This window comes from Candidatus Alcyoniella australis, assembly GCA_030765605.1.
Classification (GTDB): domain Bacteria; phylum Lernaellota; class Lernaellaia; order JAVCCG01; family Alcyoniellaceae; genus Alcyoniella; species Alcyoniella australis.
The window spans coordinates 1-55,090 of record JAVCCG010000034.1 but is presented as its reverse complement, the minus strand read 5'-3'; the positions used below and the strand labels follow the sequence as shown (position 1 = coordinate 55,090).

Below are 55,090 nucleotides of genomic sequence, written 5' to 3'. Positions count from 1 at the left end.
TCATCATCGTCGTCATCGGCCGGGTTATCTGAATCATCATCATCGATATCGTCATCACCTGCGTCGCCGTCCATATCGCCCAACCGAACATTGTCGGCATCATTGCCGCAACTCGGGCAAATGGCTACTAATATTATAGCAATAAGCCAACTTCGCCGTATGGGCGTTTTGGGAAATACACAGAAGCGCATTATTAACCGCTCTCGAATATAAATATGTCTTGCTGTTAATATACATAATTGTTTCGCATGTGTAAATACCAGCGCTATATGGCGTATTCAAGCAGAAGGCAGACAGACTACTCGCTCTCCGTCTCTTCGGGTGCGTGGGAGATGTCGGAGATGCCGATGCCGGCTTTGGCCATGAAGAACAGGCCGCTGAGGGTTTGGGGCAGGTAGTTCACCGCGTGGACCACCACGGCGATGCCCGCGGCTTTTTCCGGGGTCACGGGCACGGCGGTCATGGCGGTCACGGCCACCAGCGAAATGCCCACCGCGTAGTGGTAGGTCCCCACGTATCCCGGGCTGGCCGGAATCATGATCGCAAAAATCACCGCCACGAGCACGAACGAAGCCTGGCGGAAGTCCAGCAGCACGTCGAACGCGGCCACCGAGGCGTGGACCACGAACACCGAGAAGACCCACAGCAGCACCGAGGTCAGCAGCAGCAGAAAAACCTCGAGCGGCTTTGTCGGGTGGACAAAGCCCCCGATGAAGTGCCGCAGCAGTTCGGCGAGCTTATCGCGCAGGCGTTGGCTGAACGGCTTCAGCGGCCAGAGCAGCACGCGGATCGTCTGCTCGGTGCGGCGCTTGAGCCCCCAGAGCACGCCGATGGTGAACGCCAGCCCCGCCACGTAGCCCACGGCCATGATCAGCTTCAGGCTCTCCTGGGTCGGCGTAAACTCGAATCGGGTGCCCGCCAAAATCGGCTTGGTGAACACTTGGTCGAACCAGGGGAATTCGTAGAAAAACAGCAGCACGATCACCATGCCGAACAACGTGAACGTATCGTAGAGCCGTTCGGTAACCACCGAGCTGAAGCTCTTGGTGACCGGCAGCCCCCCGCGCTTGCCCAGGTAGTAGGCCTTGGCCAGCTCGCCCATGCGCGCGGGCAGGATGTTGTTGGTGGCGAATCCGATGCAGGTCGACTCGAACAGAATCCAGGCGCGCACGTCCTTGATCGGCTTGACCAGCAGCTTCCAGCGGTAGCCGCGCAAATACAGCAGCGGGAAGAGCAGCGCGATGTTCATCGCGACCAGCAGCCAGTCGGCCTGGGCCATCTCGTGACCGATCTCGCTTAAATCGGTGCTCCGGAGAAACAGGTAGATAAACAGTGCGCTGACGCTGATGCTCAGCCAGAACTTCCAGCTTTTTAAAAAGCGCACGGGTCGACCTTGATCAGCATTTTCCGGGCCTGTTTCTCGTCTTGCCGGATGCGTTCGATCAGCTCTTCCTTTGTGGAGAACGTCAGTTCCTCGCGCAGTCGCTCGATGAAGTGTACGCGGATTTCCCGGCCCAGGATATCGCGGTCAAAGTCGATGATCCAGGTCTCGACCCGCGGCGGGATCTCGTGGTGGTGAAACGTCGGGTTGTCACCGACGTTGGTCAGCGCGGCAAAGCGCTCGCCGCCGTACTCAACACAGGTCAGGTACACACCCTGGGCTGGGATCAACTCGCGCTGCACCGAGAGGTTGGCCGTGGGAAAACCCAGCTGCGCGCCGCCGCGCCCGTCGCCGGGCACCACCTCGCCGACCAGGCTGAACGGCCCGCCCAGCAGTTGCCGCACCAGCGCGACCTCGCCACGGATAATCGCCTTGCGGATGCGCGAGGACGACACCGGCTCGCCCTGGATCTGCAACGCCGGGACCCGCTCTACGCTGAACCCGAACTCCTCGCCGATGCGGCTCAGGTGCTCGAACGATCCGTCACGGCCGCGGCCGAACGTGAAGTCGTGCCCCACCACCAGGTGCCGAATATCGAGCACGCCTCGCAGAAAGTCGCGGCAATAGTCGAACGCCGAAGTGCTGCGCAGACTATCGTCGAAAGTCTGGATCACCAGCGCGTCCACGCCCAGGGCCTCGATCCCCTGCACGCGTTCGGAGTAGGGATAGATCAGCCGCAGGTGCTTCTCGGGGCGCAGGAACTTGACCGGATGCGGCTCAAAGGTGATTGCCACACACGGCGCATTGCGCTGTTTGGCCTCGGCCAGCGCGCGGTCAAACACTACGCGATGACCCAGGTGAACGCCGTCGAAATTGCCGATGGTCACCACGGACGAACGCAGGTCGCCGGCGTCGAGCGGATCGCGCAGCAGCCTCATCGAGCAGCCCTCGATATTGATTTATCGGGCTTTATCCGTGCTGTTTCCACGGGCCTCCCGGGATGTGAATCGTGTGGAAAATCGTGCGCGGATGATAGCCCGCGCCCCTGGGGTGGTCAAGGCAAAGGCTCGTGGGTAGACTAGCCCGCAGTGTTCCACTCAACATATTGACAGCGGATTATCGATGCAGATCGTTCCCCCTTCGTTCGAGATTTTGACTCCCCTGGCGCAGATCGCCGACTACTTGCGCCAGATCGAGGCTGCGGGCCGCACCTGCTACAAGAGCGAGGCGCGCATGGACGATGATTCCGCCGCTCCGTTCGTGCGCCGCCTGGTGCGCGCCGGTCACCAGTCGGTGATCGAGCACTGCGCGATCACCGTGCGCATCGTCTGCGACCGCTCGACCAGCCACCAGCTGGTGCGCCATCGGCTGGGCTCGTTCAGCCAGGAAAGCCAGCGCTACGTGGACTACGGCAAACGCGAGCCCGAGGCGATCGTGCCGCCGCGCATTGCAGACGATCCCGCGGCCCAAAGCGTATGGCGCCAAAGCGTGGAAGGGGCCTACAAAAGCTACCTGCAACTACGCGAGCTTGGGGTGCCCGCCGAGGACGCGCGTTCGGTGTTGCCCAACGCGCTAAAGACCGAGGTCGTGGCCACGTTCAACCTGCGCCAGTGGCGTCACGTGTTCCAGGAACGCGCCCTCAACCGCCGCGCCCAATGGGAGATCCGCGATTTGTTCATGCAAATCTTCGAGCGCTTCTGCGAGCTGCTGCCCGACGTGTTCGGCGATCTGGTCGAGGATCCTCAGCCGGAGGTCTGAGCCTATTTGTGCTGCTCCTCGCGCAGGAAGCGCACCAGGCTCTCGGACTTGAGCACGATATAGAACAGCATCGCCTGGCTGGCGATGGCCAGGCCTACGGCGCGATGCAGCACGTCGTCGGTTGAGATACGCACTACGGTGAAGGCCAGAAACGGCACGGCCAGGGGAACCAGCAGCCCGGCCAGCCTGCGGCCGGTGGACTCGACCACCTCGGGGCGGCCCAGAATGCGCTCGGGGATGATCACCTGGAACTCGACGATCACGTAGGCGCAAAACATCATGGTGATCGCGGACAGCTCGTAGAGCACCTGCCCGATCGGCTGCCCGCGCAGCAGCGTGATCCCGAGAAACAGCAGGTACAGCGCGCCGAACGCCGCGGCCTTGATCGCCAGGTATCTGCGAAAGGTCTTGACTTGCATCTCACCACCTTGCCTTGTGTTCCTCGGCCCAGCCGATCAGGTCCTTGACTTTGATTTTTTTACCCGCCTCGTCGATCACGAATCCCTCGTAGCGGCCGAACATCTGATGGGTGCGCGTGGCCAGCAGCCCCAGGTTGAGGTTTTCGCCGCGGTCGACAAACGGCTTGAGCGTCAGATCGAGCCTACCGTCGGCCTCGGTGAAGCGCCAGGGGAGCATGTAGTTGGAGTTGTCGTACTCGATGTCGACCCAGCCCAGCTTGTGCATCGTGCCGTTGATGAAAAAGCAGTTCTCCGTGGCCGCGCTCAGGTCGCCGAAGCCCGAGCCCAGGTTGAGCCCGATGGTGGTGTTCTTGGATAAAAAGCCCGAGGCGCTGGCCCAGTTCCAGAACGTCGAGTACTCCCAGACCCCGCGGCCCCAGTCGAGTGTGGCCAGGGCCTGGTCGGGCTGAAACTCGATGCGCTCGCGGCCCAATGTCAGCTCTCCGCTGGTGGGCATGCAGTTAATCTTCTGGTTGTAGTAGAAGCGCCGCTCGCCGATGGGCGTGACCATCACGATGCTCTCGAACTGCTCGGGTTGCTCGATGCTCAGCTCGGCGTGCAGCGGCTTGTTGTCCTTGAAACGTCGCCAATCGACCTTGATCTCGCGGCGGCCGACCTTGCGCAGCATCTCGATCGAGACCCCAGGCCAGCGAAAGCGGATGTCGCCGTTCTCGCTCGAGCGGGGCATGGTGCAGCCCAATCCCAAGGGCGTGACCGCCTGGGCGTGGTCTATCCGCAGGCTCTCGAAGTCGATCATGTAGGCAAAGACCAGACCGATGTAGCCGATGTTGGCCACGGTCACCGAGAAAAAGCATTGGGGAGTGGTCACGGCGTAGTAGTCCCACTCCTTGAGCCGCAGCCGGTTCAGCGGCCCCAGCCTCAGGGCCCGCACGTTCTCCGGGTTGTAGTGCAACAGCGGCCGGCGCGCGTATCCACGCTGTTTAAGCCGCCCGTCCTTGTCCAGCAACTGGTCCGAATTGGTGATCTCATGCTGCATTTCAACCTCCTAGTGCAAGACCGATCAGGATCAGCAGCAGCATGCCGCCGCATGCAATTCCGTTGAAGATCAGTCCCATTATGGCAAAGATCTTTTTACGCTCGCGTTGAAGCACACCGACCAGACCGAGCACGGCGCCGATTCCGAACAACATCACGTCGCAGCACACGCCGAACCCCACGGCGATGGTCTCGGGCGCGTCCGTGTCCATACCGCCGGGCGCGGAGGTCTCCATTACGCCTGCGATCAGTATCACGAAAGCCATCGAGATCCCGGCAAGCAGGGCGATGATAAACGAGGCGATACCCGGGCCCGAATGCCGCAGCTCGGGAATCGCAGGACCTGGAATCGGCGCGTATCCTCCAAGGCGTTGCTGGTCGTACATCGCCCCTCCCTAAAGAACGCTCAGGTAATTTCGTCCGAGATTATCAGAAAGCACGGCAATCCAGAACCATCTCCAACCGTGCGCGACGCATCCCCACAGCGATGGCGGGCTTGACTGCCTGCTGGGGCCGACCGTATTTTGCCAAGCAAGATGTCCCGAATCCACGACCGCCACCTGGGAGGGCTCTGGCGCCGAGTATGGCGCGCGGGCCTGGCGCTGACCCTCGGCACGCCGCTGATCGGCTGGGCCGCCCTGACCAACCCGCGTGCTGCGGCGGTAGTGGCCGCGGCCGTGGTGCTCCCGGCGTTGATCCTGCCGCGTCCGCGCAGCCTGCTCGCCGCGATCAACATGATCGCCGGACTCGGCCTGCTGCTGGTGGGGCTGGGCTTTTATCTCACCGCCAGCCGCATGGCCCTGGGCATTGCCCCGCGGCTGGCCGTGTTGCTGTTGTTGCTGGCGCCGGTCAACTGGGCGATGCTGCGCGCGCCCCTGCTCGGCCGACTGTTCGCGGCGGGCTACACGGCCCTGGCCCTGCTGCCCGCGCTGCTAATCGGCCGCCTTGGTCTTACTCTCGACCTATTGCTGGTCGCCGTGCTGTTCGTCGGGGTATTCCTGGCCCTGGGCGCGGCCTGGAAACCCGGACGCGCCGCGGCCTGGGCCGTGGGCTGGCTGCTGATCGGCCAGTACGCGATCCTCGGTTCGTTCTACATTGCCACCTGGCCCGCGCCCGAGGATTCGCTGCGTCCGGCCGTGCGAATGTTGATCGGCTACCAGGGCGGCGATTTGCCCGGGCATCTGCGTTTTGCCGTGCCCGGCTGCGACGAGCACACGCTATGGATCGGCGCACGCTCCGAGCTGGGCTCCAGCACGCTGCTGGCCCTGGACCCGGAGAGCCCCGGTGTGCTGCGGCGGATCGCGGTCAACGGCACGTTGTCGGACAACCTGCTGGCAATCTGCGAGTCGCTGGATGAACAACGGCCGCGACTGCTGGCTGGCGACCTGCGCGACTGTGCGCTGCTCGAGCTCGATGTTCACAATGGAAACTTGTTGCGCAAGACGCCGCTGAACGGCGTGCGCACCGGACTGCTGCGACGCGATCCGCACAACGGCAAGCTGTTCATGGCCCAAGATCTGAGCTCGGCCGTGCTGGCCCTGGACCCTGACGGCGCGCTACTGGCACAAGTCGAGCTGGGCCAGCAGACCCTGGACATCGCCCTGGACGCCGAGCGCAACACGGTCTGGCAGACCGGCGAGGAGGGTAAGCTGACCAGCTTTGGCACCGAGGCGCCGTTCAACGTCGGGCAATGTTGGGACCTCGAGGGCCTGACGCGCGAAGGCTTTTACGGCGACGCCACGCCCTGCTCCGAGCGCACTGGCCTACAGCGACTCGATCGTTACCAACTGCTGGTCGCGGACGGCTCGCTATTCGTCTCGCGGATGTTCACCGGTACCCTGACCGAGATTGACTTGTCGCAAGACGTTCCGCGCGCCGTGGCGCGGGTCGATCTCGAGCGCGGTCTGCGCCATCTGGCGTATTCAGCCGGGCCCGAGAAACGGCTGATCGCGGCGAACTTCCTCAGCGGCCGCATCGTGGTGCTCGACCGCAAGCTGCTGCCCGTGGCCTCCTATCGCCTGGGGCCGCGCGCGCGCTGGGTCTCGACCGACGAACGCGGCAACGCCTACGTCACCAGCGGCGCAGGGGTCTTTCGCATCAAGCTCTCCAATACTGTGAATCCCGAATTTCAGCCTACGGATTAGGCTCGCACAGTCCGCCCAACGTAAGGCCACGATCCGCCCCGTAAGCGAGGGAGAGAGAGCGGCGCGGCCTGTGGAATTACGACCAGCGTGCTGCGCGAGTTTTTGCGGCGGCTCAAAGCCGCCTCAAAGGTGCCCGGCTCAAAGCCGGGCGCGGAGCAGTCGCTGCCGGTTGTCCTCGATCCAGCGCCGGACCTCGGCGTTGCGCGTGCGCTCTTCGCCGCGGCGCAGCAGCAGATAGCCGTCCTCAAAGCGCACCACGCCGTAGTAGCGCGGATCGAGCATCAGCAGCGTGCGCTGGACCAGCTCGGCGCGGCTGAGGTAGATCGCCGGCGCATAGAGGTCGATCAACGCCCAGTTCTGAAACGCCAACTCGTCCTGGCCGGAGAACAGCAGTTGGCGTTTGCCGTGACGCCAGGCGCGAAAGTAGAACGTGTCGGACATCAGCGCTGGGTCGTCCTCGGGCACCTGGGCGAGAAACTCCCAACCCAGCCGCGCCCGCGGCGTCTGGGCATAAGCCTCACGGTTGAACTGCGGGGTCAGCGGCGCGGGACCGAAGATCGCGGGCGTGAACATCACGTGTACGGCCAGCGCCAGAACTATTATTGATCCGGCGAGCAGCGGCGCGGCCCTGGGGCCCAAGCGTGCGGCCATCCGCTTGTGCAGCCGGATCGCGCCGACCACCGCCGCTGCGGAGAAGAACGGCAGCAGCACGCGGTAGTGGGTGATCCACAGCGAGACCACGGAGTCCGGATCGAAACACAATTCGCGGCGCGGTCGATCGGCCAGCGCGCCGCTGGTGGTCAGCAGCACCATCGCCAACGAGACCAGAGTCGGCACCAGCAGGCCCGGCGCGATCAGCGGCAGAAACAACAGCCCGAGCAGCAGCGGCAGATGACGCAGATTGTCAGCGCTGAATACGTCGAACAGTGGATCGAACGTTGCTCCCGTTCCCAAATGCAGATCGCCCCAGGCCATGCCGGCGTTGGGCGAGAGCAGCAGCGCAGAGAACGCCAGGGTGGCGGCCAGGGCCACGCCGCCGACCAGCATCGCGCGCCTGCCAAACGGCCGCGAACGTTCGCGCCAGCGCATCCACACGCCCCACAGCAACAGCGCGGGGATGAAGTCGATGCGGCACATGGCCAGCAGCACCGCGGCCACGGTGAACGCGCGCATTCGTCCCGAGTAGCGGTAGAGCAACATCGCGGGCACCAGAGCCATGCCCTCGGCTCCGGGCACCACTCCGGCCAAGCACAGCAGCGCAGTATAGGGGTTGAGCAGCACCAGCAGCTCGCAGGCCAGTCCGACCAAGCCCGAGCCGCTGAGCCTGCGCCCCAGGGCAAAACAGAACAGCCCGCCCAGAGCGGTCCACAGCGGACCGTGGGCCAGCAGCGGCAGCGGATGATTGAAAATCGCCAGCGGTACGATCCAGAGGAAGGTCAGCGGCTGGATCATCCAGACCACGCCGCGCCACCAGTAGCCCGAAATGCCCGAGACGTCGAGCATATCGCCCATCATCCAGGCCAGGCTCGCCGCGTCGAGCAACGCCGGATCGAAGGTCGTCCACTTGGCCGCCAGCAGCGCGAAATAGACAATCGCGTGCGCCGCTGCGATCAGACAGGCGACGATTAGACAGCGGTCCGGGAAGCGCACAGGTCGTGCCGTTGGTGCGCGGTGCGTCATGCACGAAGAATATGCGGGCCCCGCAATCAAGGTCAACCATCCTGATATTTCGTGCGCTCGATATGTATAATGCCCCTCTGATGAACAACTCGATGCGCACCCCCTGCCCCGAATGCGGCCGAGTGCTCGACGGCGAACGGTTCGAGCGCGACGGCGCGCTGTACGTCCGCCGCCAGTGCCCGGAGCACGGCGAGCAAATCGTACGCCTGAGCTCGGACGCAGATCTATACCGTCGCAGCGAGGCGGCCTCGGTGAGTGAGCGACTGCCCGCGGGCGACCTGCGGCCGTTCTGGGGCACTGCCTCGCGCTTCATCACCACCTTGGCCCTGGACGTAACCAACCGTTGCAACCTGAACTGCCCGATCTGTTTCGCCGACGCCAACGCCGAGGTGATCGAGCCGACGTTGGAGGAACTGGAACGGATCGTACCCCAGGCGCCGGCCAAGGGCTTTCGGCCCAACCTGGCGCTGGTCGGCGGCGAGTCGACGGTCAGGCCCGACCTGCCGCAGATCGTCGAGCTGGTGCGCGCCAAGGGCTACGAGCCGCGGCTGAACTCCAACGGCTTGGCGCTGAGCGACGAGGGGTTGCTGCGCGAGCTGCGGCGCGCAGGGCTGCGCTGGGTGATCCTGCAGATCGACGGGCTCGACCCCGAGATCTCGATCAAGTTCCGCGGACGCGACCTGACCGCGCACAAGGACCGCGTGCTCGAACTGCTCGAACGCCACGGCTTCCTGGTGCACTTCGCGATGATGGTGGTCAAGGGGACCAACGACGATCAGGTCGGCGCGATCCTGCGCCGGGCAATGGACCTGCCGCACGTGCGCCGCGTCAGCTTCTATCCGCAGTCCGTGGTGGGACGGCTCGACGAGCACAGCGAGCGCACCGACGCCGCGGACGTGCTGCGCGCCATCGAGCGCACCACCGACGGCCAGGTCACGCCCGAGGACGTGCTGCGCTTCAAGGAGATGACACGGCGCGCCTTTGCACTCACGCACCACCCGCTGCTGCGACCGCGTCCGTGCATCTTCCCGTTCATCTTGCAAAACCAAGGCGGCCGACTGCTGCCGATCTCTCGGTTGTTCCAGGCGCGCTACGGCCTGAGCCATCCGGGGCAATGGCTGCGGTTGCTGGCGCAGTTGCCGGGGTTGGCGCGTTACGACGGCGGCGACTTCTCATCGGACCTGCTGATCTGCAACATCGAGAAGTTTTACGACAACGACGCTTTCGACCTTGATGCCGGGCTGAACTGCCACCACGTCTACCTCGAGGGACGCGGCGCGTTCCCGTTTTGCTACTACAACAGCTTCGTGCGGCCCGGCGGAAGCTGGCCCATGGGCTGTTAGCGCCCCGCCCTTGCCGTCGCTGTAAACAACAGATAGAAGATATCCGTGTCCAACCTCCGGCAGACCCAGTTCGAAACTCAACAGGATGAGGCGCAACATCTGCGCAGCAGCCTGTTCTACGCGGTGGCCGTGCTGCTGCTGGCCTTTGCGCTGCTGGCCGGCAGGCTGTGGCACCTGCAGGTGATGCGCGGCGAGGAACTGGCGCAGATGGCCGAGCAGAACCGCATGCGCACCCTGCAACTCGCGCCGACCAGGGGCAAGGTCCTGGACCGCGAGGGGCGGATTATCGTCGACAACGGGCTGAGCTTCGACGTCTACTTCCTGCCCAAGCGACTTGCCTCCGAAGAGCGAGAGAGCTTTCTACGCCGCGCTTGCGCCACCTTTGGGCTCAACCCGCAGCGGGCGCTGGCCCAGCTCGAGCGTTCGGGCTCGGCCCCGATCCGCATCGCCGCCGACGTCGACCGCGAGGTGGTCGGCCAGGTCATGCACGGACAGATGCTCAGCGAGGAGCCCTACGCGCTGGACATCAAGCAGGAGACCAAGCGCGTCTACCCCGAGGGCGGGCTGATGTCCCAGGCCCTGGGCTACTGCCGCCGCGTGACCACGCCGGGCTACGACGACCTGAGCCATTCAGAATACGAGGGGCGTTCGGGCCTGGAGCTGATCTACAACGAATATTTGTGCGGCGAAGACGGCTTCGAGCAGGTCGAAGAGAACGCCCTGGGGCGGCGGATCAGAACGCTGCGGCGCAAGGACCCGACGCCGGGTCACGATCTGCAGCTGTACGTGGACCTCGATTTGCAAAGGGTGATGGCCGAGGCAATGGGCAACCGCCCGGGCGCGGCCGTGGCCCTCGATCCGCGCAACGGCGCGGTGCTGGCGATGCACTCCGGCCCGACCTACGACGCCTCGGTCTTCTCGCGCTTCCTCGACCCCGAGGACTGGCAAAGCCTGATGAGCGATCCGCACCGGCCGCTGATGAACCGCAACATCCACGGCTGTTACCCGCCGGGCTCGACGTTCAAGCCGGTGATCGGCACGGCGGCCCTGGCCGAAAAGATCATCACGCCCAGCACTCAGGTGCACTGCCCCGGCGGCTGGAAACTGGGCAACCGCTTCTTCCGCTGCTGGCTGCGCACCGGGCACGGCGCGGTCAACTTCCACAACGCAATGGTGCAAAGCTGCGACACCTACTTCTACCGCGTGGGGCACAGCGTGGGGATCGACACCATCTCGCGCTACGCCCGGATGTTCGGCTACGGCCGGCTCAGCGGAATCGACCTGCCCTCGGAGGTCACGGGCACGGTGCCCGACCGCGACTGGAAGGCCAAGCACTTCCCGGACAACCCGCGTTGGTACCCCGGCGATACGCTGAACACATCGATCGGCCAAGGCTATCTGCTGGCATCGCCGTTGCAACTCGCCGTGGCCTTCGCGGCGATCGCCAACAACGGCGCCATCTACAAGCCGCAGTTGGCCTGGCGCATGCTAGACCTGCACGGCAACGTGATGCGCAACTTCAGCAGTGAACAGGTCGGGCAACTCGATGTTTCGCCGCAGGTGCTCGAACGCGTACACAACTCCCTGGTCGGGGTAGTCAACGACGCGCACGGCACCGGACGTATAGCGCGAATGCGCAACATCACGGTCGCGGGCAAGACCGGAACGGCCCAGGCCTCGGCCAAGCGTCTGACCATGCCCGACGGCAGCACAATCGTCGAGCGCGGCGACCACGCCTGGTTCGCCTGTTACGCGCCGGCCGAGGACCCACAGATTGTGGTGGTGGTGCTGATCGAGCGCGCGGGTCACGGCGGCTCGTTGGCCGCTCCGGTGGCCAAGAAAGTGCTCGAAGCCTACTTCGACAAGCAGGAGCCCCGGCATGAGCCGTAGGCGCTTCAGCCACGCGGACAGCCGCTTCACCGGCCGCATCGACCGGCGGATGCTGATTAACTTCGATTGGCCGATGATGATCATGGTCTCGCTGCTGTTGGTTGCCGGGATTTTCAACCTGATGTCCGTGGACGAGAGCGATGGCGACCTGCTGGTCGAACGCCAACTGATGGCGCTGGCCATCGGCGGAATCCTGCTGGTCGTGGCCTTCTCGCTGAACTATCGCTACTTCGAGGTCGCCACGCCGGGAATCTACGTGGGGATGATCGGGCTGCTGATCCTGGTGTTGGCTTTCGGCGAGACGCGCAAGGGAGCCACGCGCTGGATCGGCTACGGCTCGATGACGTTGCAGCCCTCGGAGCTGATGAAGATCGCCGTGCCCTTGATGCTCGCGCGGTGGTTTACCCAAAATAAAAGATACCGGCCCTACACCTTCAAGGAGCTGTTGGCGCCGATGGCGATCATCGCCTTGCCGATGCTGTTGATCATGGCCCAGCCCGACTTGGGCACGGCGATCATCATCGGACTGGTGGGCACGACCGTGCTGCTTTACGCGCGGGTGCACTGGAAGACGCTGCTCGGCCTGGGGATCTCGGCCCTGCTGGTGCTGCCCGCGATCTGGTTGTGGGTGCTCAAGGACTACCAAAAATTGCGAATCACCACCCTGATCAACCCGCAGTCCGATCCCCAGGGCGCGGGGTACCATATCCAGCAGTCGCTGATCGCTATCGGCTCCGGACGCTGGCTGGGCAAGGGCTATATGCACGGCACGCAGAGCAGGCTGCGCTTCCTGCCCGAGCACCATACCGACTTTGTGTTCTCGGTGATCGCCGAGGAATGGGGATTCGCCGGCAGCATTTTCGTGCTGCTGCTGTTCTTCCTGCTGATCGCCTGGGGTCTGGTCGTGGTCTGGCGCAGCAAGGACAGCTACGGCCGAATCCTGGCCGTGGGGCTGACCGCGGGGCTGTTCTGGCACGTGTTCATCAACATCGGCATGACCCTGGGCGTGCTGCCGGTGGTCGGCGTGACCCTGCCGTTTTTCAGCTTCGGCCGCACCAACCTGATCGTGATGATGATCGCCGTGGGGCTGCTGATGAACATCTCCACCCGGCGCTACATCTTTTAATTGCTCGCGTAGAACGCTGGTCGTAATGCAACGACCCTCCCCGCGCCCGGCTTTGAGCCGGGGGCAAGGCTCGCGAACATCTATGGTCGTAATACATTGATCCACCCCGCGTCGGAAGATTCGTGAGGTGGAGTAAAGATCGTAAAAACGATCTTTGTGTGTAGGCTCGCCGAGGCGGCTTTGAGCCGGCCCTGCTCGCGTTTACTCAAATATTGTCATCATTTACCCCAGTCCCGGATCAGCGGTCGCGCACGCAGCGCACCTCGGCCTGGGCGTTGTTATACAGGCAGGCCACGCGGCCGTAATTGAAATCAACGTACCAAGCGCACTGGTCGTCGGCGCGGCCCTCGGAGGGGTGGAACGTGGCCGAGATGTAGTTATGGTTCGGCGCGTACTCGCGGTTGGTCAACAGCGCGTCGTAGCGCGGGCCCTCATCGTCGGTGCAGCCCTTGCAATTATCATCGTAGCAGGCGTTGAGCAGGCACTCGGGAGTAACGTCGCAACGTCCGCCGCGCTCGGTCTGCGGGCAGCCGCGCACCAGCGAACGCAGCTCGTCGATTTGGGGCAGTCGCCAATCTTTGTGCTCTGCCAGGGTCAGCTCCTGGCAGTAGATCAACGCGTCGTCGTAGTCCCAGGCGAACTTGGAGGGCGTGTTCTGCCAAGTCAGTTTGCTCACCGGATCGCTGGCCGTGCCATCGCCGTTGTCGATCAGCGGCGCGTACTGCGGCCGCACGCAACGCGTGTTGGCCGGCAGCGTCCCCTGCTCGTCGACCAGCGAGGCGTTGGAGAAGTCCAGCCCCCAGGCGCGCTCGCTCCCCTGCTCGATGGAGGACGACCAATACATCCCGCAGTCCTGGCCCACAAACAGCTCGTTCCAGTAACAGCCCGAGGGGCCCTCGTATTGGCGGCAGCCGTAGCAATCGGCGTTAAAGCACGCATCGCGATCCAGGCAGTCCGCGTCCACACCGCAGGTTCCGCTCTCGCCGGTGGTCTCGCAGCCGTCGACCAGCGTGCGCAGCTGGGTGATGTCCGGCAGACGCCAGTCGCTGTATCCGGCGTACCCCACACTGTTGAGCGTGCCGCAATATTCGTTGGCCACCCACCATGCCTGCTGTTCGCTGGAGCCGGAGGTCTGCCACATCAAGCCTTGATCCAGGTCCGAGACCGTGCCGTCGCTGTTGTCGATCAGCCTCGGTCCGCGCTCGACCGGCTCCTGATCGTCTTCGTCCTCATCCTCTTCAACGCCCGTGGGGCAGGCGGCGCCGATGAAAAAGATCAGGCCAAGCACCAGGGCCAGTGCGAAAATCGCCTTGGTTAAGCTGTTACGCATCGTGTGATTCCTTCCGGCCGGCGCAGCCGCGCTACGCCGCTTTTGCTACCGGCCGGATGTTTTCACATCGTTAAAAGTGAGTCAACGACACACCGAGTTAGAATCTACCGGGATCATTGATGATGATTCGTCAGCAGGCCGGCTTGGATCTGCTGGAAAATTTCGAGCGCAGTAAGCTCGCGGTTCAACGAGCTTTGCCGCGACGATCAATTTATTGCGAGCTTATTGTGAGCCGCAGTATGAGCCCCTTGAATATTCCAGGCTAAATTTCAGAGGGCGTTTTCTCGGAGGTCTTGATCGCCTTTGGGTTGGCCGCGCTGCGCACGACCTCGCGCAGCTCGTTGGCCATCACCGGCTTGACGAGGAAGACGAAGATTCCCTCGCACAGCGCCTGGTAAACGTTGCTCGCCATCGGCTTGCCCGTGACCATGATCACTTCGACGTCGCTGTGGTTGTCCTTAATCGCGGCCAGCAGATCCAGCCCGCTCTGGCGTTCGTCGATGTGGATGTCGAGCAAGGCCACGTCGAACTTGTACTGGTTGAGCAGGGCAAACGCCCCCTTGACATCCCCAGCGTCGTAGACCTCGTGGCCATCGCGCCTCAGCAGTTCGCTGAACGCCATTCGGATGTTTTGCTCGTCGTCTACAACAAGTACGCGTGCCATGATTTATCCCCACCCCAGCTTGAAGAACTTATTCCGTTGCGTTGTCCTGCGCTTTTAACGCTGCAGGCAACCAGATTTGGAACCGCGTGTACTGACCAGGCAAGCTTTCTACGGTCAGCTCTCCCTGATGTTGTTTAATAATATTGTAGCTTATCGACAGCCCCAGCCCCGAGCCCTGCCCGTGGGGCTTGGTGCTGAAGAACGGGTCGAAAATTCGATGGATGATATCGCGCTCAATGCCCGCGCCGTGATCCTCGATCTCGATCACCACGCCGGGTTGTTCCTTGCGCAGCTCGCTCTTGGCGTTGATTAAAAGCAGTTTGTCTTTATCCGGCTCAACGTGTTTCTCGTTGAGCGCGTCGCGGGCGTTGGTCAGTAGGTTGACCAGCACCTGCTGGATCTTCTGGCCGTTGCCGCACACCGGCGGCAGCTCGTCGTTGACGTCGATGAAGACCTCGATCAGGTCCTTGCACAGCATGGTGTGCACCAGCGACAACGAGGTGACGATCAGCTCGCTGATCTGCAATCCGCACGAGTCTTTGGACTCGGGCTGGGTAAAGGCCAATAGGTTGCGCACGATGTCGGCCACGCGTTTGGTCTCGGCCACGATGCGCGTGGCGTAGTCGCGGCTGCTCTCGCTGTTTTCCTGCTCCTCGCTGATCAGTTCGGCGAAGTTGAGGATCGCGGCCAGCGGATTGTTGATCTCGTGGGCCACGCCGCTGGCCAGGGTACCGATCGCTTCTAATTTTTGCGCTTGTTGTAGCTGGGCCGCGAGCTGCGACTGCGGCACCAGCGAACTATGCCTATTGCTGATGTCGTTGACCAGCGGATTACGGCTGCGGTCGCGGCCGTTGGATTCGAGGATCTGCGTTTTCTCGGCCAACCTGGTATGGACGGCGACCAGCTCGCGAATCAGCAGTTGGATTTCTTCGCCGGGAATCTGCACGACCTGCTCCGGCGCGATTTCCAAGATCTGATTAACCCGCTTACGCAGGTCGGCGCTTGACTGCTTCATCTCCATCCATCCGCTTTAAAAAACCCGAATTATCGCTGACCAGCAATTATCAATAACACGGTGTCATGCATCGGTCATGTATATATCATTACCGTTCCTCCGTCGCCAGACCCCCGGGATTGATAGTTGATCGCGCGTCCCTGCAAAAGGCGGACGTTTCGCGACTCAGAGGGGTTTATCCGCGAACCGGTGGTAGCTCGCCAGCCAGTATGGGAGCAGGTAGTCCACGCCGGGGTTGACCGCCTTCGGGTTGTCAACGCCGCATTCCTCGATTTGGAACGGATTGCGCTGAAACAGAAAATCGGTGGCGCATTGTCGGCCCACAGGGAACGCCTCGAGCGCCTGAACATCGACGTTGCCCATGATATCGGCCAGCATCGGAACGGCCTGCATCAGGTCGTGGAGAAAGACCGACATCGGGTCGAGGACGTAGGTCGACGGATCGCGGGCCGCCAGGTGATAGCTGTGGTTCGGCGCCTCGGGAAAGTCGGTCAGATCCTCCAGCAGTTGTTCCAGATACGGGTCGTCCCCGTCCTCGGGCCGGTAGAATCCCTGGCTCATGAACACGCCGTTGAACCACGGATTGTGCGACAGCCGCGTATAGGTGTGCGCCTGGCTCTCGAACAGATCGAGCAGAAACGCGTAGTCCTCGGGGCTGAAGTAGACCTTGCCCAGTCGCAGCAGGTTGTACCAATACTCGTGCGAGAGGCAGTTGCCGAAATACTGAGTATAGCGGTTCATGAACGAGAGGCTCGAGAGCCGTAGCGTGGTCCGGCGGTCGTCGCGCAACCAATATTGCAGCTCGGCCTTGATCCGCCGATCGCCGGTGATGTGGTAGCCGATGGTCAGCCAGGCCAGGCGGAAGTTGGCCATCACGTTGGGCGCCGAGTCGGTGGGCTCGCCGATCTGGTTGAGGATCATCCAGTCCTGGTCCATCAGCACGGTCAGCACGTGGGTCACGTCCTCACGGATCGTCTCGCGCATCTGCTCGTCGTCCACCAGGTCGTAGGCCAGGGACATGCCGAAGAACCAGCCGTTGTACATGTCGCGGCTGGTCTCGCCCCACCACCAGTTGCCCGCGAACTCGCCGCTCTCGATCCGGTGGCAGCGCTCCTGGGAATCGCACCAGGAGTCGCTGGGATAGATCAGCGGATCCTGCTCGGCCCAATAACGGGCGATGAACCCCGGCGTGTCCGTAACGTGTAGGTTGCCCGAGAGCATCTGCACCGTGCGCAGCGCGTTGGCCTTGGCCTGGGGCTCGCCGGTGACGTGAAAGCGCATCGACTGGCTGCCCAGGTACAGGCCGGTCCATTCGCAGCTGTCGTTCCAATCGAAGTAGCGGCTGAGCGTTGTCCGCGCATCGTCGCTGAACAGCGCGCCCACCGTGCCGCCGTGGTAAGGCTGATGATGCTCCTCGTGCCACAGATCGTACTGCTCGGCCTTGACCCGCAATGGTCCCGCGGCGGGCGTCTGATTGTAATCCGCGGGCTCGACGTTGCTCTGGGGCCAATGGGCGAGGTAGTCGTCGGGCAGCGGCTCGTCGTCGTCGTCGATCAGACTGTCGTCGTCGCCCAAATCATCGTCGCCTGCGTCGTCGTCAGCGTCGTCGTCCGCCTGGTCCGCGTCAGAATCGTCGTCGCCCGATGTGCAGCCGAGAATAGGTAGCATCGCCAGCCCCAGCGCCAGCCCGATGAGCAGTATCGTTCTCACGGTTTCCTCCGATCGTCCGTCCGCACCATGTGATGCAGACGCTCGGGAAGTTGATCATCGCCGATCTGCACGATTACGTCGGCGTGCCCCTGTTGCAAATCGCCCATGGCATCCAGGCAGTGCAGCGCGGTGAGCAGCAGGAACGGCTGCACAAAGCGCTCCACTTGTTCGGGAGTCATGCCCTGCCCCCGATCGCTGATCAGCCGCCGTTCCTGAGCCTGCCGCCACTGCACGACCTTGTCCAGAGACGGCACCTTGAGCAGGATCAGCATTTGCAGCAACTCGAACAGCGGGCGGTACTGCTCCAGCCCGAGGTTGATCTCCCAGCCGTACTCCCCGGCCGGATCGTACTCTGCCTCGTATTTTAGCACCTGGGGATGCCGGGCCTTGAGCGCCTCGAAGCGCTCGCGCTCCAGCGGCCTGGCGCCCACGAACCAACCCTCGAACAACACCACGTCGGGCCGTCCGCGCACAACGGGCCACTGCCCCATGGGCAACGGCTCGCCGCGTCCGTTGCGCAACGACTTGTCAAAGCGCGGCAGCCGCGTCACGGTCTGATCATCGGCGTTGCTCAGGCTTTGCAGAACGTTGATTCCCAACTCCAGATCGTGGGTTCCGGGATTGCCGCGATGGATCGCGTAGTACGGATTATCCGGCTGTTGCCGTTGCAGCTTCTCGCGCTCTTCCCACGGCAAATACAGATCATCCAGAGACAGGCTGACCGCGCGCAGTCCGCGGTGCTCGAGAATGAACTCCAGAGCCCGCGCCCAGGTCGACTTGCCCGAGCCCTGTGATCCGCAGATCCCGACAAGCAGCGGCTTGCAAGCCTCGCAACGCCTGGCGATGATCTGCGCCAGAGGCAGATAGCAGCGCCCATACGCCTCGCCCACCGGCCGCTTGATGCCCAGTTCCTCGCGCCAGAAGCGCTCGAAGCGTTCCGAGCCCGGATGATCCATGCGGACCTATGTAACACCGCGTAAGCACTGTTACAAGCAGCGCCGGATTGTTAGTCGGCACACTCAAAATGCTGAGGCGTCACAGCAGATTTGTGATATTCGGCGCTGACGACTGAAGCACTATTCAGCAGCTTCCCCTTTAATATCAGTCGATTTCACCGCGCAGCGATTTCGGCACCTTGCTTGCATTTCGAATATGACTAGAAACATAACCGGGGAACCCCGGACCGAGGAGAATTGTCATAGAACAAAGGAGAGGCGATGACAATTCCACGCTGCGAAAACTGCCGGCATCCGGTGATTGGCGATTGTTGCGAGCAATGCGGCACAAGGCTCGAGCGCCGGCGCCCGCAAATGCGACTACCGCTGGACGATCGTTTTCCGCTGCGCAAACCGCGCAACGAGAAAGACGAACGCAAGCCCAGCAACGAGCCGAACGAAATCGTGATCGAGATGTCATGAACAACGCGGCGATTTTCTGTCGAGAACATAGCGCCCCCACGGAGGTCGGTACTCAGTACAGCCCTGGATGCCGGCTTCCTTTGGTGCCATTGAGCACCTCCTGAGCCCCCCACGGGACGGCGCCCACCAGGGCGCCGTCCCAACCCTTCTTAGCCGATCACTCTTGCTTTCATTTTTATTGTCGGTTAATACCACCGGACGATGGAAAGCACTTTAATCGCGGGCATCTTAATTTCAGCAACAGCAGCCACTTTCCTCAACGTTGGAAAGGGTGTGCAAAAAATGAAGGTCGAGGTCCTCAAGCAGGGCTTCAAGGCCTTTAGAAAAGAACACCGGCGGGACCTCGCCGGTTGGGCCTCCGGCTTCCTACTGACCTTCGCCGCATCGCCGCTGCTGTCCTACGCGATGAAGCTCACCGACAAGGCGGGCATCGTCTCGGCCACCTGCGGAGTCGGAATCGTCGGCCTGGTGATTTTCGCCTCGGTGGTGCTCAAGGAGCGCTTCGGCAAACGCGAGGCCATCGGCTGCCTGATGGTGTTGGCCGGCACGATGCTGATGGGCTATTTCAACAAGCCGATCGAGATCTTTCAGGGCTATCCGATCGCCAAGCTGTTCATCGTCATCGGCATTATCGGCAGCTTCACGCTGCTGCTGTGCGTGGCCGCCTGGAAAACCAACAAGCTGATCAGCCTGACCTTCGGCGCAACCGCCGGCCTGTTCATCGGCTTCTCGCTGATGCTCGCCGACTTGGCGCTGATCCAGTCGGGCAACGATTTCCTCGGACAGCTTAAAAATCCATTCCCGTACATCGCGCTGACCACCGGCACGGTGGCGCTGGTGCTGACCCAGCTCGCGTTCTTCCGCGGACGGGCGATGGTGATCGTACCCACAATCAATTCGATCATGATCGCCAGCCCACCGATTCTGGAGCTGATCGTGCTCGGTACTGTGATGAGCATTATGCAGGTTGTGGGCCTGCTTGTTATTCTCGGCGGAGTGTTGGTCCTCACGACCAAAACCGAGGGTATCCGCGCGACTTAATTTTGGAGAAAAAATGAAACCGCACACGGTTAAAGCGTTGCTGCTCATGGCGCTTTTGGCGTCATTGGTTTTTCTCGCTCTGAGCGTCTCGGGCTGCCAGGGCGATGACGACGACGACATCGACGACGACGCAGCCGATGATGACGTCGACGATGATGACGTCGACGATGATGACGACAACATCGACGACGACGATGATGACGACGACGACGAACAAAACGATGGCTGCATCCAGGGCGAGTTCGACCCGTACTGGGGAGTGATGCACTGCCACACCGGCTATTCCGACGGCGAGCAGACCCCTGCCGACGCCTTTGCCTACGCCCGCGACACGGCGCAGCTGGACATCCTGTTGGTCACCGACCACCTCGAGCAGCTCTACTTCCCGCTGCCGGTCAACCGCTATCCCAAATGCATGGAGCAGGCTGACGAGGCGTACGATCCCGACGTATTTCTGTCGGACTGCGGCTTCGAGTACGGCTCGGGATTCCGGCTGCCGCTGTTTCAATCGACCGGGCACAACAACGTGTTCAACTCCGCGGAGCTGTTCCCGATGATCCAGCTGGACTTCCACGACTTCTACGACGACTTGGTCGCCTGCGAAGAGTGCGTCGGCCAGTTCAATCATCCCGGCAGCGACCCCTACCAGACCTGGGAAGATTTCGATTATTTCCCCGAGGTCGATCAGAACATGAACCTGTTTGAGTTCAACGGCGGCGGGGACGTTTGGGAGTTGTACTTCTTGGCCCTGGACAACGGCTGGCACGTCTCGCCGACCTACAACCAGGACAACCACGGCGCCGACTGGGGCACCAAGAACGACCGCCGCAGCGGGCTGTACCTCGACGGGCTGACGCGCGGGGCGCTGTACGAGGCGATGGACCAGCGCCGCAGCTTCATGAGCTACGACCTCAACGCCTCGCTGCGGATGATGGCCCAGGACACCTGCTGGATGGGCTCGATCCTCAAGGGACACAGCGAGCTGCTGCTCGATCTGGAGGCGATCGACGACGACGAGACCGACGGCTTCGACCGGATCGAGATCTACGGCCCGCAGTTGGAGCTGCTCGAGACCATCGACTGTCTGGACGAAACGTTCTGCACCGCGCAGCTCGATTTCGCGGTCAGCGAAGCGACCTTCTTTGTGGCCAAGGCGATCCAGACCGACGGCGATTGGCTCGTTGCCGCACCGATCTGGGTCGAGCCCTAAGAACGCGGCTTAGCGCCGCAGCAAAACTCGCGTAGCAGCTATGAGCTGCTACGATCAGGCGAGGCTGCGTTTGAGTCCCCAGCGTTTGCGCTTTTTCCACAGGGTCTTGGGCGTTATCCCGAGGAACTTGGCCAGGGCCTTTTCAGTGTGATCATCCTGGTAGGACTCGATGAAGCACTTGGTGTACTCCTCGATCGAGAGCTTCTTGTCCAAGGCCTCGCGGCGAAAACGATTGCGTCGTTCGGCCCCGCGTTTCTCCAGAAACAACGGCAGATTCTCGGGCGTGATGTGCGTGCCCTCGTCGAGCATCACCACGGTCTGCTCAATGGCGTTCTCCAGCTCGCGCACGTTGCCCGGCCAATCGTAGTTGCGCAGCATGCCAAGCGCCTCGCGGGTGATCCCGGCGATCGGCTTGTTGAGCTTCTCGCTGAACTTGTTGACGAAGTACACGGCCATCGGCGAGATGTCGTCATCGCGTTCGCGCAGCGGCGGGATGCTGAGCATGACCACGTTCAGGCGGTAGTACAGGTCCTGGCGGAACTTGCCCTCCTCGACCATCTGATCCAGGTTGCGGTTGGTGGCGGCAATCATCCGGATGTCGAGCTTAATCGGCAGGCGCTCGCCCACACGATGGATCACCTCCTCCTGGATCACGCGCAGCAGCTTGACCTGCAGGTCCAGCGGCAGCTCGCCGATCTCGTCCATAAAGACCGTTCCGCCGTTGCCGCGCTCGAACAGGCCGGTCTCCGAACGCACGGCACCGGTGAACGCGCCCTTGACGTGGCCGAACAGCTCGGCCTCGAGCAGGTTGGGCGGAATCGCGCCGCAGTCCACGACCACGAACGGATTATCCTTGCGCGGGCTGAGCTTGTGGACCAGTTGGGCCATCAGCTCCTTGCCCGTGCCGCTCTCGCCCTGCACCAGGACCGTGGATTTATAGGGAGCAACCTTGTGCACCAGCTTGATCAGATTGCTCATGGGTTTGCTTTTTGCAATTATCTCGGGAGGTTCTATTTGCGTTCCCATCATATTACAATTTTCCCTGTTGTAGGTGCTGTAATTACTTTTTTTCTACTGCTATTTGCGTGGCGTGTCAAGTAAAAAGTACTGCAACCTGCTGTAAACGCACTTTTATTTATGATACCTGCACTGTTTGTCAACTTCCGTACCGACCGTTATTGTAATGGCCGGGGTTGAATCTTGATAGAATATCAATTATTAACTAATGATCTGGATAAGATACGACCGTTTCCGATCACAATCATCCGAAATACGCTATGGCTATTAACAGTAAAACGAATAAAACCAAGGCTATTCCATTCGCGGTCAAGGACTGCGCCCTGTTGGCCATTGCCACGGGCAAGCGCGCACAGAACCTGCGCGAGCTGCGCGAGCACCTGCTGACGATCCACCCGGAGAGCATCTACTACCACTTCTGGGGCGGGCTGCTCAGGCCGCGTTTTGACGAACGGGAATACCAGAACGATTTCGCTCTCTGGGCGCGGCGCGGACTGCGCGATCTGACGCTCGCCGAACGGCTGGCGATCATCGATCCCAGCGATTTCCCTGACCTTGAGTCCCTGCGACAGGAGCTGATCGAGGTAATCGAGGAGCGCCTGGACCAGGTCGAGCACGTGCCGTGGTGCAAGCGCGACCAGCAGTTCCATTTCATCCGCTCGCAGGTCGTGGTCTTTGACACCGGCATCCGCCTACAGAGGCCCGAACAGCTGCGGGGCGCCATCGGCAAGCTCAGCGAGGGCAGCGTGTTCTACCACCTGATCGACGCACGCCGCCGCAACGCTGACAAGAGCGACGACTTTCGCAACTGGCTCAACGGACTGGACGACAAGCATCACGCGCTGTGCGACTGCATCGCGGCAATCGATCCGTTATTCGGCACGCTGACCGAACTGCGCGAGCTGCTCGTCGACTGCGTGGACCGGCACCTCGAGGGGGACGCGCAGTGAACGTCGACCTGCAACGCTACGCCGAGGTGGTGGGTGAGGACGTAATCAATCACCTGCGCCAGCTCGCTCAGCCGCTGGCCGGAATCAAGGTCGTGCACGTCAACTCGACCCGCGAGGGCGGCGGCGTGGCCGAGATCCTGCACCGGCTGATTCCGCTCAAACGCGAGCTGGGCCTGGACGTCGATTGGGAGGTGGTCTCCGGGGACGAGCAGTTCTACCAATGCACCAAGAGCTTTCACAACTCGCTGCAGGGCGACCGCATCGACGTGCCCTCCAAGCTGATCGCAGCCTATGAGCAGACCAATAAGCAAAACTCCGTACGGCTGCGCGACAAGCTCGCCGAGGCCGACGTGGTGTTCATCCACGATCCGCAGCCCGCGCCGCTGCTCTCGCTGATCCCAAGCGCCGCGGCAAATGGATCTGGCGCTGCCACATCGACCTGAGCCATCCCTATCGCCCGGTCTGGAAATACCTACGCGAGTTCGTCAAGGGCTACGACGCCAGCATCTGGTCGCTCAGCGCGTTTGCCAAGCACCTGCCGCACACCCAATACCTGATCCCGCCGAGCATCGATCCGCTGAGCGAGAAGAACATCGATCTGCCTCCGGCCGAGATCAAGAAGTTGTACAGACGTTTCGAGCTCGACTCATCGCGGCCCATCGCCTGCCAAGTCTCGCGCTTCGATCGCTTCAAGGACCCGCTGGGCGTGATCCGCGCCTACAAGCTGACACGTAAATATCTGCCGCTACAGTTGATCCTCGCCGGCGGCTCGGCCAGCGACGATCCCGAGGGCGAGGCCGTGCTCGAACAGGTGCGCGCCGCAGCCAACAACGATCCGGACATTAAAATCCTGCTGCTGCCGTCCGACGCCCATCGCACGATCAACGGTCTGCAACGCCTGTCGGACATCATCGTGCAGAAGTCGACCAAGGAGGGCTTCGGCCTGACGGTCACCGAGGGGCTGTGGAAGGGCAAGCCGGTGATCGGCGGCAATACCGGCGGCATTCGACTACAGGTTATCGACTATCACACCGGCTTCCTGGTCAACTCGCCCGAGGGCGCAGCCCTGCGCATCCGCTATTTGCTGACCCACCGTCGCCAGCTACGCAAGATGGGACTCACGGCCAAGCAGTTCGTGCGCGAGAACTTCCTGCTCACCCGCCATCTGCGCGAATACCTGACGCTGATCATGGCGCTCACCGGCGGGATAAAAGAACGCATCGAGCTGTGAACAGTCGGCCGATCGCGTCGCTTTCCTCGGCGCTTCACGACCCACAACTGCGACAACGCCTGCAACGCGCGAGCGCGCGGCTGTTGGCCCTGGATTACGACGGCACCCTGGCGCCGTTCCAGGTGGAGCGCATGCAAGCCGCGCCGTTGCCCGGCGTGCTTGCGCAGCTGCGGCGAATCGCCGCGGGCGACACGCGGCTGGTGTTGGTCTCGGGACGGCCGATCGACGAACTGCTCAAGCTGCTGGGCGAGCTGCCGCTACTGATGATCGGCTCCCACGGCAGTGAGCTGCGCCGTCCCGACGGCACGCGCGAAAACCACGCGGCCGACCCGCGACAAGCGGCGGGCCTGGACCTGGGCGAACAAGCGATCACCCGGCTTGCTCACGGCGCATCATGGGAGCGCAAGCTCTCAAGCGTGGCCCTGCACACCCGCGGCATGGACCAGTCCACCGCCAAGGAACTCGAGGACCGGGCTTGCCGCGAGTTCAAATCGCTGGCCGTGCAACACGGCCTGGAGTGTCGTCGCTTCAACGGCGGGGTGGAACTGCGCACTTTGGGACGCCACAAGGGGTTGGCCCTGCAACCGCTGATCGACGGGCTTCCAACAGACGGCCTGGCGGTCTACATCGGCGACGACGAGACCGACGAGGACGCGTTCACAGCCCTGGGCGACCACGGCGTGGGGATCAAAGTCGGAACAGCGGGCCACGCAAGCATCGCGCGCTACGCCTTGGCCGACTGCGCCGAGGTGCTGCAATTTCTGGACGACTGGCCCGTGAGATAGAATAGCGCCGAGATAAGGGGGAAGATGGGAGCCAAGCGACTAGTGGTTGTCTCCAACCGGCTGCCGATCGTGGTCAACCGCGATCCGCAAGGGGCTCGGACGATCAAGCCCGGATCCGGCGGGCTGGTCACGGCCCTGGCTCCGTTGCTGCGCAACCGCGGCGGGATCTGGATCGGCTGGCCCGGCGCCCCGCAGGCCGAAGACCTGCATCAGCTGCTGCAATCCAGCGCACACGAGACCGGCTACAAACTCGTTCCGGTAGGCCTGAGCGAGCAGGAGATCGGCGGCTACTACCAAGGCTTTTCCAACCAGATCATCTGGCCGCTGTTCCACGATCTGCCCTCGCGCGCCAATTTCGACCCCAGCTACTGGCCGATCTATTGCCAGGTCAACCGCAAGTTCGCCAATACGATTGTCGAGGTCACGAACGAGGACGACTTCATCTGGATCCAGGACTACCACCTGATGATGGTCGCCTCGGAGCTGTGCGAACTCGGGCAGTCCCGCAAGACCGGCTTCTTTCTGCACATCCCGTTTCCGCCGCTGGATGTGTTCCTCAAATTGCCCTGGCGCAAACAGATCCTCGACGGGCTGTTGCGCTTCGACCTGCTGGGCTTTCAGACCGCGCGCGACCGGCGCAACTTCATCAGCTGTGTGCGCACCCTGGACCGCAGTTTGCAAATCAACAGCAAGCGGCAGGTGATCAGCATAACCGCCAACGAGCGTGAGATCCGCATCGGCACGTTTCCGATCAGCATTGACGTCGACGACTTCGTTAGCCGCGCGAAATCGCCCGCAGTGGCCGACCTGGCCTGGGCGATCCATTCCGACCTGCCCGAGCGCCAACTGGTTCTCGGGCTGGACCGGCTGGACTACTCCAAGGGGATCCCCGACCGCATTTTGGCGATCGACGAGCTGCTCAAACGCCACCCCGAACAATCGCGCAAGTTCACCTTCATCCAGGTGGTGGTGCCCAGCCGGGCCGAGATGCCCGAATACCGGTTCCTGCGGCGGGAGATCGAACGACTGGTGGGCCAGGTCAACGGCAGGCACACGGTCTCGGGCTGGACCCCGATCCACTACATCTACCGCTCCTTAACCCCGGTGGAGCTGGTGGCCTACTACCGCACCTGCGAGGTGGCGCTGCTCACCCCGCTCAAGGACGGGATGAACCTGGTGGCCAAAGAGTACTGCGCCGCGTCGATCGAGGAGAACGGCACGCTGATCCTCAGCGAGTTCGCGGGCGCCGCGACCCAACTGGCCAACGGCGCGTTGCTGGTCAACCCCTTTGACCTAGTGGGCACGGCCGAGGCGATCAACAGCGCGCTGACCATGGACGCCCAGGAGCGCCGCTCGCGGATGCGCGCCATGCGGCGTTCAATCGCGCGCAACGACATCTACCACTGGGTCGACTCGTTTCTACGCGCGGCCATTGCCAAAAACCTGAACGACTTTCCAAAGCTCGAGCACTACTCCCTGCCCCTGGGCCGCAGCTGACCGTTGATCGGCCTTGACAGTCGATAATCCTCGATGCCAGTTTGACCCGACCATAAAAAACGAGGCCCTGATGGAAGCGCTGAACGGAATCCGCGTGTTGGACATGAGTCAGTTTCTCTCCGGACCGCGTTGCGCGCAGATCCTGGCCCTGCTCGGCGCGGACGTAATCAAGGTCGAGAGCCCGGCGGGCGACACGATGCGCCTGCTGATGGGCCTTGCCGGGTCCGAGCGCGCACTGTCGGTGCTGCATCAGAACAAGCGCTCGGCCATGATCGACATCAACAACGAGCTGGGCAAAGAGGCGCTGATCGAGCTGGTCAAGCGCTGCGACGTGCTGGTCGAGAACTTCGCGCCGGGGATCCTCAAACGCCGAGGGCTCGACTCCGAGGCGCTGCTGGCGATCAATCCGCGGCTGATCTACGTCTCGATCTCGGGCTTTGGCCACAGCGGACCCGAGTCGCAGCGCACGGCGTTCGACATTATCTCCCAGGCCACGGCCGGAATCATGTACGCCAACCACAGCGAGGACACCCCGCCCGGGGTCTTTTTCGGCGACCTGTGCACCGGCGCGTTCGCCGCAATGTCCACCCTGGCCGCCCTGCGTCTGCGCGATCAGACCGGCCAGGGCCAGGCAATCGACGTGAGCATGCAGGACGTGATGTACTTCCACAACTTCTGGTGCCAGTCGCACAAGGCCAACCGCGAGGCCGTGGGCGAGATGGAGGGAATCCTCGGCCGACCGATGGAAAAGCTGCTCTCGGACCACGAGCACCCGATGCCGTTCTGGAACAGCTTTCACGTCAGCGACGGCTACGTGGTGGCCGTGGCGCTGACCGACGCCCAGTGGAACCGGCTGTTGAAGGTCGTGGGGCGCGAGGACCTGCTCACCGACGAACGCTTCAACAACTTCATCGGCCGCATCCGCAACGCCGACGAAGGGCTGGCAGCCCTGGCCCCGTGGTTCGCCCAGCGCACGGTGGACGAGGTGATCGAGCAGCTAAGCGCCGAACGCATCCCCTGCGGCCGCGTAGCCGACTACGAGCACGTCAACTCCGATCCGCAGCTCGAGGCGCGCGGCATGTTCAAACGCGTGGATCACGAGCGGCTGGGGCCGATCGACGTGCCCAACCTGCCCTGCGGCATGGACCAGGGCCAGGCCGAAGTTCGCACAGCCTGTCCCGACCTGGGGGCCGACACCGAGCAGATACTGCGCGAACTGCTGGACCTGGACGATGCGGCCCTGGACAAACTGCGCGCATCCGGGGCGATTCCCTGAGACGCTACGCGGCAGAAGGATGTCTAACCTTCGATTCCCTCGGTTGCGATCGGCGTTGTCGGCATCTTGACCGCAAGCGCGATATCGTCACCAACCACTTTTAGCGCAACCACTTGAGCTTCCAGTCCCACCAAGTGCCCATTATCGGAATCGGAGAGGTCGACGGCGGTCAGCCTGACATACCAATTCTCCGGGGCGACGAACCCCATTACGCCATCGCCCGGTGCAAAGCTCGCAATATGCCCCTTTTCCGGATCGGACTTGATCACCACCAAAACGGGGACCTCTTGCGGCAGGGGAGCAAGGTTCACTTGCACCAAATATCCATCCGGGGTCGGCTCGGTCACTTCAATAAACTCCGGAAGAACATCGGCGAGATTGAAGATGATCTCTCCGTTAAAAACAACACCGTTTTCCTCCCACGTCATGTTCCCGCTACGAATACTTAACCCCTGGCCCATACTGGCAACGGCCTTCTCTCCTGATTCGCCAAGCGGCTCTTCAATAACAAGGTTCTTGGAAGCTTCATTGATGATCAGTATTCCGATCCGTCTCCTCACATTCTCGGTATGCGCGCTCTGGGGATATTCGGCCAAAAAGGATTCAAATGCTTCAATAGTATTGGCCTGTTGGGCTTTTTCATACGATCGTTTCTCTGCGGAGCATGAGAATGCGGTCAGAGAAAATATCGCTAACAGGACCAGGACGAAAACAGCATTAGCAACCTTGCGATATAGCGGCTGAGCTTCGATGCCATACATTGCTTACCTGCCCTTCATAGTGGTGTAACGATTCATCATGTTTCTGCCCCTCAGTCATTCAAATTTTTCTCCGCAATTCGGGCAACAACTATCTTCATCCCCAACCGGCGCACCACAGTTATCACATGGTAATTCCATAGTCTCCGGTGAGGCGACCCTTTTTATAGCCTCGACCCTCTGCCGAAGAAAAGATACGGTGATACAGACAAGAATAATTAAAAAAGCAAAATTAAAATACTGATAGCCGGCAAAGTTCATGCTTATTATGTTGTGCTTTATTAACAGCATTAGTATAAATAGGATAATATATATTGGAATGCTGTAAAGTATCTCAATTAAAAAACACCGGATCATTGCCGGAAAGCCGAGAACCGAATAGCGCTTGACAAAATTCTCTTTCCCATTTGACTTATATGAAGCGAGGGCAACTACAGCCTCTGGAATCAATCCCAAGCCGACGGTTGTAACAGCTACAAATAATAGATATCGGCCCATTGCAATGATGTGTCTTTTGGCCTGTTGATCTGTTACGCGGCCTTCGATAAGTGCTCTTTCGGCGCCTCTAAAATTAATAATATACAATTGAATCCTTTCTTTGCGTTTCCCTGTATCCGGCGCTCCCTTGATTCATATCTATAATGTACTGCTGACAGAGAATTTATCCTGCCTGATTATCTTGTCGAACTTTTCCATGAATGCGGTTGCCGATTGTTGTTCCACAAACTTGAAAGCAATAAAGGCGGCCTTACCCCCGCCTGTATTAAAGACAATTAGAAATGTCGCAGTGCCCCTTCTTTGGGATATTTTCTCGATGCTCGCCGCATCAATTACCAAAAAGACGGCCTCGCGGGCAAGCAGGTCCGCTATCAGCGCGAAGATCACGTTCGGCACGAAGAATAGCACGAGAAATAATGGAGATACGGAAAATAAAGCTATCTCAATAAAAGATGCAACTACAATGACAAGAATGAAAATCAAAACTTGGTATCCGAAGGACAACAATTTCTTGCCATCGATTCTGATGCTGTCGGCATCAAGGAGCAGGCTCCCCTTACCGATGAGAGGAGTCGGCTTGGCTCCTTTCACATTTGTCTTGAGAAATCGTACTGAACCGCCTTGAGCAGATTGATTCATCGGAGTGGACTGCATTTCAGCCTGATCAGCTTGCGTCGTCATATTCGTTTACTTCCCATTTGCATTTTGGACAGTATATATAGATTCCCCCGGGTAAACCCGGGGTCCTTACGGTTACAGTCCCTTTGGAACCGACCTCACCTCTGCTACCGCAGAGACGAGGATTGCTCATTCATCCACGGGTAAACCCGTGGTGTTCTGTCTACGACCGCATAAAATTCCTCGCCCTGCATTTCTACCTGCTGCCCCGTCATTCCCCATTACTCACTGTCACGGGAACAGCGGAACCCGACATTGAGGGAACGGTCTCCCGGTGTGGGCCAATTACGACAAGAGGCGCGCAGAGCCCGGGCATTAGAGAACCAGGATCCGCCGCGAACCACACGGTACTCGATGACATCGGTGCTCTTCGAGACATCGCGGCCGGACTCGTCGCGGAATACAGTGACCACAGTGACAGCGTTGCAGTATGACGGCCCTTGGGGGTCGCGCGCTGGGCTCGTGGAGTAGTAGTTATTGCCGTCCCAGTCAGCGCACCACTCAAAAACGTTGCCGCTGATGTCGCATAAGCCGAATTGGTCCCGCGAGAAGCTGCACACGGGCGACGTGCCGACGTAACCGTCATCGGTAGCCTCTGGATACCTGCGCTTGACGCTCTCGTCTGCGTAGTTCCCATAGTTGCCCGGCGGAATGCTTGAGTTGTCCCAGGGGTAAATACCGCCATCCCGGCCGTTGCGCAGCAGATACTCGAACTCCGCCTCGGTGGGAAGACGCTTGCCCTGCCACTGGCAGTACTTATCGGCATTGATCCAGTCAACGCCGTTGATCGGGTGTTTATCACGCCTCGATTTGTTCCAATTGAACTGCTTATTGCCCGAGCTGGGATTCCCGCACAGGTCGGCACTCACGCACTGCGCGTACTCGTCAACCGTCACCTCGTGCTCGTCCATGTAAAACCGGCTAATTGTCACTTGGTGCCGTGGTCTCTCGTTGGCGGCGCATTCACTGTCGCCCGGAAAGCAGCCCATCTGGAACGTGCCGCCGGGAATCAGGACCATGCCCACAGGAGCCGATGCCTGGCCGAGCGCATTGTCGGAGTACGACAAGACAAACACGACCGAGAACACCAGGAAAAGAATGACCACTGCCAAATACAGCCGACGCACGTTCATGAAAGATTCCCCTTTCATGCGCTTTGCGGTCTTTCATCAATACCAGCCCGCATATCATTTGTAAAACGGCGATCGCGGAAAGTCGGATAAAACCCGTTGCCCAGCCGCGGGGCGGCGTGTTATTAATGTTCAGAGGTGCTTCAAGCAACCCAAGGAGAGCACCATTAGCGCCGACGAATCCGACCGCCGCAAAAAAGCCTACTTCCTCGACACCAGCGTTATTGCCCACGACAGCCATTGCCTGCACGCCTTTGAGGACAACTACGTCGTCATTCCGCTGGTGGTGATCGACGAGCTGGACAAGCTCAAGTCGACCCGCGACGACGCCGTGGCCTACAACGCGCGGGAGGCGATCCGCATCCTCGAGGCGCTCTCCGAGACCGGCAACATGATCCAGGGCATCGATCTGCCCAACGGCGGCAAGATCTTCCTGGCCAACGAGGCCAGCGACTGGACCCAGCTCAACGGCGAGGGGCTGGGGCTCAAGCACACGCCGGACAACGCGATCCTGCGCTACGTCTGTTACTGGCGCGATCGCCACCCCGACCAGCGGCCGATCCTGGTCAGCAAAGACACCAACATGCGGCTCAAGGGCCGCGGGCTTGATTTCGAGGTCCAGAACTACCTCTACGACCGGCTGCTGACCCCGGAGGAGCTAAGCAAGCTCGACGCCGGTCACACCTTGATCGAGGTCAACGACCCCGGAGTGTTCCAGGCGTTCTGCCAGGCGCTGATCCGCACCGATCGCAAGGCCACCCAACCGCCCAACGCCGCACTGCTGGGCGATGCGGTCGAGCCCGACTCGCTTGCCGAGAACCAATGCTGCACGATCCGTCACGATCAGCAGTACGTGCTGGCGATCTACAAACGGCGACGCGACCTTTTCATCAACGTGCCCAAGCCCGACATGACCAGCTGCGCCGGAGACGTCAAACCCAAAAACGACGCTCAGGCGTTCGCCTACTCCCTGGCACTGGATCCGGAGATCAAGCTGCTGGCACTGGACGGCAAGGCCGGCTCGGGCAAGACCTTGATCGCGCTGCTCGCGGGTTACAACCAGCTGGGCGATGGCTACGACCAGATGCGCGTCTACCGCCCGACCACCGAGATCGGCGACAAGCTCGGGTTCCTGCCCGGCGACATCGAAGAGAAGTTCGGCCCCTGGAAAGACCCGATCATCGACAACCTGCGCTTCATGCTGCGCGACGGCGGCCGTCTCAAGTCGGGATTCAAGGACGGCGAACAGATCAAGGGCGACCTGGTGGCCGAGCTGATGGCTCAACAGCAGATCATCATCCAGCCGATCACCTTCCTGCGCGGCCGCTCGATTCCGTTCAGCTACATCATCGTCGACGAGGCCCAAAACCTGACGCCGGTGCAGATCAAGACCGTCATCACCCGCGCTGGCCGGGGCACCAAGGTTGTGATGGTCGGCGACCCCAGTCAGATCGACAACCGCTACCTGGACTCGGTGACCAACGGCCTGGTTTACGCGATCCACCGCTGCCGCAAGACCGGCTGGCCGCACTTCGGCCACGTGCAACTCGAGACCAGCGAACGCTCGGAACTCGCCGACTTCGCCGCCGAGGCGCTTTAATACCTACGATTCGAGATCCGCGCCGTGCTCGCGGCGCATTTGATCGAGCAGCACGTCGATCTGTGCCGGGTCGTAAGCGCAGGTGCGGGTCATAAGGTAGGAGGCCAGTTCCAGCGCGGCCTCGAGCTCGGCCGGGATCACCTTGTCAGCGCCCGCGCGCTTGAGCGCCTCGACGTCGGCCAGATAGCGCGAGCGGACCACGATGTGCAGATCCTCCGAGATCGTGCGCGCGGCGCGTACAGCGTTGATCGCCGCGGTCGGATCGTTGATCGCCACCACCAGGTCGCGGGCCCGCTCCGCGCCCACGCTTTGCAGCACCTCGGAGCTGGTCACGTCGCCGTAGAACGCGGGCTCTCCCGCCTCGGTGGCGCGCAGCACATTCTCGGAGTTGAGGTCGACCACCAGGTTAACGGATTGAGCAGCCGCGCAATGTGCGCGCCAACGCCTCGCCGGTCACACCGTAGCCGGCGATGATCACGTGTTCGCTCCAGCCCTCTTTGCTCGCCTCGCACTCCTGGGCCGGACGCACGTTCATCAGTCTGGTCAGCGCGCCGATTTTGCCCGCACCGGCCGCCAGGTGCGGTCCGAACTTCAGCGCAAAGGGCGTGATCAGCATCGAGAGGATCGTCGCCGCCAGCAGGTCGGAGCCCAGGCTGCGCGGCAGCAATTCAGTGCCCTGGGCCGCGCGGCTGAGCACGAACGAGAACTCGCCGACCTGGCACAATGCAGCGGCCGAGAGCACGCTTACGCGCAACGGCAGCCGCATCAGCGAACCCACGAGAAATACGATCAGCGCCTTTCCAAACACAATGCCCAGCAGCAGCAGGGCGATCCGCGGCAGGCCGTGCATCAACTCGCTGGGCACTATCAGCATCCCGACCGAGACGAAGAACACGCTGGAAAGCACCTCGCGAAACGGGATCAGCTCGGCCAACGCCTGGTGCCGATATTCCGAGCCCGAGACCACCAGTCCGGCGACGAACGCCCCCAGAGCCAGCGAGACCCCGGCCGCCGAGGCGGCCCAGGCCGTGCCGATACAGACCGTGAATACGCTGAGCAGGAACAGCTCGCGCTGCCTGGTGCGCGCCACTGCGCGCAACAACCGCGGCACCACCAGGCGCGCGGCGGTCAGCACTCCGGCGAGCAGGGCCGCGGATTTGAACAGGGTCCACAGCAGCCCCGCGGTCCCGGACCCCGATCCGGCCAGCAGCGGGATCAACATCATCATCGGGACAACGCTCAAGTCCTGGAAGACCAGAATTCCGAGGGTCAGTCGCCCGTGGGGCGCATCGAGCTCGCCGCGCGCCTCGAGCCCGCGCAGCACGATCGCCGTACTTGAAACCGCAATCACGAACCCGAGGAATACGGCGCTGCCCCAGCTCAATCCGAACAACCGGGCCAGGGCCAGCACCAGACCGACGCTGATCCCCACCTGCAGCGCGCCGCCGATCACGATCGGCCGCCAGATACGCTTGATCCGCTCCAGGGAGAGCTCGAGCCCGATGCCGAACAGCAGCAGCACCACGCCGACCTCGGCCAGCAGCTCGACCTCGTGCGGTTGACGCACCAGGCCCAGGGAGCGCGGGCCGATCAGCATCCCGGCCAGAATGAAACCGGCGATCGAGGGCACTCCGGCGCGGCGCAGCAGTGCGACTACCACCACGGCCACGGCAAAGATCACCACCAGGTCGCGCAGGATCGAAAGCTCGTTCATCGCCCCAATCATACCCGACCGTGGGAACCGCACAATCGGCTCAATCGCATTCTCGATCCTTGAACTGCCCGGCGATTTATTGATAGACATTGGGGCAATGCAAGACAAGGTAAACTCTGAATCGCCGCTGGTAGTCCTGGCCGCGGCTGCGCACCCGGACGATGTGGAGTTTTGCATGGCCGGCACCCTGCTGCGGCTGGGCGAGCTGGGGGCCAAACTGCACATCTGGAACCTGGCCAGCGGCTCGTGCGGCAGCAACGAGCTCGACGTCCAGGCAATCAGAATCCTCCGCCAGCAGGAGGCCGAGCAATCGGCGCGCATCGCCGACGCGCGGCTGCACCCGCCCCTTGTGGATGATTTCGAGCTGATCTACCAGACCGATTTGCTCAGGCGTGTGGCCGCGGTGCTGCGCGGACTGCGGCCGCAGGTCATGCTCATACCCTCGCCCGAGGATTATATGGAGGATCATCAGAACGCCTGCCGGCTGCTGGTCAGCGCGGCCTTTGTCCGCGGCATGCGCAACTTTCAAACCTTCCCGCCGTTGGAACCGATAGACGGCGAGATGACCCTTTATCACGCCATGCCCCACGGGCTGCGCGACGGCCTGCGACGGCCGGTCCGGCCGCAGCTATTTGTCGACACCACGCCGGTGATCGCGCGCAAGCAGCAGATGCTCGAGGCCCACGCCAGCCAACGGCAGTGGCTCGAACGCAGCCAGGGGACCGACTGCTTTATCGAGACGATGCTCGAACAAAGCCGCGAGCTCGGTCGGCTGTCGGGCCGCTTCGAGCACGCCGAGGGCTGGCGCAGACACAACCATCTGGGGTTCTGCGCGGAGCACGCCGACCCGCTGTCCGAGCTGCTCGGGGCATCGTGTGTGCTCGACGAACTGTTCGAACACGACCAACGCCGGGGGGAGCCGTGAGCAGAGCGATCAGCAAACTGTCGCCCGATTGGTGGGACTACACCACCCTGGACAGGCGGCTACTCGACGAGGCGGCCGCGCTACGGGCCGAGGATCTGCCGGACCTTGCCCGGCCCGGATTCGAGATCGCAATCTACGACACGCCCGAGGAGTTCTACCTGGCCGAGGCGCTGGAATACATCCACGCCTGGCAGCAGGCCACACCGCAGCGACCGGCCGGAATCTGCGGCCCGATCGGTCCCACCGAGCAACTACCGCTGGTGGCACAACTGGTCAACAGCCTGGAACTCGATCTGACCCACGCCCACTTCTGGGGCATGGACGAATGGGTTGAAAACGGTCGACCGCTGCCGATCTCCCACCCGCTGTCGTTCGCCCGAGCCGACATGCGGCTGTGCTTCGAGCGCATCCGTCCAAAACTGCGCATGCCAACGGCCAACCTGCACTTTCCAACGGACGACCTGGAGTACTACAGCCGCAGCTTCGACGATGTGCGCTGCGTGGTGATGCAGGGCGGCCAGGGCGAGGTGAAACACTGGGCGTTCAACGACCCGCCGCAGCGCAGGGAGCCCTGGCTCGAGCGGCCGCCGCCGCCCGAGCAATACCGCGAGCTCGGCGCACGGGTGGTCGATTTGCACCCGATGACGATCATCCAAAACGCCCGCACCTCCGGCGGGGGCAACGTATCGCTGGTGCCGACCCAGGCGGCCACGGTGGGACCGCGCGAGACCTGGAAAGCCGAGTGCGTGTCGATCTGGCACGCGGGCATGCACGACAATCCGTTCGGCATGCGGCTGACCACGCTGATGATCAGCCAAAGCATCGTTGACAGCGCGGTGCCGATGTCGCTGCTGGCCGATCATCCCAATGTGCGCTTCAATTTTCTGCGCCCCGCTATCGGCACGGTGGACGTGGAAATGCACTGAGTCTCAATCGGTGAATGGCGTTGAGCGCTATTTTGGCCCTTGACACGCCCGCATTGTTCTATTAAAAAGCCCCCCTATCGCTCTGGGGTCGTCCAACGGTAGGACGCGGGACTCTGACTCCCGTTATCGAGGTTCGAATCCCCGCCCCAGAGCCAAGAGTGCGGTCCCATCGTCTAGGGGTTAGGACGTCGGCCTCTCACGCCGAAAACGGGGGTTCGATTCCCCCTGGGACTACCAGAGAACATCGCCCCCGGCACCGCACCGGGGGCGTTTTTTTATCAGCGCGGGCTATAATGCGCCCTGACCATGCGTAACGCTCCGACGACCGCCATTCCAGCGCCGAGGGCTCGGCCTGCGCACTATCTATTGCGCGGCTTGGGGCTGTTGGTCGTGTTTTTCGCGGCGGTCCTGGGCGCAATGGCTCTGCGCTACCGCTTCAGCGACTCGGCGGCGCTGTTCGAGATCGTGGCCCAGCTTGATCTGTACCACGCGTTGTTCTACGCGCTGCTCCCAACGTTCGCGCTGCTGCTGCTCACGCCGCTGATCGGCCGGGCGTCACGGATGCGCGTGCGGCTGAGCCTCGCGCCGTGCCTGCTGTTGGCCGCGCTGGTCGGCTGGCTACCGTTGCAGGCCGCGCTGTTTACGCGGCCCAGCCACGCGTTCAACGTCTGGACCGTGGCGGCCTCGATCTACCTGGCGCTCAACGTGTTCTGTATCATCTGGCTGCACCTCAACGGGCTGTGCACCGGGCGCATCGCCGATCTGCTGTTCAAGGGCTGGGGCCTGGCCGACCTGCTGGCGCCAACCGCAGTTTGGTCGGCTTATCGGACTTCGGGCAACCGTGCGCTGACCTTGGCGCGGGCGATCCCCGCGTTGCTGGTGACGCTGGTCGGGTTGTTGCCCTGGCTGTTCGCGCCGCAGTCGATCGACAGCGCCACGCGCTTTCACCCGGCGCTGACCCAGCTGCGCGAGCCGCCGTGCTACCAGACCCTGGCCGACCCGCGCGACGGCTCGCTGATCGTCACTACCGACGAGAACCTGCTGCTGCGCCTTGAGCCGCACTGCGGCGACGTGTTGGCCCAGATCGATACCGGGATGCAAACCTTGCAGTCGGTGGCGCTCGATCTTGAGGCCGACCAGCTGCTGGCGTCCAACCCGGCGGTGGGCCGTACTCTGGTCCTGGATCCGCGCAGCTATGCGGTGGAACACGACGCGCAGGTCGTCAACCGGCTGGAGGTCGAGACCAACAAGTGGCGCACAGTTGCCCCGTTGAAACACGGGTTGATCGCCTCGTACAGCATGAACCTGTTTGCGCTGCTCGACGCGGAGGGCTCGCGCATCGCCGCGCTTTACCCCGACGAGGGCACGCCGCACTACACCGGCGGCCACGCCGACGCGCTGTACCTGCCGCAAAACGACGAGCTGCTGGTAACGATCTGGGACGTGGGCAAGCTGATGGTGCTCGACGCTCAGACGCTGGCCGAGAAGCGCTGGCTGCCCACGCCGATCTATCCCGAACGGATGGCCCTGGACCCGCAGACCAACCGGCTGTTGATCACCCTGCCCTTGCCCGGACAGCTGATGCTGGTCGACCTCGAGCGCTTCGAGGAGATCGGCCGCGTCGATGTGTTCCCCGGCGTGCGCGTAATCGCCGTTGATCCGCAAAACCGCCTGCTGCTGCTCGCCGGGTTCTCGCCGGTGATCGAGCTGCGCAACCTGGACGATCTGAGCCTGATCGACCGTATCCACGGGCCGCCCTGGGCGCGCTGGGCGAGCATCGATCCGCAGCGCAACAGCGCCTATATCTGCTCGGGCTGGTTCGGCGTGTTCCGCATCGACCTCGACCGATTGGGGCCCGGATCGCCGAGAGCCAAGCAGCGACGCAACGACGTGTTCTACCCGCTGGTCGGCCGGGTCAGCCGGTTGGTGCAGCGCTTGATCTGGCCCGCCAATAAATCGCCCGAGGGAAGCTGAAGGTGACGGCGCTCTCGGGTTCGAAGCCAAGGCGCGCCTGGCTACACGCTCTGCTCTATCTGCTGCGCTTTGGCGCAGTGGCCGCGTGCCTGACGCTGATCGTGCTCAGTCGGCTGCGCGAGAACTTCCCGCTTGGCCAATCGCGCAACCTGATGGACGTGATTGTACTGCTCGACCTGTTCCGCGCGCTGTTTTACGCCGTGCTGCCCGCCGCGTTGCTGCTGCTGTTCGCACCGCGGATCACAGCGGGACGACGCCCCAGGCTCGAGCTGTTGATCGGTCTGCCGATCTGTCTGACTCTGGCCGTTGTCTCCGGCTGGCTGCCCTACTTCGCCGCAAGGGCCACGCGACCGCTGATTGCACTGCCCGAGGGCGTGCGCGCCGCTTCGTACTACGTGGCGCTCAACGTCTTTGTTGTGCTCTGGCTGCATACCATGGGACGCAGCGGCCTGCGGCTGCGACTGCTCGCCACGCGCGGTCTGGGAGCGGCCGACCTGCTGGCACCGTCCCTGGTCTGGTCAGCCGTCCGCGCCGAACGCGGCCGTCTGCTCGAGCCGTTGCGCGTACTGCCCGCGGTTCTGGTCTGCGCAACTGTCTTCGTGCCCTGGCTGCTGCACCCGCCGTCCATCGAACAGCTCGGCGGCGAGACCTACTACCCGTTGCACCCGGCGCTGCATCAACTGCGTAAACCACCGACGTTCCAGGTCCAGCCGCTGGAGACGCCCGACGCGCTGCTGATCAGCACCGACCAGCGCGAGCTGTATCGGGTGGAGGGCCGTAGCGGCGAGACCCTGGCCGAGCTTTGGACCGAGTTCGAGTTCATGCAGATCCTGGCCTACGACGCGGCCGCGAACGAGCTGCTGTTCATCGAGCCCAGCGCGGGCCAAAGCGTGCGAATCGACTCGCAGAGCATGCGACTCATCGAACGAATCGCGATTGAAAATCCGGTGCCCCAATGGCTGGGCAACAAGTGGCGCACCTACCTCGGGGACGGCAACGATCCGCTGTACAGCTTCAGCCAGATCGGCGGCGTGGCCCTCGACCGTGGCGGCCGCCGAATCTTGGGCAGCTATTTCCACGCCGGATCGACCTCGGGCGAGGTCTACGACGCACAGCGCGGTCTGGTCCACGTGGTGCGCTGGCGACCCGGCGGTCTGGTGGCCCTTGACGCCCGTGACCTAAAGGTGCGGCGCGAGCGGCGCATCCCCAACTTCGCCGAACGGATCAACCTCGAGCCCGGCTCCCATCGGCTCTACGTCTCTTTGCCGCTTTTAGGCGAGGTGCGCGTGTTTGATGCGCGCGACTACAGCCTGATCGCAACTATCGAGACCTTTCCCGGCGTGCGCTTCGTCGGCTTCGACCTCAAGGGACGACGGCTGCTGATCGCCGGCTTCGCTCCGGTGATCGAGCTGCGCGACCTGGACGATTACTCGCTGATCGACCGCGTCACGGCTCCGGCCTGGGCGCGCTGGATCGCGTTCGTCGACAATGACGCGCTGATCACCTCCAACCTCTACGGCCTGTGGCGCATCGACCTGGACCGGCTGGGCAAAGATTCAACCGACGCGGCCTGGCGCCGGTTCGACCCGTTCTATACTTTGCTCAATCGCGGCATCGGGCTGGCTGCACGCCTGATCTGGGGCGACGACCTCGAGCAGGAGCACTCCTGTGATGCACGCTGACGCAAAGGAGTCGACGCGGAGACTCGCTCGCGGTGCGACCTCGCTGGCGTTCTACCTACTGCGTGTCGCCGTTCTACTGTGGGCGCTCTCAGCCCTGGCGCGGCGCGGCATCGCCGCCCAGGAAGATCTGTGGTGGCACGATACCCTGCTGAGCCTGGTATTCCAGCTCGACGTCTACCGCTCGCTGTTCTACGCGCTGCTGCCCGCGGGTCTGGTGCTGCTGTTCGCGCCGAACCTCCGGCGGCTGCAGCCGCCGTCCTGGGTGCTGCTGTTGCTGGCGATCGCCGTGCCCGCTGCCTGCTGCTCGCTGGCCTGGTACGCCCCGGGCTGGACCCGGCCCGGACTGGAGTTGGACCGGATGCCGCGCGGCCCGTTGATCGTGCTGGGCATGAATCTGGCCGGGCTGATCTGGTTCCACGTGGGCAACCGCTGGACCCCGCGGCTGCGGGCGATCGTGGTGCGCGCGGCGCTGTTGGCCGACCTGCTGTTCCCGGTGCTGCTGTGGTCGGCGCATCGCAACGGCCATCCGCGATTGTTCGCCCTGCCCCGCGTACTGCCCGCGGCGCTGCTCTGCGGCCTGCCGTTGGTGCCCTGGCTGGGATCGCCGCTGGAGCAGTACCAGGCCGTGGCCGTGGACCCGGCGCTGGAACGGATCGACGAGGGCGTCTACTACCAAGCGCTGTACGATCCCGTGGGCAACGCCCTGCTGCTGCTTGACGAACACGGCGCACTGGTGCGGCGCAACCTCGACGATGGATCGAGCGTGCGTCGCGAATCCGGCGACCTGCGCGGCGTCCAGGCCGCGGCGCTCGATTACGACTCGCAACGGCTGCTCTACATCTCCACGACCCGGCACAGCGTGGTGCTCGACGCGCGCACCCTCGAACCGCTTCGCATCTCGACGTTTAAGCACAAAGTCGAGGGGACCTATGCGGGCTGCCGCACGCATTACGACGCACAACGCGGCCTGGTCTACTGCTCGTGCGACGGCGCGTCGGTCAGCCTGTGCGCAGACGGCCGGACCCTGATCGCCCAACGCCCCACGCAACTGCAAAGCGACGCGCAGCTCGATCCACTACGCAATGAGACGCACCTGCTGGCCTGGTTTGGACGGCAACGCGTCCTTGCCGCGCTGAGCCTGCCGCGGCTCGATATCCTACGCCAACGCCCGCTGCCGGCGATGGCCGACCGTCTGGCCGTGGATCCCAACGCCGAGCGACTGTTCGTCAGCTTTCCCGTGGCCGGTCGCGTGATGCAGCTGGACCGACGCGACTACCGGACGCTACGCGATTGCGGAGCGTTCATCGGCGTGCGCGCGATGGCGATCGACGCTAAGCGCGGCTGGCTGTTGCTCAGCGGGCTCTCGCCGTTTCTCGAGATCCGCTCGTCCGACGATCTGAGCTTGATCGTCAGGATCGCGGCGCCATATTGGACGCGCTGGATTGAGCTCGATTCCAAACACGACCGGGCGTTCATCACCAGCGCGACACTTGGGGTCTGGAGTCTGGACCTGGCACAGCTCGAACAGCGCGTTGCGCAGCAGGGCCCACCGCTGCCCGACCCGTTCCACAAGCTGGCGGTCGCGCTCGGGGCCGTTATACAGCAGGCGCTCACGGCCGAGGCCAGCCAGCCGGCGCAGCTCAATCCGCGTGATATGCGGATCTATGACGGGCAATGCCCCGAAGGGCCGTGGACCGCGGCAGAGTCAGTCGACGACGATGTAGCTGCGCTGGCGGTAGGTCAGAGCGCTGAGGCTGACCGGGCGCTCCCCTGATCCGTAGACGATGTTGTAGCGCGAGAACATCACGGTCAGGGTCTGCGGGCTGGAGTACAGATCGTCCATCAGTTCGCCGTCCACCTCAATGCTCCCCTGGGAGTCCGGCGCGCGACACTCGATCAGCTTACCGTTGGTGCCGATGTAGGTGCTGATCATCAGCGAGACCTCGTCGGCGTCCCCCGCGCTCCAGGCAAAGGTGGTCGTGTTGTGGGGCAGGCTGCTCAGGCTGTCGAAGTTCGACGGCTGGGTCACGGCGATCATCGCGGGCGCGTCTACGCTCAGGTCGGCCGCCCCGATGCCGCTGCCGCCGGCCACCTGCGCGCGGATCGTATCGCCGGGGTCGAACAGGTCGGAGACGGTGAGGAAGTCGACGTTGGCGCGATAGATGTAGTAGCCCGCATACAGCTCGGGATCGAGGTAGATCGGGCTGACTCTCGCGCCGGTGAGCGTAACTCGGCCCGCGCCTAGAAAGTCGGCGGTCGCGCCGTCTCCCGCGTAGGTATACAGCTTGCAATCACCCTGCTCGTCGTCCGGATCGCCCCAGCCCTCCCACTGCTCAGGATCGTAAAACGAGGCCGAGGCGTAGCAGTAATAGTCCAACGGTTGGTAGTTGTTTGAGCTGTAGCCTTCGCTGACGCTTACGCCGCCCCATGCGTCGGGCTGTTCGTCGTCGTCGTCGTCATCATCTTCGTCGTGGCCATCATCGTCATCGTCGTCGTCGTCAACATCGTCGTCATCATCGTCCGAACCACCGCCTGATCCGCCGCCGACGCACGCTGCCAGCAGGCCAAGGCTGATCAACAGACAAAGCACTATCCACAAGCTGAGGAACGAGGCTCCGCGCATGCTCCAATCATTCGTTTTAGAGGTGTCGCTTAGCCTCATCAACAAATCCACTGTCGCTGAAGTTGTCCACGATTATTTGGTAATAGCGTTTGGACTTTGACTCGTCGCCCGCCTGTTCGTAATTACGACCGAGTATTTCCAACGCCGGGAGGCACTCGTTGCTCGTCCAGTCTTCGCAGTCGGACTTGAGATCCTCGATCACATCGATCGCCTTTTTCAAATCATTGCGGTCGGAGTAGAACTGGGCGAGCAGAATCGTCAGCATCACTTTATTGTAGGTGGACATCTTTTGCTCGAGGGTGTCCTCGAGCAACGTGATCGCATCGTCCAATCGGCCGATCTCGTTGTAGAGGTTGGCAAGATCCTGTGCGATCGACATCGAGACCTCATCGTCCCCCGAGCTGTCGAGCACATCCATGAGCAGCTCGATCGCCTCATCGACGTTGCCGCCGTCGCGCTTGACCTGGGCGAGCTTCCTCACCGCCTCGACCTTGACCATCATGTCCATCTGATCGTCAGAAGCAATTCGCGTGGCCAGCCGGAGCAGTTCGTCGTTCATCGACAGCGTGGTCATGACTCCCATCAGCCGGTTCAGCTGCGGCCCTAGATCGCGGTAATGATCGTCGATCAACTCATTGACGATTTTCTTGACGCGATCGTTCTTATTCATCTCGATCAACAGCTCGCAGATCTCGATCTGGCTGCTGATCCAGCCGTTGGTTTCGTCCTTGTATTTCTCGGCGGTCTGATCGAGCACCTCGAGCGACTTCTTGTTTTCGCCGGCGTCGCGGTGGATCTGCGCGATCTGCGTTCTTAGCTCCAGGTCGGCGGGCGATGTATCATCGGAGATCATCCCGTTGAGCACATCGAGGGCCTCGTCGTATCTGCCCATATTGCGGTAGATCCGGGCCAGGGAGACCTGGATCGAAGAGGTTATGCCCTCGTTGTTTTGCCCGCGGGACTTTTCCTGCGCTTCTTTAAATCGACGCTCGGCGGGCTTGTACATGCCCATTGAAGCCATCAAGTTGCCGTACGAGTAGAGGATCATCGATTGTTCGTTGGGACCGAAATCTTCGCGAAGAGCCCGCTTGTAATAGCCCTCGGCCGCTTCGTTCTCTCCGGCCCGGCGCTCAAGGTCGGCCATTCCCAGGTAGACCCCTAAAAGCTGTTCGCCTTTGGGTTCCCGGTCCAGGGAGCGTTGGTAGTACTCGCGGGCTTTGTCGTAGTTGCCTTTCTGCGCATCCCAGCTCGCCAGCGCCTCGAGCGAGGAAAAAATAGAGTAGTCCGGGGTCAGCTGGTTGGCGATTACCTCTTCCAGGATCTGTCGCGCCTCGTCCTCGCGCCCCTCGTCGAACGCAAGCGAGGCCAGCTGAATCTTGTTCTGGATCAGTTGAACGCTTTGCTCGGGGAAACGCTCGAAGATCTCATCGCGTATTTGGCGTTCGAGGTCGATGCGGCCCTGTTTGTGATAGATCGTCGCCATGCGTTCGTAGGCCTGGAATGCATTGTCGATCTGGATGGCGTTGTCCGCGACAGCGCGGAAGACCAGCAGCGCTTCCTCTTCCCGGCCCAGTTCGTCATAGATCTCGCCGAGTTTGAGTTTGGTGCGCCAGACGATATCGCTCTCCGGATCGACCTGCTCTAAGAACTCGACGATCTGCTGCTCGGCGAGGTCGAGCCGGCCCTGCGAGCTATAGATCTGGATCTTCTTTTCGAGGATGTTGCTATAAAAGCCTTCGGAGCCGTTGTTTCCCCAGGGAACGTTGCTCAACTGCTCCAACGCCATATCATATTCTCTTCGTTCGATGTGGAAATCGACCTTGACCATCCAGGCCTGTTCCTGGATCTCGGGGTTGATCGCCGGGGCATCGAGGATAAACGCGATCTGACGGTTGAGCTCGGCCTCGTCGTTGCGCTTGGCAGCGATCTGCGCCAACCCCAGGTGCGCCGGGTTGGTGTAGTCGGGGATGCCTTCGTACTTGTCGAGGATGATCCGGTACAGCTCGCCGGCCTCCTCGAGGTCGTTCATGTTCAGCTCCTGGTTGGCGACCATGCTGATCTGCTCGTAGTGCCAGAAGTCGGGATTGTTGCGCACCCAACTGCTAGCCGCGATCAGCGCCAGCACCAGCAGCACGAAGCTGATCCGGCCCAGATGGGTCTTGAGCATCCAGCTCAGCGAGCGTTTGACCAGGTGGCGGCTGACCTTGGCTCCGCCCTCGCGCAGCTTCTGTTCCTGCTCGGGCTTGAACCCGCGTGCGTACTTGAAGTTGGCGCCCTTGATCTCACCGCCGGAAATCGAGGAGTCCTGCCAGTCGGTGGCCAGAAACACCGCGCGTTCGAGCTTGCAGTCGCGCAGGGTCGAGTTCTTGAACACCGAACCCGAGAGATCCGAGCGCGTCAGGTCGAGCTTGTCAAAGGTGGTCTGCTCGAAACGGCACAGGCTCAGGTCCGACTTGGTCCAGCTCCCCTGCTCCACGCGGCAGTCCACGAAGGTCGTGTCGTTCAGCCGGCAGCGCGACAGCTCCAGCCCAGTTGCATGCAGTTCCTCGAGGCGCACGCGGCCCATCACGAGTTCCGAGAACTTGCCTCCCTCGAGTTCGAGCCCCTTGATCGTCACCTTTTGTATTTGAGCGCCGTCGGCCTTGGGCTGCCGTAGCTTGAGGCCGGAGTACTCGCCTTCCTTGATCGCTACGCCGGACAGCTCGGGCTGGTCCAGCTCGAGGCCCACGGCCTTGACCGCCTCCAGAACGCTGCCGCGCAGGTTGACGTCCTTGCCCTTGGCGCCGGATAGATCGACCTTCTTCAGGCTGCTGCGGCTCAAGTCCACGCCATCGAGTTTGGTGCCTGAAAGGTTGGTCCCGTTGAGCTTGGAACGGCTCAGATCGGCCCCGCTTAGGTCGTATCCGGAAAGGTCCATGCCGCTGAGCTTGGCCTTAGACAGATTCTGGCCCGAAAGATCTTTGGTCTTCTGAGCGCTGCGGATAATTTCATCTATCTGGGACATGCGACGACCTCGTTATGCAAAAGTTTGAGCCCGTGTTATCGACCACCAGGTTAGGTCAGTCTATCCAATCGCTACTCCGAGTCAACCGGCCCCAGTAGCGAACGCAGTACGCCGACCAAGGCCCCGCAGGCCGCGGCCGATTGCTGCACAATGGTCGCCGGCACCGCGGCCAGGGTAAAAAATATGCCCTCGGAGCGCAGCATGTGGATCAGCAGCCGCCGGTTGCCCGTAAGAAAGCCGATCAGCAGCAGCAGCATGATCCGCCACCAGATGGCGGGATCGACCAGCAGCAGGCCCAGGGGCCACAACAGCACGGCCAGGCTCAGCAGGCTGGCGATCGCATCCCAGGGCGTGGCCGCACTGCGGTCGAAACGTCGACGACCGGACAAGCGTAGCTGGACCCACATCCGCGAGCGAGAGTAAAAGTTGCGCGCGTTGCGCCAGAAACCGGGGAAGTGGTGGCGCACCTGCAGTCCGGGGTCCATCACGATCGGCCCCACTTGCCACACCCGGTCGCCGAACTCGTAGTCCTCCACATCGGCCCCGAGAAAGCGCTCGTCGAATCCGCCGAGTGCCTCAAACGTCTCGCGGCCGATGGCGCCCAGGTTGGTCTCGAACGAATCGCACAGCATGCGGTCGCCGAACCACAGCTCGGTCAGCCGCGCCTTGTAACGCGGAAACCAGCCGGGATTGAGCGGCTGATGATGGTAGCGCCCGACCAGGGCCGTGGGCGGCCGCGGCACACCGAAGGCTCGGGCAAAGCGTTCGAGCAGGTCCGGCGGGGCCTGGGTGTCGGCGTCGAGAAACAGCAGCAGCTCGCCCTGGGCCACCGCGGCCCCGGCGTTGCGCGCGGCCGCCGGTCCGCCGGGACGCTCGAGGCGCACCACCCGCGCCCCGGCCTGCTCGGCCAGCTCCGATGTGCGATCATCCGAACAGTCGTCAGCCACGATCACCTCACGGTTGCTGTAGGTCTGGGCGGCCAGACTGCTCAGCAGGCCGGGCAGCACCTGTTGCTCGTTGCGCGCCGGAATGATCACCGAAATCATCATCGGCCGCCTCCCTTGATCAGCATCAGCGGCACCCTGGTCCAGGCCCGCGGCGAGTACAGGGCCGAGGGCTGCATAAAGCACGAATGGGTGCAGGCGCAACCGCGGGCGATGCGCTCGCGCTCGCTACGGGCGCGCGGCCCGGCGAGGATCTGTGCCAGGCTTTGTTCGCGCAGGCTGCCCAGCAGCGGACCCGGCTCGCAGAACGAGACCTCAAGCCGCTCGCCGACCACCAACCCCAGGTCCGGCGCCCGGCAGTTGATCCGCGGCGGCCCTCCATCGAGCAGCTCCGTATACTCGTCCCACAGCACGCGCTTGAACGCCGCGCGCAGCGGACCGAGCCCGCGGCGGCCGCGGTAGAGCCCGAACACCAGCTCGCGACACTGGCGCATGCTCTGCGCGCTGGGCGGAGCAATGCCCTCGCCCAAATCCGGGCCGCGATACGGCTCCACATGCGCGTAATCCAGCTGCGGCATATCGCGCCGCATGGCGTTCAACGTCTGATCCAGCGCGCCGGCCGTGCCCTGCATCAGGGTGATCACCGCCTTGAGTTGCAGCCGCGAGTCGGCGCGCAACGGCAGCACGCTGCGGTAGGTTTCGATCAAGCGCTCGTACGATCCGGCACGGCCGCGGATCCGGTCGTGCTGCTCGACGTCGCCGTCCAGCGAGAGGTTGAGCGAGATGCGCCGCCAGGCTCGCTGCTTGAGGATTGCGCTCATCGTCTGCTGCACCTGCCCGGGCTGCCAGCCCGCGGTGGGGATGTCGAGATAACGCGCGCCGCCCTCAGCTCGCACCGCCTCGATCAGTTCAGGCAGATCTTTGCGCACGAACGGCTCCCCGCCCGAGATCGAGAGCTGGCCGATGGGTTTAAGCTCGCGGCCGACCAATCGCGCCTCTTCCACGTTGATCTCAGGACCTTTTAAATTTTGCGGGGCCTGGCGGTTGAAACAATGCACGCAGCGCAACGGGCACTGCTGGGTGACGAACAAAATCAATTGGCGGCCGGGCATACCGATCATCGCCCCTCCCCGCCCAGCGTCTGCGCTGCCTGCCTAAACCACGCCCGGCGCGAGCAATAGACCGGCCCGAGCAGCTCCCAGGGCGCATCGAGTACGCGGCGTGCGCGCCACAGCGAGACTGTTGCGGCCATCAACGCCAGGGGCGCGCCGAGCAGCCGCAACCACAGCGGCCGGAACAGCGGTCCGGGCAGCAGTGGCCGGTTTCGACGCTTCCTGACCAGGACCGAGCCCGCGGCCCAGTCCCGGGCGTGTTGCTGCAACGCCTCGCGGCTGTTGCGCTGAGGCAAGTGCAGCACCCGCGCCGCAGGCTCGAACAGCGGATGGATTCCGGCCTCCAGCGCGCGCAGCAGCAGGTCGAAATCCTCGCCGGTGTTCAGCCGTTGGTCAAAGCCGCTCAGGCGTCGGAACAGACTGCGCGTAATCCCCATGTTCACGCTGCAGATCGAACGCGTGGGGCCGCGCTTCGTCAGGGGGGTCAGGTCGAAGAACGCTGCGAGGTTATCGGCCAACATCCAACGTGTGGCCGCGCCGAACTCTACGGAGCCGCCGCACAGCGGACTGTGCTCAAGGGCCGCGCACAGCGTCGCGGCCCAACCGGGCTGCGGCACGGCGTCGGCGTCGATGAACAGCAGCCTCTCCGCTACGGCCGCGTCCACGCCCATGTTGCGCGCCGAGCCCGCGTTCAACGGCCGGTCGGTATCGATCAGCGTCAGCCGCGGCGTGACCGCCGTGCGCCAGGGATCGAGGCGTCGCGTCCCGCGTTCCATGCCGATCACGATCAGCTCGCCATCGAGTCGCTGCGCCTGCTCCAAGGCCGCGAGCAGCACGCGGTCGATCAGCGGCGCGTCGAGGTGCGGGATCACGATCGAGAAGCGCGGCTCGGCGCTCATCGGTTGCTCCGGACCGGCGGCTCGACACCCGCGGCAAAGCGCCTGGTCACCGAGCAGCGGTCGCACGGCGCGGGCGGCGGCGAGCCGGGATGGGCGAACACGCTGCGCAGGGCCACGAACTTCGGCGAGTTCCAAATTTGGGCGAAGTCGCGCTCGAGCATGTTGCCCCACTGCGCCTGCTCGCCGTAGACGTAGCAGCAGGGGCTGATCGAACCGTCCACGCCGATGATCGCCGAGCGGTAGGGCCACCAGCACGCGCCGTCCACGTTGTCCTTGACGTCGCGACTCGTCGGGTCGTCGCCCGGATCGAGCAGCCAGCGTTGGGCCTGCTCGCCATCGGCCATGTCAAAGGGCAGGTTGGGCGACTCGAAGCTCAATCGATCCGCACCCAGCTCGCGATAACGGCCGATAATCGCCGGCGCCTGGTGCAGATTGTGCCTAAACAGCAGGGTCTGCCACTCGAGCAGCGGACGATCCAGACCCAGCTCGTCGCGGGCTTGGCGCAGTTTGGCCAGCCCGTCCAATGCAGTCTCCAGGCTGCCGCCGGCGCGGTAGTGCTCGTAGACCGCCTGGGTCAGGCCGTCGATCGAGGCCACAATCACGTCGGGCCCGGCGGCCACCAGCTCGCGCGCCCGATCGAGGCTCAGCGGCTGCTGCAAGTTGCTGCTGATCGTCACCGCTAGGTTCATCGAGCGGGCGATGCGCACGATTTCCGGCAACTCCGGGTGCAGCAGCGGCTCACCCCAGCAATAGAGAAACACGTGGAAACTGTGCGCGGCAAAGCGGGCCATGATCCGCTCGGCGTCCTGCAGATCGATGCGTTGCGGCAACGCCTTGTGCAGCCGCGCACCCGTGGCGCACAGCGGACAGTGCAGGTTGCAGTAGTTGGTCACGTCGAGAGTAATCTGCGGCGGCAGCGAGCGCAGCTTGACCCGCCGAGTGCGGAACTCCCACTCGTTAAGCGCCATGTTGGCCAGCCTGCGCGCGGTCATCTTGCGCGCCAGCAGTTCCAGGTAGCCGCGCAGTCGGTTACGACGGCTGCGCGCCACCAGCTCGCGGGCCAGTCGCGCCTGACTCACGCCGCGCCTCCGCGCATCCGCAGCAGGTCCAGTGCGGCGCGTACGCGCAACGCGATCTCTTGCGGCGTGCGCACGGCCAACAAACTGCGCAGCACGTAGCCCGGCCTGAGCACCACCTTGCGGTAGGCCTCGGAGTTGATCCGCGCCAACTGTTCGGGATCGAGCAGCCCGGGATAGGAGGGGGGCGTGAAATCCGGCTGCGGATCAGCGGCCTGCCCGGCCCAGTAATCGCGCTCGATTGTCCCATCGGCCAGCGCCGAGTCGTAGGCCTCGGTGCAGGGCATGGGGATGAAGATCTCGAACAGGTAGTAGTCGGCCTTGAGCGAACGCGCGAACTCGATGGTGCGTTGCGCCGCGTCGAGCCCCTCGCCGGGCAGTCCGAACATGAAGTAGGCCAGCCGACGAATGCCGCGTCGGCGCGCGTGCTCGAACACCCGCCGCGTCTGATCCAGGTCGATTCCCTTCTTGATGTTCTTGAGCACCTGCGGGTCGCCCGACTCCACGCCGAAGTAGATTCGACGGCAGCCCGCGCGGGCCAACACGTCGAGCAGTTCCGCGTCGATGGTGTCCACGCGCGAGCGCAGGTCAAAGCCGATGGGCGCGCCGCGTTGCGCCAGCATCTCGGCCACGGCCAGGGCGCGTTTGCGATCGGCGGTCAGGTTGTCGTCGTAGATGCTGATCTCGCGCGCGCCGATCCGTTTAAGCTCGAGCATCTGCTCAACCACGGCCTCGGCCGAACAGGTGCGCAGTCCATGCGCCAACCGCGGCCGGTCGCAAAACGTGCAGCGGAACGGGCAACCGCGGCTGGTGATCATGCTCAGCACCGGCCGCCCCGCTGCCGGGGCCGAGAAATAGGGCGTCAGCTCGACTCCGGTCCAGTCGGGAAACGGCAGGTCGTCCAGGTTTTCAATCGGCTCGGCGGGCCCTGCGAAAACAACCTCTCCCTCAGCCTGGTACGCCACGCCGCGGATATTGGGCAACGCGCCGCGGGCATGGGCTTCCAACGCCTCGGGAAAGGCATGGTCCGCCTCGCCGCAGAACGCCCAGTCGATCCCCTCCAGCGCCGCTGTCTCTCGCGGATAGATCGTGGGGTGTACGCCGCCGACCGCCACCACCGTGCGCGGCGCGAGGCGTTTAATTGCTCGCGCCAGGGCGATGGTGTTTTTCATGGTGAAGCTGTCCATCGAAATCCCGACCACGTCCGGGCCCGTGGCCGCGACGAGCTGCGCTGCACGCTCGACGCTAAGTCCCAGGGCGTCGGCGTCGAGGTACGCGGCCTGGATCCCCAGGCGCTTTTTAATCCCGGCCCGCAGCGTGAGCAGCCCCAGAGCCGGGAAGCAGCTGAAACGCGTGCCGACCTCCGCGGGCAGAAACAGCGGCCCGTGGTGCAACGGCGGCTGGATCAGCGTTACCTTGCCTGGTTTATTCATCAGCGGTCGCGCACGTACAGCGTCCACCACAGCGTTGCGAACTCGCGGATCACGCGCGTGATGCGCCCAAGGTTGAAGAACTGGCTCTTGCCGTAGGTGCGGAAGTAATGGTGCACCGGCACCTCGGCGATGGCCAGGCCCTGGCGCTCGATCTTCTTGACCAGCTCGACACAGACCGCACCGCCGTTGCAGGTCAGATCAAGCGACTCCAGGGTCCGGCGTTGGAACAGTCGGAAGTCGCAGTCCACGTCGCGCACCCGCAGGCCGAACATCAGTTTGGCTGTGTAGTGGTAGACCCGCCCAAGCAGGATGCGGAACCAGGGATCCGAGCGCGTGATCTTGTAGCCGTTGACCACCGGCGTATCCGGGCCGATGCGTTGCACCAACAGCGGTAGCTCGCGCACGTCGTATTGGCCGTCGCCGTCGGTGTAGAACACGTAGGGCATCCGCGCCTCGGAGAGCAGCCGGGCGATGGTGCGGCCGTAACCCTGGTTGCGCTCGTTGAACAGCACTCGAACCCGGGGATCGTCGGCCGCCAACTCGCCGAGCAGCTCGCGCGAGCCATCAACGCTCTCGTCGTCGACGATCACGATCTCATAGTCCTCAGCCACCTGCTGCGCCACCTTGCCCGCCAGCAGCACCAGCGTACCGATGGTTCCCAGGTCGTTGAGACACGGGAAGCAGATACTGATCCCGGGCAGGCGTTGCTGCTGATCGAGCGTTGATTCAGGCGGTGCCGACATATCTCCTCGTTAAACCCTCGCGAACGATGCGGCTTAGAGTCGTCCAATTTACCGTAAACGCCCTGATATTTGCCAGCTTACGTCATACGGCGGCATACGCTGTCCAAATTTGACAGCCGGTCGGCGCCCGGGTTACAAAACGATGCACTGGCTGATTCGATTTCAAGGAGGTTTTAATGCGTAGCTATTCGCTGACCATCGCCCTAAGCGTGTTGATGGTGCTGGCTTTGGCCCTGGGCGCCACCGCCCAGAACCAGGTTCCGCCCTCCAAGGGCTTTTGGGGCATACAGGAGGGCAAGCTGATTCAGCTGCTCAGGCCGGATGTCGAGGTCAAGGACTACGAGGGCAAGAGCGTCAAGGGCTTCCCCAAGAACACCCAGTTCAAGGTGTTCGACAGCAAGCCGCGCTTCGTGATGTGGGATGACTTCGTCGATCCTGGCAACGGCACGGCCGTGATGCTGGTCTATGAGGGCAAGAAGCTCGTCGACGGTCAGGTGATGCAGACCGATCGCTGGCAGCTGGACATGTACGTGCGCCAGGGCGACGGGATCAGCGTGCAGACCGCGGCGGTGCCCGACCAGCAGAATATGCAGCAGGTCTACTTCGCCTCGCCGCTCAAGCCTGGCTACTACGTGCTGTACTTCGGCGACAGCATGTCCAAGGTCATTCAGGACAAGTACAAGAACAACCTATTCGTGTTCGAGGTCAAGTAATCCTCATCCGTTGATTGAAAAGGGGAACACGGCGTCTTGACGCCGGACACCCTTGGCGTAAAACTTCAAGCTTCCCAGCCCGTGACAGACGTCGATGCCGCGGTGAGAGGTGTCCCCGATGCCCAAAAAAAAGAGTAGGACGTCCAAGGTTAAGACCAAGGCCAAGGCCGCGTCCGACTCGACCCTGCCGCTAAATCTCGAGCAGCGCAGCCGGCAACGCGGCGGTCCGCTGGAACAGATCAAAAGCCTACTGAGCGATCACAAGCAACTGGCGGACGAGCGCACCGACGAGCTGTCGCGAATGATCCTCACCGAGCTGCAGAACATCAACGCCCAACAGGTGCCCGACTCGCTGGTGCTGGGGCTGGCCGACGCGCTGGAGTTGCAGCAGCAGGGGCACGAGCTGGGATTGTCGGACAACGCCCTGACCGTACTTAGGCGGCGCTACCTGCGCCGGGACGAGAACGGCCAAACCATCGAAACCCCGGGCGAGATGTTCCAGCGCGTGGCAACGGCCGTGGCTGCGGCCGAGGCGTCCTGGGGCGGTAAGCGCGAGGTCGAACGCTGGCGCAAGCGCTTCCTGGAACTGATGGTCCAGCGGCAGTTTCTGCCCAACTCGCCCACGCTGATGAACGCCGGCCGCGAAAACGGCCAGCTCTCGGCCTGCTTCGTGCTGCCGGTCGGCGACTCGATGGAGAGCATCTTCGAGGCGGTCAAGAACACCGCGCTAATCCACAAGACCGGCGGCGGCACCGGGTTCTCGTTCAGCCGCATCCGCCCCAAGAACGACCGCGTGGCCAGCACCGCGGGGATCAGCTCCGGACCGCTGAGCTTCATGAGCGTGTTCAACACCGCCACCGAGACGGTCAAGCAAGGCGGCGCACGACGCGGCGCGAACATGGCCGTGCTGCGGGTCGATCACCCGGACATCATCGAGTTCATCACGGCCAAACGCGACCTGGAGACGCTGACCAACTTCAACGTCTCCGTGGCGCTGACCGACGCGTTTTGGAAGGCGCTGGAGCGCGACGGCGAATACGAATTGATCAACCCGCGCAGCAACGAGGCCGCGGGCAAACTGCGGGCACGCACGGTCTTCGAGCTGATCGTCAACATGGCCTGGTCCAGCGGCGAGCCGGGGCTGGTGTTCATCGACCGCATCAACCAGTTCAATCCCACGCCGCAGGTCGGGCTGATCGAGAGCACCAACCCCTGCGGCGAGCAGCCGCTGTTGCCCTATGAGGCGTGCAACCTGGGCTCGATCAACCTCGCGCAATTCGCCTCGGGCGCGCAGGTCGATATGGAGCGCCTGGGCCAGGTGGTGCGCGACGCGGTGCGCTTCCTCGACGACGTGATCGAGGTCAACTGCTATCCACTCGAGCAAATCCGCGAGACTACCTTGGCCAACCGCAAGATCGGCCTGGGCGTGATGGGATTCGCCGACCTGTTGATCAAGCTGGGCATCCCCTACGACTCGACGCGGGCGCTCAAGCTCGGCGAAAAAATTGCCGCCTTCATCCGCAAGCAGGCGCGCGAAGCAGGCGCCGAACTCGCGGAGCAGCGCGGCAAGTTCCCCAACTGGGAGAAATCGGTCTTTAAAAAACAGAACCTGCCTCAGCGCAACGCCACGCTGACCACCATCGCGCCCACGGGCACGATCAGCATCATCGCCGGCTGCTCGTCGGGGATCGAGCCGCTGTTCGCGGTCAGCTACTTTCGCAAGGTGCTCGACGGCGACGAGCTGGCCGAGGTGCATCCGGAATTTCTGCGGATCGCTCGGGAGCAGGGGTTCGCGTCCAAGCGGCTGCTGGACAAGCTGGCGAGCAGCGGCTCGCTGGCCAAGGTGCCCGGCGTGCCCGACGATTTGCGACGGCTGTTCGTCACGGCCCACGAGGTCAAGCCCGAGTGGCACGTGAAGATGCAGGCCGCATTCCAAAAGCACGTGGACAACGCGGTGAGCAAGACCGTCAACCTGCCGCAAAACGCCAAACCCGAGGACGTGGCCCAGGTCTACCGCCTGGCGCACAAGCTCGGGTGCAAGGGCTGCACGGTCTACCGCTACGGCAGCCGCGAGAGCGTGCTCAACATCGGCGCGCCGGGGACCAAATCCGAAAAGCCCGCGCAACCGCTCGGCGCACGTTCCCGTCAGCCGCGCTCGCGCTCCATACCGCGCGAGCGGGACAAGGTGCTGCGCGGCTACACCGAGCTGTACGACACTGGTTGCGGCAAGCTCTACGTTACGGTCAACCGCGACATCGAGGGGCTCTCCGAGGTCTTCACCTCCACCGGAAGGCGCGGCGGATGCCCCAGCCAATCCGAGGCGATCAGCCGTTTGGTGAGTTTGGCCCTGCGTTGCGGCGTGAATCCCGAGGCGATCGTCGATCAGCTCAAGGGAATCCGTTGCTACACAGTAGTGCGCCGCGCCTCGAAAAACGGGCCCGAAGAGGCCAACGGCTCACGCCTGATGAGCTGTCCGGCGGCCATCAGCCAGGCGTTGGTCAAGGTGCTCAACGCCTCCGAGGTCGATGCGCCGGGCGAGTCCGGATCGTCCCCTTTGACGGACGAACGCCAACGGCACCAGTCACTGTCAGCCGGGGTCTGCCCTGATTGCGGCGGATTGCTGGCCGGGGACGGCGGGTGCGTGATCTGCCCGGCCTGCGGCTTCTCGCGCTGCGGCTGAGCCCCCCCCCCCCCCCCCCCCCCTCCCCCCCCCCCCCCCCCCGTGCGTGGCGGCGGGG

Annotated in this window: 48 protein-coding genes and 2 tRNA genes; 23 read left to right on the top strand and 27 right to left on the bottom strand. The window is 62.9% G+C overall.

What is annotated here, in order from left to right:
* From P9M14_03995 to P9M14_03985, 3 genes are all read right to left on the bottom strand, one after another.
* A partial coding sequence (locus tag P9M14_03995) for a hypothetical protein (GenBank protein MDP8254888.1) occupies positions 1–191 on the bottom strand: 191 nt, incomplete at its 3' end.
* Positions 192–298: 107 nt separating this feature from the next.
* Positions 299–1,384 (bottom strand): lysylphosphatidylglycerol synthase transmembrane domain-containing protein, encoded by a 1,086-nt coding sequence (locus P9M14_03990; protein MDP8254887.1) that lies wholly within the window; start codon positions 1,382–1,384, stop codon positions 299–301.
* Positions 1,372–2,319, bottom strand: coding sequence for a bifunctional riboflavin kinase/FAD synthetase (locus tag P9M14_03985; GenBank protein MDP8254886.1), 948 nt, complete (start codon positions 2,317–2,319; stop codon positions 1,372–1,374). Before P9M14_03985 ends, P9M14_03990 begins: the two co-directional genes overlap by 13 nt.
* Positions 2,320–2,503: 184 nt before the next feature.
* Here P9M14_03985 and thyX point away from each other — a divergent pair, with 184 nt between their 5' ends.
* The gene (gene thyX / locus P9M14_03980; protein ID MDP8254885.1) at positions 2,504–3,139 is read left to right on the top strand and encodes an FAD-dependent thymidylate synthase; all 636 of its coding nucleotides are present in this window, start codon (positions 2,504–2,506) and stop codon (positions 3,137–3,139) included.
* Between the two features lie 2 nt (positions 3,140–3,141).
* On the opposite strand, the gene P9M14_03975 is transcribed toward thyX, so the two are convergent.
* The 3 genes from P9M14_03975 to P9M14_03965 are packed head-to-tail and all read right to left on the bottom strand — an operon-like array spanning position 3,142 to position 4,979.
* Positions 3,142–3,558, bottom strand: coding sequence for a hypothetical protein (locus tag P9M14_03975; GenBank protein ID MDP8254884.1), 417 nt, complete (start codon positions 3,556–3,558; stop codon positions 3,142–3,144).
* A gap of 1 nt (position 3,559) precedes the next feature.
* Positions 3,560–4,594 (bottom strand): DUF2804 domain-containing protein, encoded by a 1,035-nt coding sequence (locus tag P9M14_03970; GenBank protein ID MDP8254883.1) that lies wholly within the window; start codon positions 4,592–4,594, stop codon positions 3,560–3,562.
* Position 4,595: 1 nt separating this feature from the next.
* Positions 4,596–4,979 (bottom strand): hypothetical protein, encoded by a 384-nt coding sequence (locus P9M14_03965; protein ID MDP8254882.1) that lies wholly within the window; start codon positions 4,977–4,979, stop codon positions 4,596–4,598.
* Positions 4,980–5,129: 150 nt separating this feature from the next.
* Between P9M14_03965 and P9M14_03960 the strand changes: the two genes are divergently transcribed.
* Entirely contained in the window at positions 5,130–6,737 is a 1,608-nt protein-coding gene (locus tag P9M14_03960; GenBank protein ID MDP8254881.1) for a hypothetical protein, read from the top strand.
* Between the two features lie 138 nt (positions 6,738–6,875).
* Here the strand turns inward: P9M14_03960 and P9M14_03955 are convergent, their stop codons facing one another.
* Positions 6,876–8,417: a hypothetical protein gene (locus P9M14_03955; protein ID MDP8254880.1), complete on the bottom strand. Its 1,542-nt coding sequence runs from the start codon at positions 8,415–8,417 to the stop codon at positions 6,876–6,878.
* Positions 8,418–8,497: 80 nt separating this feature from the next.
* Here P9M14_03955 and P9M14_03950 point away from each other — a divergent pair, with 80 nt between their 5' ends.
* Genes P9M14_03950 through rodA form a run of 3 tightly spaced genes read left to right on the top strand, consistent with a single transcriptional unit; the run spans position 8,498 to position 12,776 of the window.
* Entirely contained in the window at positions 8,498–9,760 is a 1,263-nt protein-coding gene (locus P9M14_03950; protein MDP8254879.1) for a radical SAM protein, read from the top strand.
* A 45-nt stretch (positions 9,761–9,805) separates the two neighbouring features.
* The gene (mrdA, locus tag P9M14_03945) at positions 9,806–11,650 is read left to right on the top strand and encodes a penicillin-binding protein 2 (GenBank protein MDP8254878.1); all 1,845 of its coding nucleotides are present in this window, start codon (positions 9,806–9,808) and stop codon (positions 11,648–11,650) included.
* Positions 11,640–12,776 carry a rod shape-determining protein RodA gene (rodA, locus tag P9M14_03940; protein ID MDP8254877.1) on the top strand — a complete coding sequence of 379 codons (1,137 nt, stop codon included), beginning with the start codon at positions 11,640–11,642 and terminating at the stop codon, positions 12,774–12,776. The genes mrdA and rodA overlap by 11 nt, the downstream gene beginning before the upstream one ends.
* 238 nt (positions 12,777–13,014) lie before the next feature.
* Here rodA and P9M14_03935 read toward each other — a convergent pair whose 3' ends face one another.
* The 5 genes from P9M14_03935 to P9M14_03915 all read right to left on the bottom strand — a co-directional run bounded on the left by P9M14_03935 (position 13,015) and on the right by P9M14_03915 (position 18,451).
* Positions 13,015–14,106 carry a DUF1566 domain-containing protein gene (locus tag P9M14_03935; protein ID MDP8254876.1) on the bottom strand — a complete coding sequence of 364 codons (1,092 nt, stop codon included), beginning with the start codon at positions 14,104–14,106 and terminating at the stop codon, positions 13,015–13,017.
* Between the two features lie 262 nt (positions 14,107–14,368).
* Positions 14,369–14,770: a response regulator gene (locus tag P9M14_03930; GenBank protein ID MDP8254875.1), complete on the bottom strand. Its 402-nt coding sequence runs from the start codon at positions 14,768–14,770 to the stop codon at positions 14,369–14,371.
* A 28-nt stretch (positions 14,771–14,798) separates the two neighbouring features.
* Entirely contained in the window at positions 14,799–15,785 is a 987-nt protein-coding gene (locus tag P9M14_03925) for a HAMP domain-containing sensor histidine kinase (GenBank protein ID MDP8254874.1), read from the bottom strand.
* 165 nt (positions 15,786–15,950) lie between these two features.
* The gene (locus tag P9M14_03920) at positions 15,951–17,495 is read right to left on the bottom strand and encodes a hypothetical protein (GenBank protein MDP8254873.1); all 1,545 of its coding nucleotides are present in this window, start codon (positions 17,493–17,495) and stop codon (positions 15,951–15,953) included.
* The gene (locus P9M14_03915; protein MDP8254872.1) at positions 17,492–18,451 is read right to left on the bottom strand and encodes a hypothetical protein; all 960 of its coding nucleotides are present in this window, start codon (positions 18,449–18,451) and stop codon (positions 17,492–17,494) included. The genes P9M14_03920 and P9M14_03915 overlap by 4 nt, the downstream gene beginning before the upstream one ends.
* Before the next feature lie 744 nt (positions 18,452–19,195).
* Here P9M14_03915 and P9M14_03910 point away from each other — a divergent pair.
* Positions 19,196–19,954 (top strand): EamA family transporter, encoded by a 759-nt coding sequence (locus tag P9M14_03910; GenBank protein MDP8254871.1) that lies wholly within the window; start codon positions 19,196–19,198, stop codon positions 19,952–19,954.
* 13 nt (positions 19,955–19,967) lie between these two features.
* Entirely contained in the window at positions 19,968–21,164 is a 1,197-nt protein-coding gene (locus P9M14_03905) for a hypothetical protein (protein MDP8254870.1), read from the top strand.
* A 54-nt stretch (positions 21,165–21,218) separates the two neighbouring features.
* Here the strand turns inward: P9M14_03905 and P9M14_03900 are convergent, their stop codons facing one another.
* Positions 21,219–22,190 carry a sigma 54-interacting transcriptional regulator gene (locus tag P9M14_03900; protein ID MDP8254869.1) on the bottom strand — a complete coding sequence of 324 codons (972 nt, stop codon included), beginning with the start codon at positions 22,188–22,190 and terminating at the stop codon, positions 21,219–21,221.
* 251 nt (positions 22,191–22,441) lie between these two features.
* Here P9M14_03900 and P9M14_03895 point away from each other — a divergent pair, with 251 nt between their 5' ends.
* The 6 genes from P9M14_03895 (at position 22,442) to P9M14_03870 (ending at position 27,920) form a co-directional block, all read left to right on the top strand.
* Positions 22,442–23,131: a DUF5752 family protein gene (locus P9M14_03895; GenBank protein ID MDP8254868.1), complete on the top strand. Its 690-nt coding sequence runs from the start codon at positions 22,442–22,444 to the stop codon at positions 23,129–23,131.
* A complete protein-coding gene (locus P9M14_03890; GenBank protein MDP8254867.1) occupies positions 23,128–23,574 on the top strand; it encodes a hypothetical protein in 447 nt (148 codons plus the stop codon). The genes P9M14_03895 and P9M14_03890 overlap by 4 nt, the downstream gene beginning before the upstream one ends.
* Before the next feature lie 179 nt (positions 23,575–23,753).
* Positions 23,754–24,362 carry a glycosyltransferase gene (locus P9M14_03885; protein ID MDP8254866.1) on the top strand — a complete coding sequence of 203 codons (609 nt, stop codon included), beginning with the start codon at positions 23,754–23,756 and terminating at the stop codon, positions 24,360–24,362.
* A complete protein-coding gene (otsB, locus tag P9M14_03880) occupies positions 24,359–25,147 on the top strand; it encodes a trehalose-phosphatase (protein ID MDP8254865.1) in 789 nt (262 codons plus the stop codon). Before P9M14_03885 ends, otsB begins: the two co-directional genes overlap by 4 nt.
* Before the next feature lie 24 nt (positions 25,148–25,171).
* Positions 25,172–26,644 (top strand): trehalose-6-phosphate synthase, encoded by a 1,473-nt coding sequence (locus tag P9M14_03875; GenBank protein MDP8254864.1) that lies wholly within the window; start codon positions 25,172–25,174, stop codon positions 26,642–26,644.
* A gap of 70 nt (positions 26,645–26,714) precedes the next feature.
* A complete protein-coding gene (locus tag P9M14_03870; protein ID MDP8254863.1) occupies positions 26,715–27,920 on the top strand; it encodes a CoA transferase in 1,206 nt (401 codons plus the stop codon).
* 23 nt (positions 27,921–27,943) lie between these two features.
* Here the strand turns inward: P9M14_03870 and P9M14_03865 are convergent, their stop codons facing one another.
* From P9M14_03865 to P9M14_03850, 4 genes are all read right to left on the bottom strand, one after another.
* On the bottom strand, positions 27,944–28,681 hold the full coding sequence (locus P9M14_03865; GenBank protein ID MDP8254862.1) for a hypothetical protein: 738 nt from the start codon (positions 28,679–28,681) through the stop codon (positions 27,944–27,946).
* Between the two features lie 54 nt (positions 28,682–28,735).
* Positions 28,736–29,263, bottom strand: coding sequence for a zinc ribbon domain-containing protein (locus tag P9M14_03860; protein MDP8254861.1), 528 nt, complete (start codon positions 29,261–29,263; stop codon positions 28,736–28,738).
* 51 nt (positions 29,264–29,314) lie between these two features.
* A complete protein-coding gene (locus tag P9M14_03855) occupies positions 29,315–29,857 on the bottom strand; it encodes a hypothetical protein (protein ID MDP8254860.1) in 543 nt (180 codons plus the stop codon).
* A 218-nt stretch (positions 29,858–30,075) separates the two neighbouring features.
* Entirely contained in the window at positions 30,076–30,987 is a 912-nt protein-coding gene (locus P9M14_03850) for a formylglycine-generating enzyme family protein (protein MDP8254859.1), read from the bottom strand.
* A gap of 163 nt (positions 30,988–31,150) precedes the next feature.
* Between P9M14_03850 and P9M14_03845 the strand changes: the two genes are divergently transcribed.
* A complete protein-coding gene (locus tag P9M14_03845; GenBank protein ID MDP8254858.1) occupies positions 31,151–32,584 on the top strand; it encodes a PhoH family protein in 1,434 nt (477 codons plus the stop codon).
* Between the two features lie 3 nt (positions 32,585–32,587).
* Here the strand turns inward: P9M14_03845 and P9M14_03840 are convergent, their stop codons facing one another.
* Entirely contained in the window at positions 32,588–32,986 is a 399-nt protein-coding gene (locus tag P9M14_03840) for an NAD-binding protein (protein ID MDP8254857.1), read from the bottom strand.
* Between the two features lie 4 nt (positions 32,987–32,990).
* Complete coding sequence (locus tag P9M14_03835; GenBank protein ID MDP8254856.1) at positions 32,991–34,298, bottom strand: cation:proton antiporter; 1,308 nt, start codon at positions 34,296–34,298, stop codon at positions 32,991–32,993.
* Between the two features lie 97 nt (positions 34,299–34,395).
* On the opposite strand from P9M14_03835, the gene P9M14_03830 reads away from it, so the two are divergent.
* The 7 genes from P9M14_03830 to P9M14_03800 all read left to right on the top strand — a co-directional run bounded on the left by P9M14_03830 (position 34,396) and on the right by P9M14_03800 (position 41,579).
* Positions 34,396–35,223 carry a PIG-L family deacetylase gene (locus tag P9M14_03830; GenBank protein ID MDP8254855.1) on the top strand — a complete coding sequence of 276 codons (828 nt, stop codon included), beginning with the start codon at positions 34,396–34,398 and terminating at the stop codon, positions 35,221–35,223.
* On the top strand, positions 35,220–36,149 hold the full coding sequence (locus P9M14_03825) for a hypothetical protein (GenBank protein MDP8254854.1): 930 nt from the start codon (positions 35,220–35,222) through the stop codon (positions 36,147–36,149). The genes P9M14_03830 and P9M14_03825 overlap by 4 nt, the downstream gene beginning before the upstream one ends.
* A gap of 81 nt (positions 36,150–36,230) precedes the next feature.
* A tRNA-Gln gene (locus tag P9M14_03820) sits at positions 36,231–36,304 on the top strand.
* Positions 36,305–36,311: 7 nt separating this feature from the next.
* Positions 36,312–36,386 (top strand) — tRNA-Glu (locus P9M14_03815).
* A 129-nt stretch (positions 36,387–36,515) separates the two neighbouring features.
* Complete coding sequence (locus tag P9M14_03810; protein MDP8254853.1) at positions 36,516–38,123, top strand: hypothetical protein; 1,608 nt, start codon at positions 36,516–36,518, stop codon at positions 38,121–38,123.
* A gap of 2 nt (positions 38,124–38,125) precedes the next feature.
* Entirely contained in the window at positions 38,126–39,805 is a 1,680-nt protein-coding gene (locus P9M14_03805) for a hypothetical protein (GenBank protein MDP8254852.1), read from the top strand.
* A complete protein-coding gene (locus P9M14_03800; protein ID MDP8254851.1) occupies positions 39,795–41,579 on the top strand; it encodes a hypothetical protein in 1,785 nt (594 codons plus the stop codon). The genes P9M14_03805 and P9M14_03800 overlap by 11 nt, the downstream gene beginning before the upstream one ends.
* Here the strand turns inward: P9M14_03800 and P9M14_03795 are convergent.
* The 8 genes from P9M14_03795 to P9M14_03760 all read right to left on the bottom strand — a co-directional run bounded on the left by P9M14_03795 (position 41,511) and on the right by P9M14_03760 (position 51,639).
* A complete protein-coding gene (locus tag P9M14_03795) occupies positions 41,511–42,467 on the bottom strand; it encodes a hypothetical protein (protein MDP8254850.1) in 957 nt (318 codons plus the stop codon). The genes P9M14_03800 and P9M14_03795 overlap by 69 nt on opposite strands.
* Positions 42,445–45,432 (bottom strand): tetratricopeptide repeat protein, encoded by a 2,988-nt coding sequence (locus P9M14_03790; protein ID MDP8254849.1) that lies wholly within the window; start codon positions 45,430–45,432, stop codon positions 42,445–42,447. The genes P9M14_03795 and P9M14_03790 overlap by 23 nt, the downstream gene beginning before the upstream one ends.
* A gap of 71 nt (positions 45,433–45,503) precedes the next feature.
* Positions 45,504–46,481 carry a glycosyltransferase gene (locus P9M14_03785; GenBank protein MDP8254848.1) on the bottom strand — a complete coding sequence of 326 codons (978 nt, stop codon included), beginning with the start codon at positions 46,479–46,481 and terminating at the stop codon, positions 45,504–45,506.
* Positions 46,478–47,497 (bottom strand): radical SAM protein, encoded by a 1,020-nt coding sequence (locus P9M14_03780; GenBank protein ID MDP8254847.1) that lies wholly within the window; start codon positions 47,495–47,497, stop codon positions 46,478–46,480. Before P9M14_03780 ends, P9M14_03785 begins: the two co-directional genes overlap by 4 nt.
* On the bottom strand, positions 47,494–48,387 hold the full coding sequence (locus tag P9M14_03775) for a glycosyltransferase (protein ID MDP8254846.1): 894 nt from the start codon (positions 48,385–48,387) through the stop codon (positions 47,494–47,496). Before P9M14_03775 ends, P9M14_03780 begins: the two co-directional genes overlap by 4 nt.
* Positions 48,384–49,466, bottom strand: a complete 1,083-nt coding sequence (locus P9M14_03770) for a radical SAM protein (protein ID MDP8254845.1) — start codon at positions 49,464–49,466, stop codon at positions 48,384–48,386. Before P9M14_03770 ends, P9M14_03775 begins: the two co-directional genes overlap by 4 nt.
* Positions 49,463–50,896 carry a radical SAM protein gene (locus P9M14_03765; GenBank protein MDP8254844.1) on the bottom strand — a complete coding sequence of 478 codons (1,434 nt, stop codon included), beginning with the start codon at positions 50,894–50,896 and terminating at the stop codon, positions 49,463–49,465. The genes P9M14_03770 and P9M14_03765 overlap by 4 nt, the downstream gene beginning before the upstream one ends.
* Positions 50,896–51,639: a glycosyltransferase family 2 protein gene (locus P9M14_03760; protein ID MDP8254843.1), complete on the bottom strand. Its 744-nt coding sequence runs from the start codon at positions 51,637–51,639 to the stop codon at positions 50,896–50,898. The genes P9M14_03765 and P9M14_03760 overlap by 1 nt, the downstream gene beginning before the upstream one ends.
* Before the next feature lie 176 nt (positions 51,640–51,815).
* On the opposite strand from P9M14_03760, the gene P9M14_03755 reads away from it, so the two are divergent.
* Complete coding sequence (locus tag P9M14_03755) at positions 51,816–52,352, top strand: hypothetical protein (GenBank protein MDP8254842.1); 537 nt, start codon at positions 51,816–51,818, stop codon at positions 52,350–52,352.
* A gap of 118 nt (positions 52,353–52,470) precedes the next feature.
* Positions 52,471–55,032: a vitamin B12-dependent ribonucleotide reductase gene (locus P9M14_03750; GenBank protein ID MDP8254841.1), complete on the top strand. Its 2,562-nt coding sequence runs from the start codon at positions 52,471–52,473 to the stop codon at positions 55,030–55,032.
* The last annotated feature ends 58 nt before the right edge of the window (positions 55,033–55,090 follow it).

Excerpts from the sequence above, each read along its gene's own strand:
- P9M14_03985 (MDP8254886.1), bottom strand. The coding sequence starts at position 2,319 with ATGAGGCTGCTGCGCGATCCGCTCGACGCCGGCGACCTGCGTTCGTCC.
- thyX (MDP8254885.1), top strand. The coding sequence starts at position 2,504 with ATGCAGATCGTTCCCCCTTCGTTCGAGATTTTGACTCCCCTGGCGCAG.
- P9M14_03975 (MDP8254884.1), bottom strand. The coding sequence starts at position 3,558 with ATGCAAGTCAAGACCTTTCGCAGATACCTGGCGATCAAGGCCGCGGCG.
- P9M14_03970 (MDP8254883.1), bottom strand. The coding sequence starts at position 4,594 with ATGCAGCATGAGATCACCAATTCGGACCAGTTGCTGGACAAGGACGGG.
- P9M14_03965 (MDP8254882.1), bottom strand. The coding sequence starts at position 4,979 with ATGTACGACCAGCAACGCCTTGGAGGATACGCGCCGATTCCAGGTCCT.
- P9M14_03960 (MDP8254881.1), top strand. The coding sequence starts at position 5,130 with ATGTCCCGAATCCACGACCGCCACCTGGGAGGGCTCTGGCGCCGAGTA.
- P9M14_03955 (MDP8254880.1), bottom strand. The coding sequence starts at position 8,417 with ATGACGCACCGCGCACCAACGGCACGACCTGTGCGCTTCCCGGACCGC.
- P9M14_03950 (MDP8254879.1), top strand. The coding sequence starts at position 8,498 with ATGAACAACTCGATGCGCACCCCCTGCCCCGAATGCGGCCGAGTGCTC.
- rodA (MDP8254877.1), top strand. The coding sequence starts at position 11,640 with ATGAGCCGTAGGCGCTTCAGCCACGCGGACAGCCGCTTCACCGGCCGC.
- P9M14_03935 (MDP8254876.1), bottom strand. The coding sequence starts at position 14,106 with ATGCGTAACAGCTTAACCAAGGCGATTTTCGCACTGGCCCTGGTGCTT.
- P9M14_03930 (MDP8254875.1), bottom strand. The coding sequence starts at position 14,770 with ATGGCACGCGTACTTGTTGTAGACGACGAGCAAAACATCCGAATGGCG.
- P9M14_03925 (MDP8254874.1), bottom strand. The coding sequence starts at position 15,785 with ATGAAGCAGTCAAGCGCCGACCTGCGTAAGCGGGTTAATCAGATCTTG.
- P9M14_03915 (MDP8254872.1), bottom strand. The coding sequence starts at position 18,451 with ATGGATCATCCGGGCTCGGAACGCTTCGAGCGCTTCTGGCGCGAGGAA.
- P9M14_03910 (MDP8254871.1), top strand. The coding sequence starts at position 19,196 with ATGAAGGTCGAGGTCCTCAAGCAGGGCTTCAAGGCCTTTAGAAAAGAA.
- P9M14_03905 (MDP8254870.1), top strand. The coding sequence starts at position 19,968 with ATGAAACCGCACACGGTTAAAGCGTTGCTGCTCATGGCGCTTTTGGCG.
- P9M14_03900 (MDP8254869.1), bottom strand. The coding sequence starts at position 22,190 with ATGGGAACGCAAATAGAACCTCCCGAGATAATTGCAAAAAGCAAACCC.
- P9M14_03895 (MDP8254868.1), top strand. The coding sequence starts at position 22,442 with ATGGCTATTAACAGTAAAACGAATAAAACCAAGGCTATTCCATTCGCG.
- P9M14_03875 (MDP8254864.1), top strand. The coding sequence starts at position 25,172 with ATGGGAGCCAAGCGACTAGTGGTTGTCTCCAACCGGCTGCCGATCGTG.
- P9M14_03870 (MDP8254863.1), top strand. The coding sequence starts at position 26,715 with ATGGAAGCGCTGAACGGAATCCGCGTGTTGGACATGAGTCAGTTTCTC.
- P9M14_03865 (MDP8254862.1), bottom strand. The coding sequence starts at position 28,681 with ATGTATGGCATCGAAGCTCAGCCGCTATATCGCAAGGTTGCTAATGCT.
- P9M14_03855 (MDP8254860.1), bottom strand. The coding sequence starts at position 29,857 with ATGACGACGCAAGCTGATCAGGCTGAAATGCAGTCCACTCCGATGAAT.
- P9M14_03850 (MDP8254859.1), bottom strand. The coding sequence starts at position 30,987 with ATGAACGTGCGTCGGCTGTATTTGGCAGTGGTCATTCTTTTCCTGGTG.
- P9M14_03835 (MDP8254856.1), bottom strand. The coding sequence starts at position 34,298 with ATGAACGAGCTTTCGATCCTGCGCGACCTGGTGGTGATCTTTGCCGTG.
- P9M14_03830 (MDP8254855.1), top strand. The coding sequence starts at position 34,396 with ATGCAAGACAAGGTAAACTCTGAATCGCCGCTGGTAGTCCTGGCCGCG.
- P9M14_03800 (MDP8254851.1), top strand. The coding sequence starts at position 39,795 with ATGCACGCTGACGCAAAGGAGTCGACGCGGAGACTCGCTCGCGGTGCG.
- P9M14_03795 (MDP8254850.1), bottom strand. The coding sequence starts at position 42,467 with ATGAGGCTAAGCGACACCTCTAAAACGAATGATTGGAGCATGCGCGGA.
- P9M14_03790 (MDP8254849.1), bottom strand. The coding sequence starts at position 45,432 with ATGTCCCAGATAGATGAAATTATCCGCAGCGCTCAGAAGACCAAAGAT.
- P9M14_03785 (MDP8254848.1), bottom strand. The coding sequence starts at position 46,481 with ATGATGATTTCGGTGATCATTCCGGCGCGCAACGAGCAACAGGTGCTG.
- P9M14_03780 (MDP8254847.1), bottom strand. The coding sequence starts at position 47,497 with ATGATCGGTATGCCCGGCCGCCAATTGATTTTGTTCGTCACCCAGCAG.
- P9M14_03775 (MDP8254846.1), bottom strand. The coding sequence starts at position 48,387 with ATGAGCGCCGAGCCGCGCTTCTCGATCGTGATCCCGCACCTCGACGCG.
- P9M14_03765 (MDP8254844.1), bottom strand. The coding sequence starts at position 50,896 with ATGAATAAACCAGGCAAGGTAACGCTGATCCAGCCGCCGTTGCACCAC.
- P9M14_03760 (MDP8254843.1), bottom strand. The coding sequence starts at position 51,639 with ATGTCGGCACCGCCTGAATCAACGCTCGATCAGCAGCAACGCCTGCCC.
- P9M14_03755 (MDP8254842.1), top strand. The coding sequence starts at position 51,816 with ATGCGTAGCTATTCGCTGACCATCGCCCTAAGCGTGTTGATGGTGCTG.
- P9M14_03750 (MDP8254841.1), top strand. The coding sequence starts at position 52,471 with ATGCCCAAAAAAAAGAGTAGGACGTCCAAGGTTAAGACCAAGGCCAAG.